Genomic DNA, 57,671 nt, shown 5'->3' on the forward strand with positions numbered 1-57,671 from the left:
TGTCTCGTCCCACGCATTGTACGGCTCACCAGCGAGCATTTTTTGTTTTTCGGTTTTGTTCATGATGACTCCTAGCCAAAAGTCGGTGATTTGCTGTCACTTTACGCGGGTTACTGTTTCGCTGCATAACACAACCAACGAGGTGTGATATATATCGCTCTGATTCAACAAAGAAACTCTGTTAACCTAACAGCAAGATTCACCCACATGGATGAGAGACCCAATGGCTAAGCATATCGCTACGGTGGAATGGCAAAGAGCACCCGATGAACCATTTAGTGACAATCAGTATCATCGCAGTCATCAATGGCATTTTGATGGCGGCGCTGTGATTGACGCGTCCTCCTCACCTCACGTTGTCCCTTTACCTTATTCGACAGAAGCCAACGTCGATCCTGAAGAGGCCTTTATTGCCGCTATTTCCAGTTGTCATATGCTGACGTTTCTTGGCATTGCGGCCAAACAGCGTTTCGTCGTCGACCATTACCACGATGACGCGGTGGGAAAACTGGAGGAAAACAGCCAAGGCTATAGCTCAGTGACGCAAGTAATTCTCTCTCCTCGTGTGATCTTCTCCGGTGAGAAACGGCCCACACGTCAACAGCTGGAAAAATTGCACCACTTAGCGCACCAACATTGCTTTATCGCCAACTCCGTCACCACCGAGATTATCACTCACATCGACACGGCCGAATAGGTCGTCTCGTGGCGGATTCATGTTACAATCCGCCTCAGCATTTAGGTTGCCCTGTGCGGTAGCCACCCACAACTACAGAGTATCATCATGGCGTTTTCTCACCTTGGCCTCAGCGAGCCGTTGGTTCGTGCAATCGACGAACTGGGCTACAGTAAACCGACCCAAATTCAAACCAAAGCTGTCCCTGTCATTTTACGTGGCGATGATTTAATCGCCGCGGCTCAGACCGGTACAGGTAAAACCGCCAGTTTTGTCTGGCCAATTTTGGAGCGACTCGCCCAAGGAGAGACTCAGCGTAAAAAACGTTTTCGTGCGTTAATTCTGGCGCCAACCCGCGAGTTGGCCGAGCAGATTGATGAAAAAATCCGCCACTACAGTCGCCACATGCCGCTCACCTCTGTCGCCCTGTTTGGTGGTGTGGATGATAAAGCGCAAAAGCAGACGTTGATCGAAGGCGTTGACATTGTGGTGGCAACACCGGGGCGCCTACTCGATTTATACGGCCAGCGCGCCGCCTATTTTGAAGAGGTCGAAGTGTTGGTGCTGGATGAAGCGGATCGCATGTTAGACATGGGTTTTATTGACGATCTGAACAAAATTCTCGACCGACTGCCAACCGATATTCAGCATCTCTTGTTTTCAGCGACCCTATCCAACAAGGTCCGAGAGCTTGCCAAGACGGCGGTTCACGATCCGTATGAAATCAGTATTGCCGCCAATCAGGCATCGAAAAAGAACATTGAGCAGTGGCTGATTACCGTTGATAAAGATAAAAAATCGGCCCTGTTGAGCCATCTCATCAAAGAGAACGACTGGGACCAAGCGCTGATTTTTATTGAGACCAAACATGGCGCGGCTAAACTCGCCGATCAGTTGGCCAAACGTGGCATTGACGCTGAAGCGTTTCATAGTGGTCGTAGTCAAGCGATAAGAAAACAGCTATTAGCGGATTTCAAAGCCGGTAAAATCCGTTACATGATCGCCACTGGCGTGGGCGCACGCGGGATCGATATTGAAGGGCTGACACGGGTGATTAACTACGACCTGCCTTTCCCTGCCGATGAGTACGTCCATCGCATAGGACGAACCGGTCGCGCCGATGCCCAAGGTGAGGCGATCTCGTTTGTCTCTAAAGACAACTTTAAGAACCTGTGCATGATTGAGAGCCGCTTAGGCCACTTGATTGAACGCCGTGAAGTGGAAGGCTTTGAGCCGCGCAAGCCGGTGCCGATTTCGATCCTCAACTATGTGCCGAAACATAAACGTCAACCTAAGGAAGAGTCATGAGTCACCCTGACATCAGTCATCCGACTAAGATGACGTTTTTCGAATTCTTGACACCACTGGTGGCACAAGGGAAAAAGACCATCACGATTCGAGATGAAGCTGAGTCCCATTATGTGCCTGGCACTGAAGTCGAGGTGTTGACACTCGAGACGCAGCAGAGCGTTTGCACCATTCGCATTCTTTCTGTGGAGCCACTGCGCTACGACGACATCAACGAATTTCACGCAGAGCAAGAGCACCTCCCGTTGCCTGAGCTGAAAACCTTGATTCGTGACATCTACCCCGATCTGGATCAACTGTTTATGATTCGTTTTGAGCGAGTGGCATAGCCTTTTTCACTCGCCCAGTGCGTGTCTGAATCAGTAGGCACGCACTGATCAACCCCAGTCCAACCCAGCCTTGAATGCTGAGCCTCTCACCTAGAAATATCACTGCCAGCAGTGCTGCCACCAAAGGCTCAAACAGAGTTAGTAGTGTCGCCGTGCGCACTTCGACCCTGCGCAATCCAAAACCAAACAGCAGGTAGCCGACAAACATCGGGATCACAGCCATATATAGAGAGACAGCGCTGTTGATTGCTGATGCAAATAGGGCACTTCCCGTCCAAAATAGTGTAGGCAGCAACAAACATGCACCAAGGCCGAAAATCGCCCCCATCGCACTTTGGGATCGTACACCTAAAGTAATAAGCTGCTTTGCTGCCAGTGAATAACCGGCATAACTCGCCGCTGCCACTAACCCCAACACAACACCGAATGTAAAACGCCCATTGTCCAAGGTGTTCACGCCATCACCTTTGGTTAGGGTTAACAGCATGACCCCAATCGCCCCAAAAGCGAAACTGATTAGCCATTGTGTCGATAGCGCTTTAACCGTGCCAAAAAGACGCTCAAAACAGACGGTAAACAGTGGCGCAGTGGCAATAGAAACCACCGTCCCTATCGCAACACCTGACCACCGCATCGAGGTATAAAACGCCAGCGGGTACAAGGTTAAAGCCAACGCGCCCAAAATCAGCGTACGAACATGTTGGCGCAAAATTGCCAGGTCTTTTATGAGTGCGGGAACAGCGATAAACGCCAAAAGTAATCCCCCCAATCCCATCGCAAAGGCACCGATCGCTAACGGGTGAATGGTCGGAGCGAGCGCCGCAGCGCTGCCAGTGGTTCCCCAAAGTAAGGAAGCGAATAGGATGGCACCAATAGATTGCCATTGTGAAGAAGAAACGTGAGCAGACATTGCCTAATCCAAGCCAGAAATACTCCATTTAGCTTACGGCAAGCCTAAGATATCCAATGTGCAGAAAGGACGGTTTATTCGGTTATTCTGATGATTATGGCGCTGTTAGAGATGACGTACTTGCTTCGGTGACAGTGAAAAGTGCACCTGAAATCGCCGCGAGAATGCCGACGCGTCTTGATAACCACACTGCTCTGCAATTCGAGCAATACTTAAGTCGGTGTGAGTCAATAGTGCATGAGCTCGTGACATACGCTCTGCCGTAATATACGCGTGAACGGTTTGTCCGGTGTGCTTTTTGAATTGCGATTTAAATTGTGTCGCACTCAAACAGGCGATTCGACTGAGAGATTCAATGCCCATCGGCGCATCGATATGAGCACTGATGTGCGCTTTTACCCTCTGAATTCGGGCATCACCACTGCGCTGCATTTCTTGTCGTGCTAGCAGCGATGTAAACAGTTCAAATGCTTGACTTTCCAAAGGCGTATCAACAGACTGCTCCAGTTGCGCTGCGAGAAACTCAATGTAGTGCTGAAGTGGTGTCGAGATTGAGAACACCGGCATCTTGGCAGTCAGTAAGGGCTCTGGCAACGTGTCGCTATCCACGACTAAAAAACGGGCGGCTTCATCGGCTCGGAAGATGTGCTCAAGTGTTTTCTTCACCACCACACACTCTCCCGGCGAAACCTTTCCACGATAGTCTTCAAGCTCAATATCAATCGCTCCGCTTAGCGGCAGAACCAATTGATGATAAGTGTGCCAATGACCGCGTTTTTGTTTGGTGTATGAGCGAACACTGATGTCCATACTGTTCCTTGTCCCACTGCAAGAGCAGCTCATTGATTGACGCACTAGACGACTGGTCTATTTTTACACTATAGTAGCGGCCATGAACGCAAAAACACAAGATACTCGTCAGCACATTCTCAATATTGGTTATCAGTTGGTGGTCAATAAGGGCTTTACCGCCGTGGGGTTGTCTGAACTGCTGAGCACCGCCCAAGTGCCGAAAGGCTCTTTTTATCACTATTTCAAATCGAAAGAGCAGTTTGGCGAGGCGCTAATTAGCGAATACATTCGTGAGTACATGGCGCGCAGCAACGCGATATTGACTCAGACCGATCTGAACGGTTTTGAACGACTCGTTCACTATTTCTCTCGCTGGCTGGAGAAAGATTCAGGCACCTGCAATGCGAACCGCTGTCTTGTGGTCAAGTTGAGTGCTGAAGTCGCCGATTTATCCGAGCCGATGCGTCAATCGCTCGCCAAAGGCGCAGAAATGGTGATAGAAAGCCTTGCTCGCTGTATTGAAGTGGGCATTGACGATGGCTCGGTCCAGGTAGTCAACGCACATGCCACGGCCACACAGTTATATCAACAATGGTTAGGTGCGAGTTTGCTCAACAAACTTGTTCAAGATGAAACCCATCTTGAGCTGTGTTTACTTAGCTCCAAAGCCTTGCTAGGTGTTCCAGCCGTCAAGTAGCGCTGGCTCATCACACTTTGCTCCCCCGTTATCGACTATGCTGGTAGCGGGATTTTTTGGCCACACAACTAGACGACTGGTCTAATAACATAACTAAGACGTACTTTATGTCATGTCTACACAGGAGAACATCATGTCAGATTCCATTAACCGACGCGTAGTGCTTGCATCTCGCCCCAATGGCGCCCCCACTGCGGATAATTTTCGTCTAGAGACAACGGACATTCCAAGCCCAGCAGAGGGCGAAGTCCTGTTGCGCAGTGTTTATCTCTCCCTTGACCCGTACATGCGCGGGCGGATGAGTGATGCAAAATCCTACGCAGACCCGGTTGCTATCGGTGACACCATGGTCGCAGGTACCGTGTGTCAGGTCATCGAATCTCGCCACGATCAGTTTAAAAACGGTGATTGGGTGCTGGCCTACAGCGGATGGCAAGATTACGCACTGTCAAATGGCGAAGGCCTAATCAACATGGGCCAAAACCCGGCGCACCCTTCCTATGCGCTCGGCGTAATGGGCATGCCTGGCTTTACCGCTTACATGGGCCTACTTGATATTGGAGCCCCCAAAGAAGGCGACACGCTGGTCGTGGCTGCCGCCACTGGCGCGGTCGGTTCTATGGTTGGCCAAATCGGTAAATTGAAAGGTTGTTACGTTGTCGGTGTAGCCGGCGGAGAAGAAAAATGCCGTTATGCGGTAGAGCAGCTTGGCTTTGATGCGTGCATCGACCATAAAGCGGACGACTTCGCTGATCAACTCGCCACGCATTGTTCAAAAGGCATTGATATCTACTTTGAAAACGTTGGCGGTAAAGTGTTTGACGCTGTTATGCCATTGCTCAACACTGGCGCGCGCGTACCATTGTGTGGCCTTATCTCACAGTACAACGCGACCTCTTTGCCACAAGGGCCAGATCGCCTGTCAATGTTGATGGGGCAATTGCTCGTTAAACGCATCAAGATGCAAGGCTTCATCATTTTTGATGACTACGGTCACCGTTATGGTGAGTTCGCTCAAGATATGAATCGTTGGCTGGCAGAAGGTAAGATTCACTACAAAGAGCACATGGTGGAAGGGCTAGACAACGCGCCTGATGCCTTTATTGGCCTGCTCGAAGGGAAAAACTTCGGTAAGCTGGTCGTTAAAACCAACGAGCCGGTATAAGGAGTCGTCATGATTACGCTGCACCACCTAAACCAATCGCGCTCTAAGCGCATCATTTGGCTACTAGAAGAGCTGAATCTTGAGTATAAAATCGCGCCTTATCAACGTGATAACGTCACGTTTCTCGCGCCACCTGAACTCAAAAGTGTTCACCCTTTGGGTAAATCGCCCGTCATTGAAGACAAAGGAGTGGTGATCGCTGAATCTGGGGCCATTACAGAGTACCTAATCCAACGTTACGGGCCACATCTCGCACCTAAAGCAGATAGCGATGACTATGTCGATTACCTGCAATGGCTGCATTTCGCTGAAAGCTCAGCGGCGCTGCCCTTGCTACTGAAGATGTTTGTCGCCAAAGATGGCGCGCAGACCAACTTCCTTGCCGGCTACGCCGATCTTGAGTTAGATAAGGTGATGAGTTACGTCAATCAACGTTTAGAAGGTAAACGTTACTTGGTCGCCGACACCCTCACCGGTGCGGATATCATGATGTCTTTCATCGTGGAAATCTTAACCAAGTTCGGACTACTGGAGCGCTACCCTCATATCGCTACCTACGCCAAGCAACTTGCGACTCACGACAAGTTCAATAAAGCGGAGCAGTTAGAAGCGCAATATGGTTAAACCGTAGGCGTTAGCACCGTTAGATATCAAAACGCCGCCCTTTTTAGTCACTAAAAGGGCGGCGTTTTCTTTGGTTATTCTGTCGCTTCGTGAATCGCTTCTTTGGTGTCCTTCCATACTTTGGAGGAGTCTTCTTTCACTCCTTCCCAGGTGTTGGAACAACCGGCGAGAAGTAAGACAAGGGTTGCAATCATGGCAGAGAGTTTCATCGTTAATCCTTTACAATTCCGCGTTCGTTTCGACAAAGTAGATTAACCAAGTTATGGATGGCAAAAAAGGGCTAAATCGCCCTTTTTGTCACACTTCTGACCGAAGCTTATCGCAAGCAAATATTCAATTTATGCCACTTGGACGGAGCCGTTCATCTATGTCAGAATGACCGCTTTCAACGTCACACAATGAACGCCCTACTATGAATTTCCAAGCCGCAATTTTTGATATGGATGGCCTATTACTCGATACCGAGCGCCTCTGTATGCAGGTGTTTGAACAAGCCTGCGCCAACGTTAACCTTCCGTTCTACCCCGATGTCTACCTCTCCATCATTGGCCAAAACGCGGTCAGCATTGATAAGACATTTCGTAAGGTGTACCACGACGATCTCGATAAGCTCGATGCAGAATGGCGTAAAAACTACAAAGCCATCGTTAATCATCAAGCCATTCCGGTCAAAGAAGGCGTGCTTGATCTGCTGAAGTGGTTAAAGGCGAACAAGATCCCAACCGCTGTTGCCACCTCATCACAACGAGAGGTTGCCACGGTGAAATTAAAACTGGCGGGATTGGATCAATACTTTGATTCTCTAACGTGCGGCTGTGAAGTGACCCAAGGCAAACCTGACCCAGAGATTTATTTACTCGCCGCTCAAAGGCTCGGCGTTGAGGCCGCGCAATGTGTGGCGTTTGAGGATTCGAACAATGGTGTGCGCAGCTCCATGGCTGCCAATATGACGACGTTTCAGATCCCTGATTTGGTCGCGCCTTGTGAGGAAGTATTGGCATTAGGCCACTACGTCGAGTCTTCGTTATCGGATGCGCTGGCGCGCCTGAAAACGGAAACAATGGTGGCCTAACACCTAGGCACTATGAATAGATTTTGCTCTCGGCGCGGCGGTTAATATGCGACGCCGAGGGTTCATCGAAATCGACCAAAATCAGTTCACTGTACTTTTTCTGTTGCAATTTCAATGGTTTAACTTGCTGCTGGTGTTTACGACGCTTTTGGCGCGCCTTTCTAATCATCTCATCCATGGTATGACTCCCTAGCTAACTGTGGTCAAACAGTTGTTCGATTTGACCGCAGTTTCACTGTAGCAGTTCCCTCTTTTTGCTCCATTGAATTTCCTATCTGCTGTGTAAAATGATCGGATTTTGTGATCCTGTTTGAAAGCGCAGCACCGATCGCTTGCAAATAAGAAGGCTGAAATGTGCTCAAGATAGTGCCCTGCCTCTGACGAGTATCGTCGTCCCTATTACTGATTATCTCGCCTAACGCATCCGCCGATATGCCAAAGCACTCTGTGTCATAACTCAAGGTTCTATCAAACTGCTCCAAGAGCCTTTTAATTCTCTCTTGCCACCCCAACGTGTGAAGTATGCCCTATGATGTTAGGGCAAAAAGCAACGTTGGATAAGGAATTAGAATGACTAACCAATACGTACCACCTAAAGTTTGGACAATGGAAGAAGGCAACGGCGGACAATGGGCCAGCATCAACCGACCAGACTCAGGCGCGCGCCACGAAAAAGCCCTACCCGTTGGCGAGCATCCGCTACAACTGCATTCTCTGGCGACGCCAAACGGACAAAAGGTCACCATCTTACTCGAAGAACTGCTTGCACTCGGTGTGAAAGAGGCGGAGTACGACGCTTACTTGATCAAAATTGGTGACGGTGATCAGTTTGGTTCTGGCTTTGTCGAAATCAACCCAAACTCAAAAATCCCGGCCTTAGTGGACCGTTCTGGTGAAACGCCCATCAACGTCTTTGAATCTGGCCACATCCTGCTTTACCTTGCGGAGAAGTTTGGTCATTTCCTACCTAAAGATCATGCGGCGCGAACCCAAGTGATGAACTGGCTATTTTGGCTGCAAGGCTCTGCGCCTTATCTGGGCGGCGGCTTCGGTCACTTCTATGCGTATGCACCAGAGAAATTCGAGTACCCGATCAACCGATTTGCGATGGAAGCCAAGCGTCAGCTCGATGTACTCGACAAAGAACTGGCGAAGCACACCTACCTCGGTGGTGAAGAGTACAGCATCGCCGACATCGCCACCTGGCCGTGGTATGGCAATCTGGTGTTAGGTCACGCCTACAATGCCGCAGAGTTCTTAGACGTCGACAGTTATCAACACGTCAAACGCTGGGCGAAAGAGATTGAAGCGCGAGAAGCGGTGCAGCGTGGCCGCATCGTTAACCGTGCATGGGGTGAAGAGTGGGAGCAAGTGCCTGAACGCCACAGCGCGGCAGACATTGATAAAGTGCTCGCACTGAAACCTTAATTGCCCTCGACCTCCTCTACTGAATAACCCATTCAGCTCATAACCAAGGCAAAAACTGCCTTGGTTTTTTTTGCTCAATAGCCAATTTTGGTGAGAACCAACTTGTGATCGGAACCGTTGGGTGTCGAGAGACTTTCTCTGTGGCACAAACGCCGCCCAGCATTCGCCGATTGTAGCCAAAGGTGATCAATGGCAATCATGGTTGATGCAGGCGTTGCTACTTGTGCGCCCCAATTAGGCCAACTGGCCACCGGCGCGGTCTGAAAGGTGGGGAACAGCTGCGCAAAACGTCGGCTGATGGAGGATAGGTTAAAGTCTCCGACGATCAGCACTTCATCATCAGGGTATTGCTCATTCAACGACTCAATGGTTCGAATTAACGCGTTGCGACGATGCCAGAGTTCTTTGCTGCGCGGAGAAGGTGGATGCGCCACCATTAAAGTGATGGGATCTTGTTTTGGTGGATGCCATACCGCACGAATCACGCTCTGCTGATCCGGCGTGTGAAACACAGAGGCGTCCGTTAACGGAGTAGTGCTGAGAATCATTTGGCTCGACGGATAACCGATGCCCTCTTGGCCGCCATAGAAAAACGGATAGCGGTCATCGAGCAATTTAAGCTGCTCACCAATCTCAGGCGCCACTTCCTGCATAACAATCAAATCCGCCGGCTGCGCTAATAAGTAATTGATGAACTGATGGATATCTGGGTTTTCGTAGTAGAGATTGTATTGCAAGACGGTGACGGGGGTATCGCAATCAGCGACGAGTGCTTGGCTGCCTTTGGGTGTCATCAAGGCAAACGCGCCGGCAAGGACAAGGCAGACGAGCGTTTGACCATAACAGCGTGCCAGCCCCAACACAAGGGCAAGCAGTACATAGCCAAACATAAACAGCGCTGGAAACGCGACGATATTTTCTACCCACCAGAGGGACTCTTTCAGTGATAACCCTGCCCAGCACAAGGCTGGGAAATAGACAATTGCCCAAAGAATCCAACGCTTCACTCCACCTCTCCCTCAACGTTAGCGCCACTTGAGACAAAGCCCAATCGCGCGTAACAAATTAGAGTAAGTATGGTCGATGATTGACGTTTTCACCGAGTTTTTAACGGCTTAGCCCAAGGCTAAGCCGTTAAGATCGGCTAAAGTACACCACGTGATTGTCTAAAGCGGCTCCACGCGTACGGCTGCGACCTTAAATTCCGGGATCTTAGCGTGCGGATCTTTGGCCGTGGTGGTCAAACGGTTGACCGGTGACTCCACAAAATGGAACGGAATAAACACTACCCCAGGCTGCATACGCTTGGTGACAAAAGCGTCGATCTCAATCTCACCTCGCCTGGTGGAGACTTTCAGTCGTTGCCCATTGCCAATGCCTAAGCGCTCGGCATCCTGCACACTGATCATTGCTCTTGGCCCGGCAAGATTATCCAACCCTTGGGTTTTTCTCGTCATGGTACCGGTGTGAAATTGCTCCAGCACGCGGCCGGTAGTCAGCACCAATGGGAACTCCTCATCCGGTAGCTCTGCGGCATAGCGAAAAGGAATCGCCTCCATTTGCCCTTTGCCACGCGAAAACTGCGTCTGATGCATGATACGCGTCCCTTCAGGGTTATTCTTATTGCTCGGCCACTGCACGCCATTAGGCGGGATGTTGGCCCACTTTAAACCACCATATTGTGGCGTGACTCGTGCTATTTCATTGGTGATATCCGAGACCTGACGATAACGCCACTCCCCGCCCATCGCATTGGCGATTTCCTGAATGATCCACCAATCTTCTTTCGCCTCGCCCGGCGGCGCTACCGCAGGAGTAATGCGCTGCACTCGGCGCTCAGTGTTGGTAAAGTGGCCCGCCTTCTCAGCAAAGCTACACGACGGCAAGACCACATCAGCGTACTGCGCGGTTTCGGTAAGGAAGATGTCTTGCACCACCAAAAAATCCAGACTCTCAAGCCCTTCAATCACGTGGGCTTGATCCGGATCGCTCAGTACCGGATTTTCACCCATCACATACAAGCCGCGTACGCTGCGATCGCACGCGCCATCGATGATTTCTGTTAAGGTCAATCCGGGCGTAAGCGATAGATTGGGCGCATCCCAAGCGAGGGCAAATTTATCTCGCACCAAGGGGTTATAAACCTTTTGGTAGCCCGGGTAGTTATTGGGCAGCGCGCCCATATCACACGCACCTTGCACATTGGATTGACCGCGCAGAGGGTTAATACCGCCGCCTTCAATACCGATGTTGCCGCACAAGAGTTGCAAATTGGCGATGGAACGAACGTTATCATGACCGGTAGTGTGCTGAGTGATGCCCATTGAGTAATACACAGCGGTGCGTTTCGCCGTGCCTATCATGCGCGCCATAGCGAAAATATCGTCCGCCTTCACACCGGTGACCAGCTCCACGTTGTCTAACGCGTATGAGGGCGACATCACCTCTTGCATCATGGTATCAAAACCGTCTACGCGCTCTTCGATGTAGTCGCGGTCATACCAACCGTGTTTGATGATTTGCTGCATTACGCCATTAATCAGCATTACATCGGTCCCCGGACGATGCGCAAGATAGAGCTCAGCGTGATCGGCCATGGCGATGCGTTTTGGGTCGGCGACAATCAAGCGCGCGCCATGGTGACGCACCGCTTGTTTGATGTGCGAAGCGATGATCGGGTGCGCAGATGAGGTATCGGATCCTATGATAAAGATGATGTCAGAATGCTGAATGCTCGGAATATCATTGGTCATCGCGCCACTGCCAAGCGCCGCTTCAAGCCCAGTGACTGTGGATGCGTGGCACAAACGCGCACAATGATCGACGTTGTTGGTACCCAGCTCGCGACGGATGAATTTCTGAAACGCGTAGTTGTCTTCATTGGTGGTTTTCGCAGAGGAGAAACCGGCCAGCGCATCCGCACCAAAGTCACGCTTGATGGCAGAGAACTTGTTCGCAATCAGCGTAATCGCTTCAGACCAAGACGCCGGTTGCAACCAACCATCTTTACGAATCAACGGCGTGGTGAGACGCTCGTCACTGCCAATAAAATCAAAACCAAAGCGACCTTTGACGCACAACATGCCCTCGTTAACTGGAGAGACTCCGCCTGTCACCGCCATGATACGATTGCGTGCTTCATCCACATGCAGCGTCAGCTTACAGCCAACGCCGCAGTAGGTGCATATGGTATCCACCTGTTTCAATTCAATATCCCGGCCTTGCGCTTTATTGCGCTTATCCACCATCGCCCCAGTCGGACACGCTTGCGTGCACGCACCGCACTGTACGCAGGCGGAATCGCCCATTAAGCTGCCATTGGGGCCAAAGTTAGGTCGTAAATCGGGGCGAAGTTTCGGGTGGCCTTTTTCGTCGGTCATAAAGCTCAGCACGCCATGAACGCTTTGCTCACGACACGCTTGTATGCATTGACCGCAACTGATGCAACGATTGGCATCAAAAACAATAAACTCTGAGCTGCTATCGACGCAGAATTTATGCCGCTCATCGCGCACCGCTTGCCAATCGGCTGCGGATTGAACCTTCACCGATTGCGGGTGGTGTTGCTCGGCCTGATAAGTGGTGGCGTAGTCACGCAGCGCACAATCGGTGTTGGCTTGGCAGCCACATTCTAGACAGCGCGCGGCTTCCGCCATGGCTTGCTCGTTATCAAAGCCTAGCTCGACTTCGTCAAACGAGCATTCACGCTGTTCGGCGCTGAGCTCAGGCATGATCATCCGCTTCACCTGCTCTATCTGCTTAAACTGAGCAGGGTCGACTTTGTTTAGCGACGGCTCTTTGCGCGCGTTAAATGGTTTGACAGGCAGTGATGCCATAGTGCCATTGAAAAAGCGATCGATGGCTTGCGCGGCAATTCGCCCATCCGCTACCGCTTCAATGGCAGTGGCAGGGCCTCGGCGAAAATCACCGATACTGAACAAGTTGCCACTGCCGTGATGCATGGTAGTCTCATCCACATCAGCGGTATTCCAACGGGTGATAGGAATATCCAGTGTTTCATGACGCATGAAATCCAGATCTGGGGTTTGTGACACGGCCGCTATCACGGTATCAAACGCTTGTGTGAAATACTCACCGGTCGGCTCTGGACGACGACGACCTGAGGCATCGGGTGTCCCTAGCGCCATGCGCTCAAAGGTGACTTGATGTACGCGCCCTTGCTCGTCCGCATGGTTTTCCACTGGGTTAGTTAAAAAGTGGAACTTGATCCCTTCGTGTTCCGCTTCCACGATTTCATAATCTTCGGCAGGCATTTCATCGCGGGTACGACGATAAATCAGTGTGGTATCGGCGCCAGCTCGCACCGCAGTGCGCGCGCAATCTATCGCGGTGTTGCCCCCACCGATCACCGCCACTTTTTTCCCGGTGGTAAAGCGCTGCTCGGTAACGTAATCCTTGAGGTAATCCACTCCAAGATAACAACTCTCAAACGTGCTTCCCGGGTAGTGCATTTCGACCGCTTTGGACGCGCCAACCGCAAGACAAACGGCGTCATACTCTTCACTCAGCGCACTGAGTGTGTTCGCCTCACCTAACTTGCTGTTGGTATGAATCGTCATGCCGTTGCGACACAGCAGAGCTATTTCTTGATCAAGAATCGATTTGGGTAAGCGATACTCAGGGATACCATAACGCAGCCAGCCCCCGGCTTGTAGCATCGCCTCAAACACGTCCACTTGATAGCCTTCATTCGAGAGGTAGTAGCCCGCTGTCAATCCGCCCGGCCCACTGCCAACAATCGCGACACGTTGTGGCTTGTCGGCTTTTTTCTCCGGTACATAGGCCTGATAGGCACGCAGATCAGCGTCGGCTGCGTGGCGTTTGAGCTGGCGAATCGCGATCGGCTCATCGACGAGCGAGCGGCGACACTCACTTTCACAAAACGCAGGACAAACGCGGCCAATCGACAATGGCATCGGCAGCGTTTTTTTAATCACTTCGACCGCTTTTTGATGATCATTTTGCGCAATATGGTAGAGATAGCTCTGAATATCGACCCCAGCGGGACACGCGGTCTGACACGGCGCTTCACAATCGGCGTAGTGATCTTCCATGATGCGATTTAAGGCCCGGCGGCGATGCTCTGAAAGCGCAGGAGACTGAGTCACCACATTGAGCCCAGAGTAGACCTTCAATTCACAGGCACGTATCATGCCGCCACTTTCCACTTCGACCACACACAAATCGCATGGGATTTTGTCGTTTGAACGGTTCAAACCACACAAAGATGGGATCTCAACGCCGCAGACGTTCGCGACCTCAAGTAACGTTTTGTCCGTTTCGACAATTCGATAAGCTCCATCAATGATTATCTCAATCACACCGCACTCCATTCTTTGCGACATTACACCTTTATTAACCATACAATATTAATGGTTAATAACCTGTGATTGATCACACATTCGTACTCTTTAGCACGTGAATTTCCGCAGTGGATTTCATGTCAAGCCTATGCTCACCTAAGTTTCTGATATTGTTCAGCACCCATCGATAATCATACAAATAAATTAGGCATCATATTGTTAACAGAAAGGGTAATTATGTGGCACGTCATTTTCATATTTGTAATGTATAATTTCGTTTTTAACATTTAATTATAGATAACAATAATGTTACTTTAGACACCGTTGGTCACACCGATGAATCAAGAGTTTAATTGACGAAAAACGGTGTTAATGAGACACCATTCTTTCGGTATTTTTATGGTGATTACTATTGGGGTAATGACTTTGAAAATATCGCTTTAAATGGCGTTTAATAACACTCTGTACGTGTGGCAAACATTCCAAACTATCTCATTTCATACTTTGATCCGTGCGGTTTGCCCACTGCACGGTTTTTTTTCGTCTTTTTCTCGAGACATCGCATTTTGTGAAGCATCGCAATAATTATCCACTTGATTAACAGGTGAATAATTTTTCTCATGTCGAAGCGCCAGTTTGCCCCCTATAATTATCCAATTGTTTAATTGTTGATTGGAGAAGCCCGTGCAAGAGAGACCACGCCGCGCAGGTCGACCGACGCAAAACATTGATGCCCGAGACGCGCTCATCCTCCATGCGCGCGAATTGTTTATGGCGATGCCGTATGACAAGGTCTCGACACGTTTAGTTGCGCAAAAAGCGGGGGTCAACGCCGCGATGATTCGCTACTACTTCGGCAGCAAAGAGGGGTTGTTTGAGACCATGTTGAGAGACACACTCGAGCCGATGAAACATCAGTTGCAACAGATGTTTAGTGTCGGTTCTCAGCAAAGTTTTATCGACATTATGCGCACTTACTATCAAGAAATGCACAAAACGCCGCACTTTCCCAAGCTCATTTGGCAAGTGATGAATATGCCTGAGTCGCAAACGCAGCGAAAACTCATGCAGAAAGTCTTTGATGACGTGGGCCGGCCTATGCAGTCAATGATTTTTGAGAAGCTGGCCGCCAACGGCATTATTCGCCCGGGTATGGATCCCCTGCTGTGTCGAGTCTCCTTTATCAGCTTGATGGTGTTTCCGTTTATCGCACCCGCTTCTCTTCTCTCGATTCATGGCATTGAACTGAGCGAATCTTTTTTAAACCGATTACTTGAACACAATATTGACGTTCTTAAATATGGCTTTTTACAAGCCCAAGGCGAACACGATGAAAATTAATAAGAAACTGCTGTTTTTCCCCGCCCTTGGGGTCGGGATCCTCATTCTCGCCCTCGCGATCATGACCAAGCCGCAACTACCCGTAAAGCCAGCGGGTGAGCGTGCCAGACTGGTCGATACTCAAACACTGGAACTCAAAGCGATGGCACCACTGGCGATTGGTTTTGGCAAGGTTGCGCCGAAAGTCGAGTGGAAAGCCATCGCGGAAGTCACCGGGAAAATTGTCTATCGACACCCGGATCTTGAAAAAGGACAAGTCCTGCGTGCGGGGACGGAAATTCTGCGTATTGACCCGCTCGACTACGAACTCAAATTGGTTCAAGCCCAAGCTGATCTCAATTCTGCTCACACCTCTTTAGCTAAGCTCAACCAAGAAGAAGACAACCTCAAACAGACGTTAGTGATTGAGTCAAATCGACTCGACATCGCCAACAAAGAACTCGCGCGCCAACAAAACCTGCGTCAAAAAGGGCTGAACTCTCAATCCGACGTTGACCAGCAGCAGCAAAGCACCTTATCGCAACGTAAACTGGTGCTCGACATCGAGAACCAAATCGGCTTGATGCCTGACGAAAAACGCGTTGCAGAGGCACAAGTAAAAGTGGCAACCTCCAAAGTGGACGAGGCCAAGCGCTCTCTCGAGAAAACCATCATTCGCTTGCCTTACGACTTACGCATCGCCAGCGTTGATATCGAGCAAGACCAAGTGGTCAATCTACAGCAAACCATGGTGGTCGCTCATGGCATACAAGTGATGGAAGTGGAAGCGCAGCTCTCGATTCATGACATGCTGACTATCGCAGCAAGCCTAGGTGAATTTGGCCGCGACGAATCCGGCATTCCGCAACCCAATATGACGGATATTAAAGCCAACGTGCAGTTAAGCAGCGGAAACCTCAAAGCCTCGTGGCCTGCGCGTGTGGCGCGCATCAGTGAAACGGTCGATCCTAACCAAGCGACGGCGGGCGTCATCCTCGAAATCGAGCAAGACTATCGCGCACTTGCGCCGGGCGCTACGCCGCCACTGGTTAATGGCATGTTTGTGCGCGCGGAAGTCGAAGGCCAAGCCAACCCGAGTTGGGTTATCCCTGAGCGGGCCCTCCATGGCAATACCATTTATCTGCTCGATGAAGAGAGTAAATTGCGCATGGTGCCGGTTGAGGTACTTTATCGCCGTGATAACCAAGTGGTGATCGAGGGGGATTTGGAGCAAGGCCAAGCGTTGATTCTCAATGATCTCCTCCCTGCGATTGAAGGGATGCTGCTCAAAAATGCGCGTTCGCAACAGGAGCCGAAATCATGATTCGTTTTTTCGCCAAGCACCCAACGGCGGCCAACTTATTGATGCTCACCTTGCTACTGCTCGGCGTGACATCTCTCACCACCATCAAACGTGAGACATTCCCTGAGTTTGATCCACCTTATATCATGGCGGGCGTCGTCTACCCCGGCGCGTCGCCACAAGAGGTCGAAGAGAGCATCTGTGTGCGCATGGAAGACGCGGTGGATGGTCTGGCCAATATCGTTGAAACACGCTGTGAGGCGGTCGAAGGCTCAGCGCGTTTAGTGCTCAAACTGGACGAGAAAGCCGATATTGGCCGCATGTTGGTGGATGTGCAAACTCAAATCAACGCCATCAACGATTTTCCGCAGGAGATCGAATCCCCTATCGTTCAAGAGCTAGATTGGAACGAGCCTGTGGTTGATGTGGCTATCACCGCAGATACCACATGGCCAGAGTTAAAAGCCTACGCCGAACAGCTTAAGCGAACGTTAAAACTTGACTATGGTGTGTCGCTGGTCGATGTGGCCGGGTTTTCTGATCACCAATACCGAGTGGAACTCGATACCAGTGCCATTCGCCAACTGGGTCTGAGTGTTGGCGATATCGCGACGCAAATCGGCAAGCAGAACGTCAAACTGCCCAGTGGCAACGTGGAAACACCTGACAAAAACTTTCTCATTCGCTTTGATGAGCGACGCGTCACACCAGAGGCGCTCGAAACGATTGTGGTTGGCTCTGGGCCAAATGGTTCTCTGATTCGCTTGCGAGACGTGGCCAAGATCACCGATCGTTTTGAGCTCGATGAGCAAAAAGTGCTGTTTGATGGTCACCCATCCGCCCTACTTAAAGTGAGCAAAAACAAAGAAGACGACGCACTGCGCATTAAAGAGCGCGTGGCTGCCTTCGTGGCCGACCAACAAGCGCACGCGCCCGATGGCGTCACCCTTGAAATGACCAATGACCTCTCATCGGTGTTATGGGACCGCCTGACCATGATGGTACGCAACGGCTGGCAAGGAATCGTGTTGGTGTTTGCCACCATGTGGCTCTTCTTTAGCCTACGCTACTCGTTTTGGGTGGCCGCAGGCTTACCGGTGGCTTTTTTAGGTGGGCTGTTCTTGATGGCGCAGCTTGGGCTATCCATTAATATCATGTCCTTGGTCGGCTTATTGATGGCGATCGGTATCATGATGGATGATGCCATCGTCATCGCTGAATCCATTGCCGCCCATTTAGATCGAGGTGAAGAGATCGATGACGCGGTGATCAAAGGCGTCAAAAAAGTGCTCCCTGGGGTGATCTCCTCCTTCTTAACCACGGTGTGCATCTTTGGTAGCTTGCTGTTCCTGCAAGGAGAGATGGGCGCAGTGCTCAAAGCGGTGCCGCAAGTGCTGATTTTGGTCTTAACGCTCAGCTTGGTGGAAGCGTTTTTGATTTTGCCGAATCACCTGTCGCACTCATTGCACAAGCAGAAAGTTGAAAAAGCGCCTAATCGTTGGAAGAAACAATTACTCGATCGATTTGAGCATTTTCGCAACACCACGTTGGTCAACGCCGTCGACAAAGTGGTGGCCTACCGTTACGCGTTTTTGGGTGCGGTGGTGGCGATGCTGTTGATCTCTGCCTCAACACTGGTGAGTGGCATTTTGAAGTTCCAACCCTTTCCTGAACTGGATGGTGATATCGCCGAGGCACGCGTGATTTTGCCGCCGGGATCTTCGCTGCGCCAAACTGAACAGGTGGTGGATCACATTGTTGCTTCAGCGCGCAAACTCGATAAAACCTGGAGTCAGGAGTTTGAGCAAGGCAGACCGCTTGTAGAGCACATCACTAGCCAGTTTAATACCAACGCGGATGCCAATGAATCGGGCCCGCACATTGCGACGGTGAGACTCGATCTACTTGGCGCGGAAAGTCGCAACACCCTTATTGATGATTTCATTGCCGCGTGGCGTGATGATGTCGGTGAGCTCGCCGATCCCATCTCTTTGGTGTTTAAGCAGCCGACGATGGGGCCGGGTGGCCGCGCGATTGAAATTCGCGCCAAACACGATTCATTGGAAGAGCTTAAAGCCGCCTCCATCGAGATTCAACAATACCTCAATGAATTTGATGGCGTGCATGGCGTCTTAGATGACATGCGCATGGGTAAAGAAGAGGTGTTGGTGAAGCTGCGCCCAGGCGCTGAGAGCTATGGGGTCAACGGGCAACTGATCGCATCGCAACTTCGCGCGGCGTTCTTTGGACAAACGGCGGATGAAATTCAAGTCGGCGTGGAGAACATTTCTATTGAGGTGAGGCTGGACAAAACGCAGGCTGGCGATCTTGGCCAGTTGGCCAACTTCCCTATCATTCTTGCAGACGGCAGCCAGATCCCACTGGCCAGTATTGCAACCTTGGATTTCCAACGCAATTACGTGCGCATTCAACGTATTGATGGGCTAAGAACCGTGAGTGTGTTTGGTGATACTGACAACACCAAAGCCAACTCCACCGCCATCATTCGTCAGTTTCAGCAGCAAGAAGCGCCAAGACTGGTCGCTAAATACCCGGGGTTGAGATTTGATTTTGAAGGCGAAGCGAAAGACGCCGCGGAAACCGGCGCCTCAATGGGTAAAGGATTTTTGCTCGGACTGTTTGGCGTGTTCGCCATCTTAAGCTATCAGTTCCGCAGCTATCTTGAGCCGTTTGTGGTCATGCTGGCGATTCCACTGGCGTTTATCGGTGTGGTGTGGGGCCACGTGCTGCTTGGCCACCCATTGAGTATGCCGAGTATGATGGGCTTTGTATCGCTGGCGGGGATCGTGGTGAACGATTCCATCTTACTGGTGCAGTATATCCGCCACCATGTCGATGAAGGGGACAGCGTGCACGACTCCGTGGTCAAAGCGAGTCGCGAGCGTTTTCGCGCCGTCTTTCTCACCTCGATGACCACCGCCGCCGGCTTACTGCCGCTCCTGACGGAAACCAGTTTGCAAGCGCAGGTTATCCAGCCACTGGTCATCTCGATTGTGTTTGGTATCTTCGCCTCGACACTCCTGGTGCTGTTTATGATCCCGGCTGCCTACGCCATCCTAGCGGATTTTGGCTTGGTGCATAAACACGAGGAAATCTAACAAAAAATAAGGCCAGAGAACATGCTCTGGCCTTATCTTAGAATTCTCTCATCCGAGCAATTACGCTGCTTTAGATGATTGAGCGATTTGTAGATCTTTAGCTGGGTAAGTCAACATCAATCCGTCCGCTTTAACGTGCACGTAAAAACCGCCACTGCTTAAACCGTAAACGGTCATTGGGCCGAAGTCCTTACCTTTTGTCGCTACTACCACATCACCGATTGCGTACATTTAAACCACCTCAATTAACTGGATTTTTCACTAACCTACCTTAGGTTATGCGGCGACTGTAAGGGCATTTTTATCCGGTGCCTAATCCAGTTTTTTATCGTTTCGATTAGCAATAGTTAACCATTTTCAATTAGCGCTGGATTTCTCGTAATAGATTGAAAATAATGACCAATCAACACCTTCCCATTCACCGAGGGTGCCAACGAACAAATATGGGAGAGCGGGCAATGACGCAACCGATCTATCTCTTTGATTGGGGAGATACCTTAATGGTCGATTTTCCAGACCAAAGCGGGAAAATGAGTACATGGGAAAAAGTCGAAACGGTAGAAGGCGCCGAGCAGACGTTACAAGTACTCGCAAAAGAGCATGCGGTTTACGTGGCCACCAGCGCTCAGCACTCCTCAGAAAGAGACATTGAACAAGCCTTCCAGCGAGTCGGGTTAGACAACTACCTGAACGGCTACTACTGCAAGGCGAACCTAGGGTTAGAGAAAACCAGTGTGGCGTTTTACGACGCCATCGCACAATCGCTGGAGGTTGAACCAAGCCATCTGATCATGGTTGGAGATTCACTGGAAAAAGACATCTACCCTGCCCAACAAGCCGGGCTCAATACGGTTTTGTACAACCCAAACAACGATGCGGTACCTGAAGGCATCACACACATCCAGTCACTGACTCAGTTGCTCGAACGCGACTAAAGTACAAGCCAGAGAACAAAAAAGGCAGAGCTCAGTGGTCAATACCACCTTGGCTCTGCCCTTTTCATCTGTGACAAACTCGAGACATTAACGTCAGATTAAGCCGCCGTGGGTTTGGGCTGATAGCGACCCGGTTTATGGTTCATGGCCAAGATAAGGTTAGTCGCAATCGCGCCCAGTACCGACAATAGAATCAGATGGATATCGATGATAAACAGCGACAAAATCACGATGGTACAGTCAAGACCCATTTGCACTTTACCGGCACGAACACCAAAACGCTCCTGAAGAAACAGCGCCAAGATGTTAAAGCCACCTAAGCTCATTTTGTGACGGAATATCACCAGCATACCAACGCCGATTAATCCACCACCCAGTAACGCCGCATACACGGGTTCAATACGGGCAATCTCAATCAAGTGATGAAGATGGTCGACCGCAAACGACACTATGGTCACCGCAATAAACGTGTTGATGGTAAAACGCCAGCCCATACGAGTGACCGACAAAATATAGAAGGGTAAGTTGAGAGCGAAAAACACCTGACCAAAACTGAAATCACTCACTTTAGTGAGGAAAATCGCCAACCCCGCGGTGCCACCCGTGAGCAGACCTACCTTGTTAAAGAAGATCACCCCAAGTGAGACCAGGGCACTACCTAAAATGAGGGCGAGTAAGTTTTCTCGCAAGCTATGTTCGTTGTCCATAATCCGGCTTCCTATCCTTTAGATTCAAAAAATTCTCAGAATCAAACGGGCATAAGATGAAGTTGTTTGGCAAAAATGTCGAGATCGTCCGTGATAATGATCACATCATAAGTGTTAAAGGAAGTTTACACAGTGTTCACCAATTCAGTGCATTTAGGGCGTACCAGCCCATCCCGCCGTGTGTTGAAAGAGGTTGAGCGCAACTCGGTGAGCGCTGTGCCGCTTTGATCCGTACAACGCCTTGTGATTAAACAGACACAAGCGTCATTGAGAGGAGTAAAGCAGAGGATGAAGGTTTTAATCGTGGGTGGCTCTGGCGGTATTGGCCTTGCTATGGTCAAACAGCTTATTGAAGATGACACTGTCGACACCGTTTATGCGACGTTTCGCCAACGTCAACCGTTGCTTTCGCATCCCAAGCTCAACTGGTTTTTGGTGGATGTGTGTGATGAGGCGCAGATTGAGCACTTAAACCAAACCATCTGCCAACTCGATTGGGTCATCAATACGGTGGGCCTGTTGCATGACGACACGCATCAACCAGAAAAGCGACTTGCGCAGCTCGACAGCGCGTTTTTCCTTCGCTCAATGCAAACCAACGCACTGGCGACATTGTTGCTCGCTAAACACTTGCAACCGCTGCTGATGAAGAGCAAACAGCCGAAATTTGTGAGCTTATCGGCTCGGGTTGGCAGTATCAGTGACAACCGTTTGGGTGGCTGGTATAGCTACCGCGCCTCAAAGGCGGCGCTCAATATGATCATCAAAACCCTGAGTATTGAGTGGTCACGGTTTAAGCCGAGCAGTTGCGTATTCGCGCTGCATCCTGGGACAACCGACACGGCGCTGTCGAAACCTTTTCAATCCAATGTCCCCGAAGGAAAACTGTTTTCCCCTGAGCGTGTCGCGCGTCAATTACTGACGATGGTGTCACAGGCCGATGAGCAGCTCAGCGGTGAGTTTCTCGCTTATGACGGGGCGCGCATTGAATGGTGAATGACCTTTAACAGACGATCACGCCATTGGCCACCACTTATCGATAAAGACTATTTGGCGATAGGCTGAATCGATAAGTGGTGGGAGGCCAGTTGCCATGTTGGGCCTCTGTGGCCTTTCGCTTGGTACATCGCCAAGTCCGCCAAACGCATCAAACTGGTTCTGTCTTGCGCATGGTCTGGGAAACAACTCACCCCGATACTCACGTCTAATCTCACCGCTTCGCCCTCGAACACGATAGGTTGATTGAGGTGATGCATCAGCTCATCAATAAGAGTGTCGAGACAGGAGAAATCATCGAGTAAATCGAGACAAACGACAAATTCATCGCCACCCAGCCTGCCGACAAAATCACTGTCACGGAACGAGTGGCTCAATCGATGCGCCACCGTCACCAAAATACAGTCCCCTGCGTCATGGCCCAAGGTGTCATTGATCTGCTTGAATTTGTCCAAATCAATAAACAGCAACGCGAGCTTGTGGTGCTGCAAACGCGCTCGTTGCAAGGCATCGTCCAGTTTGGCATTAAAGGCACGGCGATTTTTTAGGTTGGTTAACGTGTCATGCTCAGATAAGAACGTCAGCTGCTTCTGTTTCTCTTTTAACTGCAACGTTTGACGTTCCACTTCACGTTGTAATTCTTGCTTGGTCACCGTGGTCTCTTTGAGGTTGCTGGTCATGCGATTGAAAAAGGTCGCTATGGTTTCAAATTCTGAATCCATTTTTTTCAGCGATACCTTGGAGTCTAAATCCCCTTTGGATACCGCCACAATCGCCCTTTTGATTTCCGTCGCCCCAATACGATAGCGAAGGAAAATGTGCAAACTGATCAAACACACCACAACCGAGCCGATGATCATCCACCCGGCGGCAAACCACATCAAGGCTTTGAGTTCGCGGGCGCTCTTATCCAAAACTTGGCGATGCACATACGCAAGCTCCTCAGTCATGGTTTGTACAATCATGCTGTAGCGAGATTGAAACAGCTCACGACTGCTCAAATCACTCGCCAACGGTAAGGCCGAATCTTGCGCCGAATAGATCCGACTCTCTTGCGCAATCACAACGGAAAGGCCGTCACTCATTCTTTGCATATTGTCCAACCGGTGATCACGGTTTTCAAAAGTGCTGAGCTGCGCCGCGAGGTCTGAATGAGCGCTGATGACGTGATGCAAGCTCTGCTCATCATAAAACTGCATGAACAACCACAACTGACTTCTCAACATATCCACCGACAGTTGCAGTTCGACCACCTGATCCAATTCGATTTTTGTTTGACGCTGCTGGGCGTTAATGTTTAGCAATAGCACCACAATCAACACGGTCAGTACGAATGTGGTCCCAAACAATAACGAGAGTTTCTTGGTTAACGACTTCAGCATAATTAATCTCGCAGCTCCGACCATTGCTCAAACGGCTCGGTGTAGAGCAGTTGACGAAAATCTGGCATATCATTGTCAACCAAACCATTTTGCTTCGCCCAACGCGCTTGGATCTGCAGGTTGGACAGCAGAGCGTTGCCTAGGGACAATCTGAACACATAGTCATCCCACGACCACGTGATTTGTTCCGCGGGCAGCGCAAGAAACTCCGCCGCCAGCTTCTGCGCGTTCTCTGGGTTGAGGTGAATCCACTCTATCGCTTGATCGAGCGATTGAATCAGTTGCATAGGTGCATCATTAGCTTGAGCCAAATAGGGTTGAGTAGAAAGTAGATTAAAGCTCAATTGATACAGTCCGGTTAAACCGAGATGATTAATTTCACCGCCGGTTGCTTGGTGAATCTGGTAGATCATGGGCTCCCAAGCCGAAATGGCATCCACCTGCCCTTCAAGTAGCGCTGTGACTATCTCTGAAGATGCTACAAACACCTTGTTGATATCGAGATGGCTCGCCTCATGGGACAGCAAGACCGCATCCAAATAGAACTCGCTCGCACTGCCTTGAATCACGCCAATGCGTTTACCTTGCAGCTGACTCACTTGACGAATGTCCGACGAACTGAGTGAGACCAGTTTTACGTCATTGTCTGACTCGACGAAGGTGGCCAGTAGTGCCAGTTCAGGGTGATCAAAAGCGTTAAACATGGCGACCGATTCCGATGCGGTCGCCAAATCGACCTCGCCTTCCATCAGTAACTTCGCGCACTCGACCCCACCGGTGCATGGGATCATTTCAACGGATAAGCCCTGTTTGTCATACAGCCCCAACGCGTTTGCCACAATAAAGGGGGTGGAGAGTGGCGTCGTCGAGACGGCAATCCTCATCGTATTCGATTCACCTTGCTGACCATTCTTACCTTTGGCGCCCAACCACATAAACAGTGCGACGAAAACCACACTGATCCCTACCCATAGCCACTGACTTTTTGTTGTTTTCTGCATTCATTCTTCGCTTTATGTACGCAATCACGCTCGTATAAATCTAGTCAATAGTTGACTATCTGAACAGAAAAAGAATGAATAAAGCCGAGGATTTCTCACAATTAACGCGCCCATCAAGCAAAGTGCGCCTTCGGTTGTTGTGCGATTCATGATAGTTAGCCTTATTTGGCTTAATACCTCATGCTTTAGCTCCCTAAACTGGTGCGCGTGCAACCATGCACGCACCAACAAAGTGAAATTAAATTACACAAAATGAATCTTCCGTGACATCAAAAATTAGTTGTTGATCACATTTAAACAATGAACTATGTTACCTACATACAAACATGTAATTTAACTACAACGAGGGAGTTGGGTATGTTATCAGTGATTAAAAATCTATTCGTTCACGATAGAGACTACGCAGGTCGCGACATCGACCTCGTCATCGAACGCTTGGCGGCGCAAACGAAAACCGACCGTCACGCGTGGTCTTACTTACAAGACCTGTCCGTTTACGAAAACACCACCAGCGGCATGCGCGTGTATCCGCATGAAGTGGCAAAATACGCCGCATAAACGGCGTGCTCAGTTAAACATCGACATTCATATCTCAATAGGCCTCATCGCGAGGCCTATTTTTGTTTCCCTTGTTGCACAGTTTTCTTGTCAAAAGGTGACTCCTCGGACTACTCATTAAGTATCATTTCGTATAGGTTGTTATCAAAGCGGCGACTCAACTTATGAGTGACTCTATCGGTGACGCGATATTGCACATGAGCAGCGAGGCATCGCCCTAGACAGAAGTGTACCCATCGCATCTCTGACACAATCAGTGACTTGATGCGCGGTGTAATAAGAATAAAGTGGTTGTCTATGTATAGTATTTCGCTTTGTGTTCGCTCCAACACTCAGCTAGAGAAACATCTCGAAAAGCAGGAACTTGGCTTTTCTTCTGCGATTCTCATCCAGTTATTTTCCAGCCAGTCCCCTAAGACGGTTCGAGGGCTTTCTCGTACCTTGCACAGCAAATGGCCGGATGCGGTGATTATCGGCGCCAGTGCCCAGCACGTGATCCACGATGGGGTCATAGAGCGCGGAGCGACACAGGTTGTGATCACGCGATTTGATTACACCACCTTGACCTATGCATCAGCGCCAAACGCCAGCGGTGCACAAGGCGGAGAGTCCCTGTCTCACTCTCTGTCACTGAGTTCAGAGACCAAGGCCATACTCTGCTTCGTTGATAGACTGACGGCAAAAGGCAACACCTTCTTCCGCTGCTTTGACAACAGCGCCATCCCCGTCGCGGGCGGCGCCTCAACCATCACGGAGCAAGGCCGCTGGGTGCTGCTCAACGGCGAATGTTACCAAGAGTACAGCGTCGCGGTCGCGATTCACAGCCCTAAGCTTCACGTTTGGCGCTCAGCGTTCAGTGAGTGGAACGCCATAGGTCAGAGATTTAAAGTCACCCAAACATCCGACAACACCGTCTATACGCTCAACCATCAAAACATTACCGAGTTGTACCAGCGCTACTTAGCCGATGGGCAGCAACTGCCGCAACAAAAACTGATTGATTTCCCGCTCATTAAGGGCGACCCGACCCATCAAGATGTCTATCTACCGCAGTATGTGGATGAGAATTCGGGTTTGGTGTTTGATAAAGCCCTTAACGTTGGCGATGAGGTTCAGTTTTGCTATGTGCACCCCGAACTCACCATTCACCAAGTTCAAGACAGCGCTTACCACCTGGCTCAGCAGCAGCCCGATGCGATCTTTGTCTTTAACTGTACGTCTCGACTGGACTTTATCGAGGGCAATCAAGAGTTAGCGCCACTGCAACAAGTCGCGCCGACGTATGGATTTTATTGTATGGGCGAGCTCTACAAAGAGCAGTCCACTCAAGAGATTTTGCACCACAGCATGACCTACCTTGCCATGCGAGAAGGCGACGCCAGCGGCCCGGTACCGTCGCTCACACTCGATAACACCTCCAGTGTGTCGCCGCTGTTTTCGATGATCCGCAACGCGTTTGCTGATTTGGACACGCGCAATCTGCAAATGCAGCACAAAATTCAATCCCAAGCCGACGAGTTGGCATCAAGTTATCGCATTGACCACACCACAGGATTGCCGAACCGCTCTGTTCTTCGTCAACAACTGGCAAAAATCAGCGACGATAAAGCCCTGTTTACACTCAAATTAGCCAATCTCCCCGAAATCAATGAGAAATATGGCTACGCCATTGGTGACCGTCTGCTGATGCTGCTGACCTCTTTTTTCATCGACAATCTGGATGATGTCTTTGCGGACAAGGCCACCTTGTATAGCCTTGGCGTGGGTGAATGGGCGACGATTTTTACCCTTGATAAACAGCTAGACAGCGTACGCGAGCGCTATTACCGTGCCATCAAACAAATAGAACATTTCGATCTGGATCACCTGGGCATTGTGGAGACCGACCACATCGCCGTGTCCATCTGCGCAGGCGTGGTGTATCGCCGTGACTTCCCACATTGCAGCCCGGATGAGCTGTTGTTTAAATCGGTCGATGCGCGTCGCTACGCAATTAAACATCACCGCTATTTGTATAACGCCAGCAACTTGGTTTCTCAAGACCAAGAGCGTCAGGTCCGGTTGAAGCAATTATCTGTGGCGCACAGCGCCATCAATCAACATCAAGTGGTGCCGTTTGTTCAACCGATCTTTGAGGCAAAAACCCGCGAGCCAGCGTTCTATGAGTGCTTAGTACGCTTGCAGCATCAAGGTGAGATTGTCTCTCCTGGCTTGTTCTTACCGCATATTCAAGGTACGCGCCTCTACACCAAGATGAGTCGCCAAATGATCAAGTACACCTTTGCTAAAATGCGCGAGAATAACGATATCTTCTCATTGAACCTCTCTCCGCAAGATCTCCTCGACGACCGAACGCTGGCCCTTTTAGAACAAGAGGTGCATAGCCTTACTGACCCCAGCCGCGCCGGAATTGAGATCGTCGAGTCTGAGCAGATCCGCAACTTTGCGCGCATGCGTGAAGTGTGTGACCATTTTCGCGCCATGGGTGTCGCGATCATTGTGGACGATTTTGGCTCTGGTTATTCCAATTTGGATGAGATCATTAAGCTCGAGCCGTCAGTCATCAAACTCGACGGCAGTTTGATTCGCACCATAGACCAAGACGCCAAACAGCGAAAAATCGCCTCGCAGCTGGTCCGATTGTGTGAAGTCTTTGACGCCAAAACCGTCGCAGAATTTGTGCACAATGAGCAGGTATGCCAAATCGCCACGGACATTGGCATCGATTACCTGCAAGGCTTTCATTTAGGTGAGCCAAGAGCGCTGAATTAAAAGGCGCTCAATAAACATACCAACGCGCACCAAGTGCTCAACTTGGTGCGCGTCTGTTCAAGGGTCTTTTACTGCTGCTCAGCGCGAATTCGTAGTACTTGTGCGTAAGTACAATCTCCGAGCATATCGTAAGCATGAATCGCCTCCTGCCCCATGACGAAGGGGTGAGGCTGATTAGCCTGACGATTAGGTAAATCTCGCAACATTTTTTCCGACGAGCCATCGCGTGTGGGATGATTGGACAGGTAAATATCCACGCCAGCCTCTTTTGCAATCTGTTTAAAACGCTGAGCGGCCTGACTGTAGGCAAGGATTCTCTCTTCATCAGGACCATAATTGAGCCCTGTTCCGCCCCACAAACTGACGATGTGTTGTTCACCGTTGTCGTATACCGGGAAAATCAGTGACATCGTACCCGGCGTGTGACCCGGAGTCAGATAAATGCTCACTTTAGTCTCACCTAGAGAGATGGATTCACCGTCGGCTACTGTGATGTCACGTGATGGTTTCTTACCCCAACGAGGACTGGCAAAGTCTTGCACTGGCTGCTCCAGACGCGTCCACTCGACATCGGTCATCACCAAGCGTGGCTGGTAGTGCTCGACGAGGTATTCTTGTCCACCATAGTGATCGCCATGACCATGCGTAATCAGCAAATACTTGATTGAATTGGGATCCAAACCCAACTCAATCAACCCCGCTTCAATATATTGCTTAGCTTGCGCGTTGTTATTTAACGCATCGACTAAGATAATGCCGTCACTGGTTGTAATGGCCCAACTGGATACGCCACCCGTGCCGATGTAGTAGAGGTTATCAAACACCTGTGTCGGTGGGATGGGTTCAGAGCGCCCCTTGCCGCTTTTCTTTTCTTTGCGCTTCTGTTCGCTGTTCACTGTGCGAATCGCCATATTTCGTATCGGCGACTCAATATCGCAAATATTGGTCAAACCTGGAAACAAGTCGGCGTATTGCATGCCTTTTTGCGCATACTCTTGCGCGGTGGGTTCACTGGCATGGGCGCAACATGCCAATGCCATTAGAACAGTCGATGCGAGTACTTTCATTGGTTGCTCTTATCCTATTAAAAAGTGGTGTTAACCGCTAACCAGTAACGACGCCCGTCTTCAACATAACCATACTCATCCACCGTTGTTTCTTGATCAAACAGGTTGTAAATGCCTGCCATCAACTTGACGTTGTCTGTCACTCGCCAATTTGCTCCGAGATCAACATAAGTGATAGACGGTGCTAATGTGCGTGTACTTGTGCTGGTAATGTTGTCTTTCTCACGGCTTTGATAATTGACACGTAACCACGAGTTAACGTCATCGCGAATCGCCCAATCACCATTGGCAGAAATAAGATGCTCTGGTGACTGCACAAGCGGCAATCCATTATCCTCGTCATCGGTCTTTTTCTCACTATGGGTATAGGTGTAACTCGCGCTGACTTTAATCGTGCGCGTCAAACTTTTTGCCACAGAACTTTCTACACCGTAAGTGTTAGCCTCATCAATATTGACGTAGGTGCGATCGCAGCGTCTGCGGTCGGTACAACTCGGGTCGACAAAGTCGTTTTCAATTTTGTCTTTAAACTCGCTATAAAACAGAGTGACATTAGCCGATAGATCCGCAGTATCAACAAAATAGAGGCCCACCTCGGTATTCACCGATGTCTCAGGCGATAGGTCTGCATTACCATACACATCGCAACGACCGTTACAACTAGGCTGCGCCCAGTCTTCATCCATTTCTGTGAGTGTCGGCGCTCGGTAACCTGTCGATACGCCCCCTTTGAGTGTCCACTCAGGAGCCAGTGACCACACCCCGTAGACTCTCGGGCTAAAGTGACCATCAAAAATATCATTTTGGTCATAACGAAGACCCAAAGTCAGTGCAAAGTCATCCGTTAAGTACCACTCGTCTTCGGCAAACAGTGACCACTGCTTGTTTTTAGACGCCAGTGCGTTGCTGTCGTCCGTCAACTCTTTCTGCTCAAAGGAGGCGCCCAAGGTCAAGTAATGTGCAGCAAGGGGTAAACTCCACTGTGTGTTGAGTAAACTGTTTTCAATTTCTTTTTCAGCACCATTGTTACGTACTGTTTCTGTGCTGATAAACGTGGTGCCACTGCCCCATTGATAATTACCCGAGTGAGTCCCAGCCAGTGATTCACGTTGATATTCACGCTCAGCGACTTGTGACTCGCGTGACACTGACTTATCAAGCGTCGTGACACGCTCTTGATCATGCTGAGTGTATTCAACCGAAAAGGTATCTTCATCAGTCGGAGTCAAATGCACCGCAGCACGGTAGTTGTCGAGCGTCTTACCCGCATAACCACCTTCTATTTCATCCTCTTTTCGCTCTTGGTAAAGACCTGTTAGCGATACACTCAGCAGATCTGGAATCACTGGACCCGCAAGATACAACTGACCTTGATAGCCATTGCCTGAACGAGAATTCTCTTGCAGCGTCGTCTCCACTTGCAGACTGCCGTGCCACTCTTGGTAGTCTTTACGAGTGATAATGTTGATCACACCGCCCAGTGCATCGGAGCCGTATAGAGTAGACATTGGGCCACGTACCACCTCAATACGCTCAATCGCACTCAAAGGTGGAAGCCAATCTTGCTCGGTAAAGGTACTGCCGTTGGTCTGCGTTTCACGACCAGACTGCTTACGGCCATCCACTAAGATCACGGTGTATTCTGAAGGCATACCGCGGACGGAAATATCTTGACCATCACCGCCACCGGTAACGGTCACACCCGGGATGTCTTGTAATGCATCAGTAAGATCCTTATAGGCGCGATTCTCGATTTGAGCACGGTCGATAACACTAATGGAAGCCGGCGCTTGAGTCACGGTTTGCTCGTAACCTGCCGCAGTGACAACTAGGGTTTCCATAGAAGAGTTGTCATCGGCGAAGGACGGCATGGATGTCACTGCCGCACTGGCGATCGCCAACGCAACAGGACGAAGAGAAAATGGGCAAATAGACATAATGGTATTTCTTAGACATATAATTGATAATCGTTCTCAGTTTAATATCTAATGAAAATGATTCGCAACTACATTATCATCAATAATGGCGAATGCCATTATCCCATTTATGCATAACGATCGGCCTTTTTATGCAGATGTGTGCTCTACGTCAAACAGATCCTTAAATATGCCGCGAACCCAAATACACATAGGGTCGTCATGAAAACGCTTATGCCAATACAAATAGACATGTTGGAACGCCAATCTCAACTCTGGCGGTACTTCTCTCGCAATCAGGCGCGTATCTTGGCATGCACGCTGCGCGTACGGGGTTGGCAGGTGGAAAACAATATCGCTGGTCGCCGCAATATCTGGAGCAGCATGAAAGTTCGACAGTTGCACCGGAATCGACAAGCGATTCTTTTTGTCCACTAATCCAAGTTCCATAAATTTATGCTCAAAAGAGAGGGTTTTCTCGCCCTGCAACGAGATTTGACCAAAGCTACAGCCCAACAAATTTTCGGCTGTTAATGTCTCATTGGCCAGTGGATGCGATTTACTCATCAACAAGCGAAAATCCCGCTTGGAGACCAGTGCACGATAAAGATTTTGGTCGCCACTGGCGGGCTCATGTGACGAGAGTGCAAAGTGCACATCGCCAGCAATTAGAGCCTCAAAGTGACGCTGCGGCGTGGTATCCAAACTGACGATCATATTGGGTGCACGCTGGCGAATTTGTGCAATAACAGGCGGCATCAAAGTATTGATTTGCGGCTGCAAGCCAAAAAAGCGAACGGTGGTTTCGATGCTACTGGGATCAAAAGACTGCTTATGAACAAGCGTTTCCAAGCTATTGATGATGAGATTGATGTCTTGTTTAATGCTGTCGGCTTTGGTGGTTAACTCATAACCCGAATTGGTGCGCACCAACAACTCATCATCAAACAGCGTTCGCATTTTCTGCAAAGCTCGACTGACCGAAGATTGGCTGATGTTCATCGCCAAAGCAGTATTCGAAACGTGCTTCTCTTCGAGTAAGTTTTTCAAAATCAGCAGCGAGCTAATGTCGACCTGGGATACATTCATGCTTGGACAACTCTAGAGTCAAAATTCGTCTTAGTCCGCTAGGGTAATCTTTGCTAAGAGAAATGTCAGGAATAAATTGAGCAAACCATGACAGGGACACTCGCCCTCAAGAAGTCAATACCATTAAGCCCTGCCTTAACGCAGGGCTTAATCCGTACAGGGTCATCGCCTCGCCGGTTACTCACCAAAAACTAACAGCTCCGCCGCGTCATTCGATGGGTTGGGGCAAATGACAAAGCGAGACGACATGTTAAGATTGGAGGGGGTTCTACCGCGCATTTTCACTTCGCTTAGCCAGCGCAATTCGCTCTGCCAGCTCAGCAAAACCAAACCCGCCGTTTGAGCCGGTGATCCACTGTGGCTGGTGATTAAGCTGACTCAGGACATGGCGAATGTTGTGCACGCCAAAGGTCGTCGATAACCACTCGAACATCCCTTCATCGTTGAGCGAGTCACCCACGTAGGCGATATTGGACAACGCCGGCAGTTGGCCATGGTTGTGCGCACGAAGATAAGCTTCACTGCTGGTGCGCTTAGTGTGCTGACCCAACCAAGCGTTGATGTGAATCGAGCTTTGTGTCGCATTGACGACTTGCCCGTCTACTTCGATAGCGCGAATGTCAGCAAGCAGCTGTTCACACAGCGCTGTTGATAACGGAGTACGCTCTTGACCTGTGTTGACTGCGACATCACAGTAACGAAACGCTTGATCGCTGGCAAACGTTACGTCTGGGTAGTCACGCAGCCGCTCGGTAATACGCTCGATTAACGCTCGCTGCTGGCGCTTCATCTCATCCAAAGGCGTAAGCGTGTGGGTGATGAACCCACTCTCGCTGCGGCGCATCCAAAACGCGCCGTTTTCACCAATCACACCATCGAGCGGCCAGAGTTTGGCCATTTGATCGCACCATCCAGCGCAAGCACCCGTGACACCCACCACTTTCACGCCGACATCACGCAGCACCGTTAACGCATTCAGCGTTTGCGCAGGCAGCTGTCCTTGCCAGGTTAACGTGTCGTCGACATCGGTGAGTAACCAGGTGATAGACGCGAGCGACGCTTGATTAGCGCTAAGCAACGAATCAGGCATTCACCACCTCTTGATGGCGGCCTTCTGTCAGTGAAATGCGCTTCGAGGTATTGGCATCAAAAAGATGCAGATGCTCGGGTTTGATGTCGACACCAAAGCTATCACCGATGGCGATTTTGCTATGACCTTCAACCCGCACCACCAAACGCTGCGCCTCTTCGTCGAGCGTTTTACAGTAGAGCAAGAGGTCAGCGCCCAACGCTTCGATCAACTCGACTTCAACGTGGAACCACGGGTTATCATCGCACAGCTGCAGGTGCTCCGGTCTGAGCCCAAGCTTAACATCGCCCAGATTCAGCGATGCCGTCTCTAGCGGATAGAGCGCCTGAGCCAATTCAATACCATCAATGGTCACACTCGCATCAAGAATATTCATGGAGGGAGAACCAATAAAGGTCGCGACAAAAAGAGAGGCCGGGTAGTCGTAGATATCAAGGGGTGTGCCCACCTGCTCCACGTTCCCTTTGTTCAATACCACCAGCTTGTCGGCCAAGGTCATGGCTTCCACTTGATCGTGGGTGACATAAATCGATGTGGTCGCGAGACGGCGTTGCAGCTTTTTGATCTCCAATCTCATCTGCACGCGCAGCTTGGCATCGAGGTTCGACAAGGGCTCATCAAACAAAAAGACTTTCGGTTTACGAACAATCGCTCGCCCCATCGCCACGCGTTGTCTTTGCCCACCAGAGAGTTGACCCGGTTTGCGATCCAGTAAGTGATCCAACTCGAGCATTTTAGCGGCCTCATTCACCAAAGCGTCAATCTCTGCCTTCGGTGTTTTTCGGTTGCGTAGCCCATAAGCCATGTTGTTGTAGACCGTCATATGCGGATACAAGGCATAATTTTGAAACACCATTGCGATATCTCGCTCACTCGGCTCAAGCGCATTGACGATGGTGTCATCGATAAACAGCTCCCCAGAGCTGATCGCTTCCAGGCCGGCAATCATACGCAGTAACGTCGATTTGCCACAGCCACTTGGCCCCACTAAGACCACCATTTCGCCATCGTGAATGGTCAAATCGACACCATGAATCGCTTGGTATCCGTTCGGGTAGCATTTCGCCACGTTATTGAGAGTAAGTGTAGACATGAATTATTTCTCCGAATCAACCAGACCTTTGACAAACGCTTTTTGCATCGCCAGCACCACAATGACTGGTGGCAACATGGCAATAATGGTCGTGGCCATAATTTTGTTCCATTCAATGACCCCATCGACAACACCCAGCATCTGCTTGATGCCCATCACTATGGTGTAGTACTCGATGTCGGTGGTGATCAGTAACGGCCATAAGTATTGGTTCCAGCCGTAAATAAAGGTGATGACAAACAGCGCCGCGATGTTGGTGCGAGAGAGCGGCAGTAATATGTCAAAGAAAAACTTAATCGGTCCTGCGCCATCAATGCGCGCCGCCTCCACCAACTCACTTGGCACCGTCATAAAGAACTGGCGGAATAAAAAGGTCGCCGTCGCACTGGCGATCAGTGGGATGGTTAAGCCATAAAACGAATTGAGCATGTTGAGGTTAGTGACCACCTCAAAGGTCGGCATAATGCGCACTTCTACTGGCAGCATTAAGGTGAAGAAGATCATCCAAAACGCCAACATTCGGCCCGGAAAGCGAAAAAAGACCACCGCATAGGCTGACAAAATCGAAATGGTCAGTTTACCAAAGGTGATGCACAGTGCCATCACGAGGGAATTCAACAACATACCGGTAATCGGCAGTGCTGTATTGTTGACTTGGCTTGCATTACTCAGCAGTTCGCTGAACACACTTAAACCGAGGTCGCCAAACCAAAGTGGCGTTCCTGTCGCAAAGGCGGTGTTTTCATGGGTGGTCGCCACCAGCGCAATCCAGACTGGTAGTGCAATCGAGACGATGCCAGCCACCAACACAAAGTGGCAAAATAGAGTGAATAAGGGTCTGCGTTCTACCATCAGTAAGCCACCTTCTTCTCAACGTACTTAAATTGGAACACAGTTAACGTCGCGACCAACACCATTAACACCACCGACTGCGCAGCCGACGAGCCTAAGTCCAAACCAATGAATCCATCGTTGTAGACTTTGTACACCAACGTGGAAGTGCTGTTGCTCGGCCCGCCTTGCGTCATCGCATGGATGATGGCGAAGGTGTCAAAAAAGGCATACACAAAGTTGACGACCAATAAGAAGAAACTCGTAGGCGAAATCAATGGGAAACTGATGGTGATAAAACGCTTTACCGGCCCACTGCCATCGATGGCCGCCGCTTCAATTAATGAACGGGGGACGGACTGCAACGCCGCTAAGAAGAACAAAAAGTTATAGCTGATCTGTTTCCATGTAGAGGTGATGATCACCATCCACATCGCGTGGGAGCCATTAAGTGTCGGGTTCCAATCTACCCCTATCCACTGAAGGAGTTGGCTAGCTACGCCGATCGTTGGGTCAAAGAGAAACAGCCACAAAGAGCCCGCCACCACAGGCGCAACGGCATACGGCCAGATCAGAAAGGTACGATAGAAGGTACTACCACGAACGATATGCTCGGCAAACGCCGACAGCACCAACGCACTGACCAACGCAAGCACCGCTACGCTGAGACTAAATTGCAGCGTCGTGAATAATGAATCGAGATAATACGGATCGTGAAGCAGCTTTTCGAAGTTTTCCAAGCCAACAAACTCACGGCTCATCCCAAACGCATCTTCCAGTTGAGATGATTGAAAAATCGCTTGCCCGGCTGGCCAGATAAAAAAGACCAGGGTGATCACCAGTTGCGGGGCGATCAGCGCAATGGGCAGCCATTTGTGTTTAAAAATAACAGGCGATGACATAGATAATCCAGATAGAAAAAGGCGGAGCACATTCGCTCCGCCAAACGAGGGTGTTACTTTTGCGTGCGCTCAAAGCGGCGCAATTGCTCATCACCACGGCTTACCGCATTGTTCAATGCTGTTTTCGCCGTCGCTTTACCAGACCAAACGGCCTCTAACTCTTCGTTGATGATGTCGCGCGTTTGCAAGAAGTTACCAAAGCGAATGCCTTTGGAGTTGACCGTTGGCTCAACCGACGTCATCTGTACGACAGCGGTGTCAGTGCCTGGGTTCGCCTCATAGAAGCCTTGGCTCTTGGTCAGTTCATAGGCAGCCTTAGTGATCGGTAGATAACCGGTAAACTGGTGCCAATCAGCTTGCACTTCAGGGCTAGAGAGATACGAGAAGAACTTCGCTACCCCTTTGTACTCTTCATCAGAGTGGCCACGCAGTACCCAAAGCGAGGCTCCGCCGATAATGGTGTTTTGCGGTTTGTCGACCAGTTCCGCGTCATACGGCAGCTGCGCTACACCGACGTCAATGCCTTTCATGTTCTCTTTAATGCCAGCTAGCCCCGCCGACGAGCCCATGGTCATCGCACACTCTTGGGTGTAGAACAGTGGCATACCATCGGATTGACGACCGCCGTACTTAAAGATCCCTTCTTTTGACCACTCGCCCATTTTCTCAATGTGCTTCACAAACGCTGACTCATTGAACTTAAACTGGGTATCGAGTCCGTCAAAACCATTGCTGTTGTTAGCGACAGGGACATTATTGCGAGCACCGAAGTTTTCAATTTGCGTCCAAGATTGCCAAGTGGTGCTAAAGCCGCACTTAGCGCCCGACTCGATCAGCTTGCGTGAGACGATTTCCATCTCTTGCCAGGTTTTCGGTGCTTCTGTAATGCCCGCTTTTTCAAACATCGCTTTGTTGTAGTACAGCACAGGCGTTGAACTGTTGAATGGCATCGACAACATTTGGCCTTCACTGGTGGTATAGTAACCCGTCACAGCGGAGAGGTAGTTGTCTGGAGCAAACGGCTCTTTGGTGTCTTCCATCAACTGGTAAACCGGGTAGATGGCCTGCTTGGCACCCATCATGGTTGCCGTGCCGACTTCAAAAACCTGCACAATGGCTGGCTGCTCTTTCGCACGAAATGCCGCGATCGCACCTGTCATGGTTTCTGCGTATGAGCCTTTGTATACAGGTTTGATTTCGTAGTCATCTTGACTGGCATTAAAGTCCGCCGCTATTTCATTGACCTTTTTACCTAGCGCACCACCCATGGCGTGCCACCATTCCACTTCTGTTTTCGCTTGAGCTTGCGCACTCAGTAGTGCTGCGGTGACGGCCAAACCGGTCAGGTGTTTGATAGACATAATGGTTCCCTTATGTGAGTCTTACTTGCGTAAAGTCCTAGTGTGGTTAAACCTCAGCGGATGTTCACTTCTCTTTCACATTCGCTGCTTCAGAATTCAAGTGAACATTAATTAGCGAAAGTTACGCTGAGATGACACTTAAATGAACATAAATGAAACTAAACTTTCGGTTGAATGCCTATTTGGGGTGTCATCAAACGGTCACATGAAGATGACAGAGTTCGTTTGAAACAAAATGAACATAGACAGTGAAGAACAATGACAACACTCCCTACCCTTATCCCAACCATGGCCCATCGCGGCCTCTCTAGTCTTGCACCAGAAAACACACTCGTTGCGTTTCAGCGTGCCGTTGAATTGGGCTGCCAGTGGATAGAAATCGACGTCCAACTGAGCGCCGATGATGTGCCCATGGTGATTCATGACCACACAGTGAACCGCTGTACCAACAGCAAAGGTAAAGTGAGTGAATTGACGTTACAGCAACTGAAACAACTCGACGCCGGGTTGTGGTTTGCTGATGAGTTTGAAGGGGAACCAATCCCTACCTTAGCGGAAACATTGGCCTTGACCCAAGCGGCCAACGTCAACCTCAACATTGAGCTCAAACTCTACCCTCACACGGACATTGATCGCCTGTGCCATCACGTCGCTGAGGTGATCAATGAGATGGATATTGACCCTCAGACCCTGCTCTTTTCGAGCTTTAGCACCCATTCCTTGCAATGCATAAAACAATATCTACCCGATGTGCGCCGCGGGCAATTGTGGCAAAGCATTCCCTATGACGCGGCGTCGGTCCTGACTCAAATTGATGCCTACAGCGTGCACTGCGACTACCGCTTTTTGACACAGGCGCAAGCCAAAGCGATTAAGCAGATGGGTTATCAGCTCTACTGCTACACCCCCAACTTTCCCGAATTAGTTGAGCCACATCGCTTATGGGGCGTCGATATGATGATCACCGACGTGCCTCAGCGTTATACTCAGCGTAACGAAACTCACACTGGTGCCGAGCGCCACGCTATTCATGGATAATCTTTCACTCCGCCAACACGCGATCATTGAGCGCATTCATCAACAGGAATATTGTTCGATTGATGAATTGGCTCAGCAGTTTGATGTCACGACACAAACCATCCGCCGTGACATCAACGAACTGTGCAACCTAGGCTTGACCCGTCGCCATCACGGCGGCGTCAGCTTACCTGCCACCCTGAGTAACCGAAGTTACACCTCACGCCGCATGACGAATGCCAAGGACAAACGCGCCATTGCCGAGCGCGTCGTGCAGCATATTCCCAATGGTTGCACTCTGTTTTTGGGTATCGGCACAACCATCACCGCGATTGCAGAGCAGCTTGGGCATCACCGGGAATTGCGTGTGGTGACCAACAACTTTGAGGCGGCGCATATTCTCTCCCAGTTTGAAGAGGTGGAAACCTGGATCCCAGGTGGGCGCATTCGCAGTAACGATCGCGATGTGGTGGATGATAAAGTCGCCGACTTTTTCGCCCAGTTTAGTGCGGACATCGGTATTATTGGCTGCGCAGCGGTCAGTGATATACGCAGTGGCCTAGAGAATACAGAAGCGACGCAGTATGTGATGGAGCACGAATTGCGGGAGGCGCGTGTCAGCCAAGCGATATTGGCCCACGCAGAGCAACGTTGGTTAGTGGCCAACGACAGCAAATGGCAGCGACGCGCCAATACCAAAGTCGCGCCATTGGAATATTTTGATCGCATCTTCAAAGACAGCAAACAAGCCTAACCTGCTCTAGGTTTCACCCTCAAGATGGGTTAACGTAGAAACATTGTTTTGTTTTTTTCAGTTAACGAGGCCGTTAACTCAGTGCAAGGAAAGCTATGGTCGAGCAGGTTGTTGGCATTCTTTTTCCCGTCTTTGCGTTGGTATTGATTGGGTTTTCTGTCGGGCGTTGGTTAAAACCAGACTTCAAACCGATCAACCGCATCAACATGGACGCTTTCACCCCCGCATTGGTGTTCTCCTCTTTGGTGGCGATGCCTCTCGATACCAACCAGTTGCCCCTTTTGAGTGCGTCACTCATTTCAGTTTTATTACCAGGGCTATTGATGATCCCAATTTGCGCAATCACTAAACTGCGCATTAAAGCCTGGGCGCCGCCACATATGTTTCGCAACAGCGGTAACTTGGCGATCCCTCTTTTTACCTATACCTTTGGTGAGACGGCGCTGGCGCCTGCGGTTCTGCTGTTCGTTGTCTCCGCCTGCTTGCACATCAGTATCGGCTTAGCGCTGCTGAGTGAAGGTAACCCAATCAAACAAGTGGTCAAAATGCCGATTTTTCTGGCGGCCAGCGCAGCGCTTTTTCTCAACCTAAGTGGGATTGGCGTGTGGTCCCCTTTGTATGAAGCGACAGTGTTACTCGGTCAAGCCGCGGTACCCGTGATGCTGCTCTCTTTAGGGGCGCAAATGTGTCATATGCGTTTGAGTGGATTTCGTATCGGTGTGCTGTGCACGCTGCAATCCTTGTCGACGGGTGCAGTGGCGTTTGTCGTCATCTATTGGTTTGTGCCGCTGCCGACTTTGGAGCTGCAAATGATGGTGCTGTTTACCATGTTACCACCGGCAGTAATGAACTACCTGTTTGCCGAACGGTTTGGAGTTGAGCCGACGAAAGTGGCGTCGATGGTGCTGTTTGGTAACTTCTTCAGTTTAATCACGCTGCCACTGCTGCTGACATTCGCCTTATCTCTGGGCTAGCTAATTATCTCTACTAACTGGCTTTGACATGTCCAAGCGATGTAGAAACAAAAACAGCGGCCATTGGCCGCTGCTTTCACATCATCATTGATTACTTCTTCAGTTGAGTAAAGTAGTCAAAGATAACCGGTACGTCGTTTTGACCTAGGCCAGCGTCAACCGCTGCTTGTAGGCTCTTTGACGTGCCTTGAGCGATGAGAGACTCAGTGCCTAGCTCTTCACATAGCGCAAGGAAGTAACCAAGGTCTTTGTTTGCGTTCGCTACAGAGAAGCCCAGTTTTTCTTCGCCATCAACAGCGTAGAACTTACAGAACTGCATGAATGGTGAGTTAGATGGACCTGCTGACATGATGTCAAACAGTTGTTGGCCGTCTACGCCTGCAAGCTTAGCAACAGCGAATGCTTGAGACATTGTCGCAACCGTTGTCATACCCATGAAGTTGTTAACAAGCTTAGTCACGTGACCTGAACCTAGTGCGCCTAGGTAGAAGACGTTTTCGCCTTGCTCGTCAAGAACAGGCTTCACTTTGTTGAATGTTTCGATATCGCCTGCTGCCATGATGTTCAAAAGACCATCTTTCGCGTGTGCAGGTGTACGACCTAGAGGTGCGTCAATCATACCCGCGCCTTTCTCAGCAAGGTCAGCACCAATCTTCTTAGTCGAAGCTGGGATAGAAGTACCAAAGTCGATGAGCGTTTTGCCTTCAGACATACCCGCTAGAATACCCGCTTCACCGTAAACCACTTTCTCAACCACTTCAGAAGTCGTCAGACATAGCATTACGATGTCACTTTTCTCAGCCAGTTCTTTACCAGACGTCGCTTCAGAGGCGTTGCCACGAGCAAGAACAGCAGCGACTGCGTCTTTGTTAAGATCCATAACGTTAACTTCGTAGCCACGGTTTTGTAGGTTCTCAACCATGTTGCCGCCCATAAGGCCAAGACCGATGAAACCAATTACAGGTTTAGTCATTTCAGACTCCTAAATGCAATATTGTATGATTATATGATGTGGTCGTAGAATAGCGCTCATGAGCGGCTAACGCAATCCTTGATTCAATAAAAATTGTGGCAAAGCCCTAAAATTGTGAACTCAATCAGAATGAGACAGTGTTTTAAAACACAAACATTGCCGAGCAAAAAGAAGAAAAAATCACACCAATGAATCGTAGAAAACGCTTATTTGTGTGACCAAATGATGGGAATTGTCCGCCTTTAGCGCTCGTCATCTAAGACAGGTGACCAGTTTTCAGGATCGGTTAGCCGCGTTTCACTGGGCGATGCTTGCGCTCGAATGTCACTTGGGTTGTAAATAGCGCAACTCTCCATCGACAAACAGCCACACCCAATGCACCCACCTAAGTCCTGTTGCAGCGCTTTCATCTGCAAGATGCGGTGCTCAAGCAGTTGATGCCACCCTGACGCCATCACTTGCCATTCTTGCCGATTGGGCGCTTGGTGGTGTGGAAGGTGGGCAAACGATGCCGCGATCTCCTCCAAGGTCAGTCCAACTTGTTGAGCGGCTTTAATGATGGCGACTCGTCGCAGCACACTTCGATGATATCGGCGCTGGTTCCCAGCGTTACGCCAACTGAAGATAAGCCCTTTCTGCTCATAAAAATGTAACGCCGACACCGCCACACCTGAACGTTTAGCGACCTCTCCGACTGTCAGTTCCATCTTGGCTCCTTAATTCACTCGAACGTTATCGACTCAAATGAAAAATAACGCTTTACCTAAAGTTAACTTGAGGTTTTAGAGTAGCAGCAACTTATCAATATTGGTACACAGAAAGGAACACCACAATGACATTACACGGACGCAATAAGACCACTCCCTATCTAACCGGACGCTTTTTTGATGGCATTTCTTCTGGGCTATTTATGATGGCTCTACCTTGGCTCATGTTGCAATCGGACAATATGGGCACCTTTGTCGCCTTAGTGGCACTCACTTGTACTGGTCTCTCATTTTTCTTAACGCCCTTCTTTTCAACCTTGATTGACCGCCATTCACGCAAAACAATCTTAGTGATGGTCCAATGGGTGCAAGCCATCTGCGCCGCGCTGGTGATGATCCTGTCATACCACGGCATGCAATCCCCATGGCTATTGGCACTCGCGCAACTGGTGTTTTGGGTCTCGAGCAATCTGGCTTGGTCTACCAATAATGCGTTTACCCAAGAAAATTATGATCACCATGAGTACGCCGCAATTTCAGGACAACAAGAGATCATAATGCAAGGCACCACGCTAGGTGCTGGCGCGTTAGGTATTGTGCTCCTCGAGCAATGGGGAATTGTCGAATTCTCAGCTTTTGCCATGTTGGCATCCACATTAGCGGCTATCAGTTACCTGGTGACACCTTATCGACAAGCGTTACGCGCCGAACGTAAAGTACGCTTTTGGCAACAACTGGTCGAAAGCCGCTCCATTGTGCTTTCTGAACCACGCTTTTACGCCTTCTTGATGCTTTCTTCTCTCTCCTACCCCATTTTGACTTACTTGGGAAAGTTGGTGCCGATCTGGTTTGCACAGCAGCACATTGCTGGGCACTGGCTCGCGGGCTACAACATGGCGTTTGGGATTGGCTCGCTGCTCACCGGACTCATCGTACACAAATTACTGACCCGTCGCGCCTTACCCCGCACCATGCTGCTTGCCATGTCGTTCAGTAGTGTGATGGTGCTAGGGATGAGCATCTCATTAAGCCCAGCGGCCTTGCTTGTCTTCACCTTGTTATTTGGCCTTTTTAATGCGTTAAATCGAATCGCGCGAACGAACTGGATGCACCACACTATCTCCATCCATCAACGAGGCCGCGCCGACGGTGCATTGCAAATGTTTGCCACTCTAACCCAGAATATGAGCTATGTGCTGATCGCTTTGCTCAGCCATGCGGATTGGATCGAACTGGGGTTCTTACTCGCTGCAATCACCATGGGCGGAGCGACCCTCGCCATGCGTTGGCTACTGACTCATGCACCAGAGTCCAGCGTTATGAACGCGTCTATTAAGAGAGGAGAGGTGTCTGCCACCGCAACGTGATCAAAGGTAATCAACACATGGCCGAAACTACCGATCATTTATCAGCACAATTGCAGTATTTTAAGGTGTAGATGTACCTACTCACGTTGTTCAATTGGATGTACGAGATGCCGATGCGGTAAAAAAGGCGGTCGATGAACTTCCAAGCGAATTTGCACAAGTGACCACACTGATCAATAACGCAGGACTCGCGTTAGCACCCGAAGGCGCTGCTGAAGTAGCGCTAACAGATTGGCATACTATGATCGAAACCAACTGCACAGGGTTAGTCAATGTAACACATGCTTTACTTCCAACACTGATTGACATTGGTGAAGGTACGACAATCATCAACGTCGGTTCTATTGCAGGTCAATGGCCCTATCCCGGCAGCCACGTGTATGGTGCGAGTAAGGCGTTTGTCAAACAGTTCAGCTACAACTTACGTTGTGATCTCCTCGGGACCGGAGTACGTGTGACAGACCTAGCTCCCGGTATCGCGGAGACAGAGTTCACGTTGGTCAGAACGAAGGGAAATCAACCTGCATCGGACAACTTATATCGAGGCACCACACCTTTAACGGCACGAGACATTGCAGAGCATATGTTTTACATCGCTACGCTTCCAAATCACATCAACGTCAATAGGGTTGAAGTAATGCCGACTCGCCAAGCGTGGTCACCTTTTGCGATAGACAGAGACTGATTGCCCAGGTGTTATCCGTAGATCGCACTGCTCGTTCGACGTCCGCTATGCTGGCAACTTAAGTATCATTGTCAGCACAGCTTTACACCCTGCCAAATTTGAAGCACCTCCAATGCGTGCTTCATGTATTCTTCAAACTGCCCGGCGTGTTACCATAACGTGACGCACCTCGCATTATGCTAGCTATTCGAGGACAAATACACGCTGAATGCCAAAGTTCAGCCACAAAAAAGTGAACAGCGACATGTCTAATACGACTCACGCCATTAGTACTTCCGAAATGGCCGAAAGTCCTACTCAAAACGGAGCACCGACGCTCTTTCAACAACTTCAACTGACGAATCCAACATTTCAAATGAGTAGCGCCTTTTTCATAGCCTTTGTGTTCTTAGCGCTAACGAATACCTCTTTACTCTCAAATTGGGTCAATCAAGGTTTTGCACTAGCGACCGAATACTTTGGAGCATATTGGCAAGTTCTTCTGCTTGCAAACTTCATTGTTGGACTCTATTTAGCCGTATCTCGCAGCGGGAGTGTGCGATTGGGTGGACTGCTCACCCCAGAGATAAGCACATTTAAGTGGATCTCTATCATTTTATGTACACTACTGGCTGGTGGTGGCGTGTTCTGGGCTGCTGCTGAGCCAATCGCCCACTTCGTAACTGCCCCCCCTTTGTATGGCGAAGCGCCCCCTATCGAAGCCGCCATCAATGCTTTGTCTCAGTCGTTTCTGCATTGGGGCTTTTTGGCCTGGGCTATTCTTGGTTGCCTGTCTTCCGTTGTGTTGATGCACCTGCATTACGACAAAGGCCTACCACTCAAACCGCGAACCTTGCTCTACCCGATATTTGGACAACGAGCCATAACTGGTTCACTCGGAAACATCATTGATACTGCCTGCATCATTGCAGTGGCTGCTGGTACCATCGGCCCGATCGGTTTTTTAGGGCTGCAAATCAGTTACGCGTTGAATGCTTTGTTTGGTATCTCGGATGGATTTACGACTCAGACCATGGTGATCCTATTCGCCGTCGCTATGTACACGCTTTCTGCGCTTAGTGGTGTTAGTAAAGGCATTCAAATTGTGAGTCGATACAATATCATTCTCTCAGTAGTTTTGATCGGCTTCATTCTGCTGTTTGGCCCCACTCAATTTATTATTGATGGTTACTTACAAGGGGTAGGAGGTATGCTCGATAACTTTGTCGTGATGGCCCTCTATCGAGCAGACACAGACTGGCTTAGTTGGTGGACCGTTTTCTTTTGGGGTTGGTTTATCGGCTACGGGCCAATGATGGCCATATTTATCACTCGTATTTCACGTGGTCGAAGTATCCGACAACTCGTTCTTTCAGTCAGCATTGTCGCGCCGTTAGTGACGTGTTTTTGGTTTACCGCAATTGGCGGCAGTGGACTCGCATTTGAAATTGCCAACCCAGGCGTCATCTCACAAGCGTTTGAAGGCTTTAATTTACCTGCAGTACTGCTTGCTATTACAGATCAACTGCCGCTTTCGACACCGATTGCATTGCTATTTCTAATACTGACCACCACGTTTATTATCACCACCGGAGATTCCATGACGTACACCATCAGTATGGTCATCAGCGGAGAGAAAGAGCCCAACGCGATATTACGAGCATTCTGGGGCATCACTATGGGCTTAGTCGCCATCGCCCTAATCGCCATGGGTAAGGGCGGCATCAACGCACTGCAATCGTTTATCGTTGTGACTGCGGTACCCGTCTCTTTTGTTCTTCTCCCTAGCATCTGGTTTGGAAGAAAATACGCGCAAACCATGATGTATGAGCAAGGCTTAAAATAGAACGCCTAAACGCTTTTATCCAGTGACACTAATCCGTTGTCATATAAAGATAAACTGAAAGCGCTCCAATCGGAGCGCTTTGTTTAATTGATGTCTTTATTCCCAATCAAGAATAACCTTCCCAGAAGCCCCGCTACGCATGGCGTCAAAGCCTTTTTGGAAGTCATCGACCTTGAAGTGGTGAGTGATGATTGGCGTCAGATCTAGGCCTGATTGAATCAGGCTTGCCATCTTGTACCAAGTCTCAAACATTTCTCGGCCGTAGATGCCTTTGATGACCAGGCCCTTGAAGATCACTTGGTTCCAGTCGATGCCCATGTCCGATGGTGGAATACCGAGTAATGCGATACGTCCACCGTGGTTCATTGTTTTAAGCATTGAGTTGAAGGCAGATGGGTTGCCAGACATCTCAAGACCGACGTCAAAACCTTCGGTCATGCCAAGCTCTGACATAACGTCTTCCAGTTTTTGTTCGGCAACGTTCACCGCGCGAGTGACGCCCATTTTGCGCGCCAGTTCTAAGCGGTATTCGTTAACGTCTGTGATCACGACATGACGAGCACCAACGTGACGCGCGACGGCCGCCGCCATAATGCCAATTGGGCCAGCGCCAGTGATAAGCACATCTTCACCGACGAGATCAAAAGAGAGCGCCGTGTGAACCGCGTTACCAAACGGGTCAAAGATTGAAGCAAGATCATCAGAAATGCCTTCAGGGATCTTGAATGCATTGAACGCAGGGATCACTAGGTATTCAGCAAACGCACCTTCGCGGTTCACACCCACACCAATCGTGTTGCGGCACAGGTGCGTACGACCACCACGACAGTTGCGACAGTGACCACAGGTGATATGGCCTTCGCCCGACACACGGTCACCAATTTCAAAACCGCGAACTTCTTGGCCAATCGCCACCACTTCACCCACGTACTCGTGACCAACGACCATAGGTACGGGAATGGTATTTTGTGACCACTCATCCCAGTTGTAGATATGGACATCAGTTCCGCAGATGGCGGTCTTTTTAATTTTGATCAGGATATCGTTGTGGCCAACCTCAGGTTTGTCCACTTCCGTCATCCAAATGCCTTCTTCAGGCTTAAGTTTAGAGAGTGCTTTGATTTTCATTATTGGATGATCTCCATCTCACGGCCCACTTCAATGAAGGCGTCGATCGCACGATCCAGTTGCTCACGAGAATGCGCCGCAGACATTTGCGTACGGATGCGAGCTTGACCTTTAGGTACCACAGGGAACGAGAAACCAATGACGTAAATGCCCTTCGCCAAGGCGCGTTCAGCGAACTCTGCCGCTACTTTGGCATCGCCTAACATGATTGGGATGATCGCATGATCCGCGCCGCCCATCGTAAAGCCAGCCGCTTCCATACGCGCACGGAAATGTGCGGCGTTGTCCCACAAACGCTCGCGCAGATCACCGCTCTCTTTCAACAGGTCAAGCACACGAAGTGACGCACTGACAATCGCTGGCGCGACAGAGTTTGAGAACAAGTATGGACGTGAGCGTTGACGCAGCCATTCAATCACTTCTTTCTTACCTGACGTGTAACCGCCTGACGCGCCGCCCATCGCTTTACCCAGTGTACCTGTGATGATATCAATGCGATCCACAACGTCGTGATACTCATGAGTACCGGCGCCGGTTTTGCCCATAAAGCCAACGGCGTGAGAGTCGTCGACCATCGTCAATGCGCCGTATTTATCCGCCAGATCACAGATAGCCGGAAGGTTAGCGACCACGCCATCCATCGAGAACACACCGTCGGTCACGATCAAGATGTGGCGAGCGCCCGCTTCTTTTGCGGCAATCAGCTGCTCTTCAAGCTCTTGCATGTTGTTGTTGGAGTAACGGAAACGCATCGCTTTACACAAACGAACACCATCAATGATCGAGGCATGGTTCAGCGCGTCAGAGATGATCGCATCTTCTTTACCCAGAATGGTTTCAAACAGGCCCGCATTCGCATCAAAACATGAGGTGTATAGGATGGTGTCTTCTTTACCTAAAAACTGAGACAGTTTTTGCTCCAGTTGTTTATGGATGTCTTGCGTACCACAGATGAAGCGTACCGATGCCATACCAAAGCCGTGCTCATCCATACCCGCTTTACCCGCCTCGATGAGATCTGGGTGGTTGGCGAGTCCTAAGTAGTTGTTTGCACAGAAGTTAAGCACTTCTTCGCCCGTTGAGATTTTAACGGCGGCTTGCTGCTGAGACGTAATGATTCGCTCCGCTTTGTAAAGGCCTTCCGCCTTTACTTCTTCGATTTGATCTTGAATTTGTTGATAGAATGCAGAAGACATTGCTGTTTCCTTTCGCGTTATGGTTAGCCTAAGTGTAATCCATCGTCTTCACTTCCATTATCCATAGGCACGGAAAAACATATTTGCCTCTGGGGCACAGATAAGGCAGTTTTGTGAACTCTGTTGGTTCAGCGCTCAATCACGCTCTGATACACTAGCGGTCATCGCTGCTACACCGAGTTCTTGATCTTGTTTGATACCCGACTACTAACACTACTGCCAGATTTAGCCTCGTTTATTCTTGTTGTCGAGGAGGGCAGCTTCACCGCGGCCGCCAAGCAACTTGGCGTCACCCCTTCTGCGCTCAGTAAATTGGTGACTAGGCTAGAAAAATCACTCTCGACCAAGCTGTTTGAGAGAACCACACGCTCATTGATCATCACACCTACAGGGCAACAGGTTTATGACCAAGCGATTGTGATGGTCAATGCCGCTCGCCAGGCGGTGGACTTGTCGAGCTCTGATCACAGTGAGCCCACAGGGCCACTTGTGGTCGCGGCGCCAGAGGCGTTTCTTAACTCGGTCTTGCAACCATTTGTGGCGCCCTTTTTAAAAGCCTACCCCGATATTCAGCTCAAACTGCGCGCCGCCGATGGCGAAATAGACTTATTGCGCGATCGCATTGACATCGCTTTCAAACTGACCGACAAACCGGATGAGAATTTGGTCCTCAAAGAGATGGGGAAAACACACCTGCAATTGTGCGCGAGCCCGGACTATCTCAGCGCACATGGCGTGCCGACGCACCCAACTGAGCTCGCGAACCACAGCTGTCTCTATTTGGCTGAAACCGACAAAGACCACGTTTGGGATTTCTTCAAAGAGGACGAATACCACTCCGTTGCCGTGAGCGGACGCTACGCCGTCAATCATTCGCAGATGCGTTTAAATGGAGTCAAACAAGGGATTGGAATCGGGATTTTTCACGATTTCGTCATCGCGGACGCGATTGAATGTGGTGAGGTCATCGCGGTGCTGCCCGAGTGGACGATAAAGAGTAACTACCATGGCGCGGTGGCGATGCAATATCCGCAAACCAAGTATATGCCCGCAAGATTGCGGGCATTCATCGATTATGTCAGCGACGCACTGAAAGAGAAATTAGCGCGTTAGCCAAACAACTTACTCCAGATGCTTGGATTGCGTTTGTCGTGATATTCGATGCGAAGATCGTCGACGCGTTTCAACTGTGTCTTAGCGCGGACAAGATCGCCACTTGCCAATGACTGCTGTACCTCCCCAAGCGCTTGAGATAGCGCTTGAAAACCTTCTTGGTACACCTCCACTTTCTCGGGTGGGTACTCGCCTTGCTTAGCTTGCTCCACCAGCGAAGTGAGCGCCCCAACCGCTGTTTGCATCTCGACCACATCACTGGCTTGCGCCGCGTGACGAAACTCCACTTTCATTTGCTTCATCACGGCCTTGAGATCGCCGCCCGAGGCCCAAACTTGGCACGCAACCAACAAACTCAGCGCTGCTATTAACTTTCTCATTTTATTCTACTTATTGGATTTAAAACGCCATTGTAAGCGATGGTTTAAGGGGTGAAATAGGAAAAGTGTTGCGAGTTATAAATGAGCAAACTCACGACGTTTTTTTGCATGTTTCGCAGATTGGCTAATACTTAAAAGAATTCTTATAGAGGGAACTTCATGAGTCGACGCCGCTATTCACTGTCCATCCACATTACGAGTCTGTTTTTGGTGTTGACCACGCTCGTGGGCGCGGTACTTATCGGTATCAGCTATAAGCACTCTCAAGACTTATTAACCGAGAGCGCCAAGGAGCTCAGCAGTGAAAATGGCGCTAAATTGGAGACCACCTTCCAAAATCGCGCAGGGCCTATCCTGACCACGTTAGATTTCATGTCGATGAGTGAAGTGATTGAGTCGGCCGACGCACCGGTTGACCAAACCCGCTTCATCGCATCCCTCGCGATCATCTTTCAGCGCAACCCAGAATTGGTCGCCTTGTATTACGCCAGTGAACAGGGAGATCTCAATGTCCTTCGTCCACTTCGCACCAATGCGGACCGTGAGCGTTTTGATGCCCCTGATAAAGCAACATTGATGATTAACTCGATGGCCGTCAGCGGTAAAAACGATGTCCATTTCTTAAACGGTCGCCATGTTTTGATCCAATCGATTGAAAACAATGACAACGATTTTGATCCTCGAGTGAGACCTTGGTTTGTCAACGCAAGCTCAGACGGTGATATTCGCTTAACGGAACCCTATTTTTTTTACTTTCTTAAAATCAGCGGCGTGACGTTGTCACGAAGATCGCCCGACGGCCAATTTGTTGTTGGCGCGGATTTCACTCTAGACTCCCTCTCTCAACAAGTCAGCACCATGGGGTATTCTGAACAAACACGCCTGCTGTTACTCGATAGCCAATTCAATGTCTTAGCGCACCACCAATTAGAAGTAACGTTGCCCGAACTAAGCGACTCCGTCACTCAATCTGATATCAACGGCGTACTGGAACAGAGTGTGTTTGCGCCAGTTCTGGGCCGTGTGTCATCGCAAATCATCTATGAGGCGCTCGAAAACGGCGGTATTGATTGGTCCGTGACCTTAACTCCCGTCGAGTTAAACAACCAGACGCGACTGCTGCTTGCCGAAGCCATCCCACAACATGATATTCTCGCTTCGCTGCTTTCGATGCGAGACAGACAAGTACAAGTGGCAATCTTTATGCTGATTGTCAGTTTTGTGGTCATCTGGCTCGTGTCTAAACGCATTACCAATCCATTATTGACGCTGGTCACTCTGACTAGCAACATCGCACGCTTCGACTTTAAAAAGACCCGCTACCCTAAGAGTGTGATCAAAGAGGTAGCCAATCTCACCAAATCCATTGAGCTGATGGAACATACTCTGCATGACTTACTTCGTCTACTGCGTGAAACGGCCAGTAACCGAGATTTTTCCCTGCTGGCGAAGACCATTACTCACCAAAGCTATATGGTCACCAAAGCGGAAACCATCGTGCTCTATACACTGGACAACAAGGACGCTTCCTTCTCGATTGCCGCCAATCACGCGATTATCCCGTTCAAAGTCGATATCAACGAGTTCCTCTCAAACACCCCCTGGATGCAGAAAGACTTAGAGAAAGGCGAAATTATCCATCTCACCCGTGGGGACAACGCCATCGCAAAATACAGCGAATCACTGTTTAACACCGATATCTATTTCTTCCCAATGCACAACAAAAACAAGAAATTGGTCGGCATTTTGTTGTTGGGGTACGAACGCCCCATCCCCCCTGAACAGAGTGATAAACATGCGTTTTTAAAAGAGCTGTTAAGCTTTGCCGAAATTGCCAAAGAAAACATCACGCAGATGGAGCAACAAAAAGAGATGCTCAATGCGTTTGTCGCCCTGATTGCATCGGCTATCGATACAAAGTCGCCTTATACAGGCGGACACTGTCAGCGCATCCCAACACTGGCAAACTTGTTGACCAAAGTGGCAGACAAAGATAAACGCTATTTTGCCGATTTTTCAATGGGCAAAGATCAATGGGAAGCGCTTAATCTCGCCGCTTGGTTACATGATTGTGGCAAAGTGACCACGCCAGAATATGTGGTCGATAAAGCCACCAAGCTCGAAACCATCTATGACCGAATCCATGAAGTCAGAATGCGTTTTGAGCTATTGAAAGTGCAGGCTGAAGTTGACTGCTTGCAATCGATTCTCAATGGTGAGGAGAAAGAAAAGGCAGAACAAATATTGACTCAGCGCCACCAGCAGTTGGATGACGATTTCTACTTCGTCGCAGAGTGCAACTTAGGTGGTGAATCCATGACCGACGAAGCCATTGAACGCTTGGAGCAGATCGCGAAAATCGAATGGGTACGTACCTTAGATGATCAAGCAGGTACCTCCTGGATAGAACGCGAACGCGCGGGAGATCCTACGCCACTGCCCATCAAAGAGAAACTGCTCGCCGATAAGCCCGTACATAAGGTGGGCTGGGGGGTGGGTGTCAACCCGAAAGATCAGTGGGCACAAGCGTTCATTCTCGATCCCGGCGAGCTGAAATACAATCGTGGCGAGCTATTCAACTTATCCATTCGCCGAGGCACGCTCAACGATGAAGAGCGCTTCATCATCAACGATCACATCATACAAACCATCACTATGCTGAACCGTCTGCCCTACCCAGAACACTTGCAACAAGTGCCTGAAATTGCCGGTGGACACCATGAGCGAATGGACGGTAAAGGCTATCCACTTGGCTTGACGGGCGAGCAGCTCTCCGTGCCTGCTCGGGTGATGGCAATTGCCGATGTCTTCGAGGCGTTGACCTCATCAGACCGACCTTACAAAAAAGGCAAGACGCTGGACGAGTCGATCAATATCATGACCTCGATGGCCACCAGCGGTCATATCGATCCTAAGCTTTATCTGCTGTTTTTAGAGCACCAGATCGATCAAGAATACGCCAGCGCCTACCTTCACCCTTCGCAAATCAGTGAGTTTGATCGTGAGGCGCATATTCAGAAGGTGAAAGCCTACATCAAAGCGTCTCCCTGATAAGGCACGGCGTACTCCACTACAAAGTGAGATCTGGCACGACGAATCATTACCTACAAAACGCAGTTTTGAAGCAGGAACTCCAATATAGGTCTACGCTAGAGCTATAAGGTATTGTATTTAAGCGGATAAATTGAATGAAGAAACGCCGGTATTCCCTGACCATTCACATCACCAGTCTCTTTTTGGCACTAACGTCAATCGCTGCGATCATACTGGTGTTCACCAGTTACCAGCATTCACAAGGGCTGCTCAACAAGAGCGCGGAAGAGCTGTCAAACGAAAACAGCGCAAAGCTCGAAATCACATTTGAAAGTGCCACTGCACCGATTTTTACTTCGTTAGATTTTATTGCCAATGGCGATAGCCTCAATCGAGGTATGGCGTTGCACCAAAATCGCGGCTTGATTGCCTCTCTGGTGACGACGTTCGAGAAAAACCCTGAGATGGTGGGGATGTACTATGCCAGTCAAGAGGGTGATATGAACGTCATCCGCCTTTTTAAGGACGCAGCAGACGCAGAGCGCTTTGGCGCACCAAGCCATGCGAAAGTGATGGTTCATGAGATGGGTGTCGATGGAAAAAACAACCTCTACTTCCTTGATTCATCCCTCAAGATACTGACTGAGCGTCTTAAACAGGATAACCAATTTGATCCACGCGTTCGTCCTTGGTTTAAAAACACCCGCCAAGATGGCACGATTCAGCTGACTGAGCCTTACTTTTTCTATGAACTCAAAACCACCGGTGTGACGCTTTCAAGGCGATCCGCTAATGGCCAGTTTGTCATCGGTGCCGACTTTACCCTAGATTCACTGTCGCGAAAGTTGCATTCAATGGCGCTCTCTGAACATACTAAACTCATACTATTTGATCGAAAGTTCAACGTGCTTGCTCATCACAATCTCGGTACCGTATTCCCAGAACAATCCAGCCGGTACGAGGAGGTTCACGACACTATCCGAGAAACCGTGTTTAACCCAATATTCAACCGCTTCTCCGATGGCGTGGTGTATAAAACAGTAGAGAGTGAGGGCCTTGAATGGTCGATAACACTTGTCCCTGTGATGCTTAATAAAGACATCAAACTTCGATTAGCGGAAGCGACCCCGCACGATGACCTGCTAGGTTCATTGATTTCGATGCGAGACAAGCAAATTCAGGTGGCGATCATGATGCTGGTCATGAGCCTGTGTATCATCTGGTTTGTCTCGCAAAAAATTTCGACACCACTGAAAACGCTCATTACCCTAACCAGTAATATCACCCGTTTTGAGTTTAAAAAAACGCGCTATCCCTCCAGCATCATCAAAGAGGTCTCGAACTTAACGGCCTCTATCCAATTGATGGAGCACACGCTACATGACATGTTGACCTTACTGCGTGACACGGCCAGTAACCGAGATTTCGCGCTTCTATCAAAAACCCTGTGTAAACAGAGCTATCAGCTGACTAAAGCCGAAAGCGTTGTGCTCTTTACCAGTAAAAGTAACAGTGAAGACGATTTCGAACTGGCAACCAGCACATCCATCATCCCGTTTAAATTAGAGATCAACGCCTTTATTCATGCGATTGACGGGCTAAAAGCCAAGTTAGAGCAAGGCCAGATCGTCCACTTGCAGCGCCACCAAGCAGCGCTGCAGGGCATCGCCAATCGTCTCTACACTTCGGACGTTTATCTATTCCCCATTCACAACAAAAATAAAAAGCTGGTCGGGCTGTTACTGCTCGGTTATGAACGACGCATTACCGCCGAGCAGAGCGACAAACACGCCTTCTTAAAAGAACTGCTCAGTTTTGCTGAAATTGCCAAAGAGAACATCACCCAAATTGAGCAGCAAAAAGAGATGCTCAATGGCTTTATCTCTTTGATTGCCTCTGCGATTGATACCAAATCCCCTTACACGGGCAGTCACTGCCAACGCATTCCTGAACTGGCGAATGTCCTGACACAGGTGGCCCACAATGACGGCCGCTATTTCCCCGAATTTAAGATGGAAGACGACCAATGGGAGGCGCTTCATCTCGCGGCTTGGCTGCACGATTGTGGGAAAGTCACCACTCCGGAATACGTGGTCGATAAAGCGACAAAACTGGAAACCATTTACGATCGCATCCACGAGATTCGCATGCGCTTTGAGCTGCTCAAGTCCGACGCCAACACCGAATATTGGCAGAGCATTGCGAACGGCGTTGAGATTGCCGAGGCACAAGCGCAGTTAGAGCGGACTCATCGCGAGCTTGATGATGACTTTGAGTTTGTCGCACAGTGCAATTTAGGCAGTGAGTTTATGACCGACGATGCGGTCGCGAGACTAGAGCGCATCGCCGGTAAGGAGTGGACTCGCACGCTCGATGACCAATTAGGTATCTCTTGGATTGAGAAAGATCGCGCGGGCCCCAAAACGCCACTGCCCGCCAAAGAAAAATTGCTCGCAGACAAGCAAGTACACAAAGTGAGTTGGGGTGAAGGCGTCAATCCAAAGCAGCATTGGTCAAAAGACTTTGTCCTTGAACCTGGGGAGCTGAAGTTTAATCAGGGTGAGCTGTATAACTTGTCTATCAAGCGCGGCACCTTGAATGACGACGAGCGCTTTTTGATCAACGATCACGTGATTCAAACCATCAACATGCTCAATCGCCTCCCCTATCCCGATCATTTGAAACAGGTGCCAGAGATTGCCGGAGGACACCACGAGAGAATGGATGGCAAAGGTTATCCATTGGGGCTTAAGGGAGAGGCGTTGTCGATTCCGGCTCGCGTGATGGCCATTGCGGACGTATTCGAAGCGCTTACCTCTTCAGACAGACCTTACAAAAAAGGCAAAACACTCGACGAGTCGATCAAGATAATGACATCGATGGCGACCAGCGGGCATATTGACCCGCAACTCTACCTGCTGTTTTTGGAACACGAAGTGGACCAGTACTACGCAAACCACTACCTTCCTGCCTCGCAACATAGCGAGTTTGATAGAAAGGGGCACATTCAAAAAGTCAAAGCGTACCTTAGCGAACTCGCTTAGCGGGATCGCGCGCGCTTGGGGCAGTTATCGCAATAGCTGCCGCTTTCACATTTATAGACCTGGCAGCAACTGATGCGATGCATGTTCAGTGCCCCATCGTCATCCAAATAGAGTTGCTGTGCCGCTCTAGGGCGTAATTGAAACGCCGACAACCATAACTCAGCGTGTGTTTTGGCTTCTTCTAAGGTTAAAGTCGGCTCAAAACGTGACAATTTAACCAGACAGTTGAGCAGTGCATCACTCATCAGCGATTGAGTAAACCCCGGTCTAATTCGGGTAAATGACTCAATGTCTTGGCGGTAAACCTCAAACAACGCCGACAAGGTCCGCCCCGCAAGCTCAATCAATTTAGGTAACTCGCCATGTTGATGTGCTTGGGTCTCAAATGAAAATCCCGCGATCCAGTGACCATCAACGGTTTGTGCCATCGAGTCAAATTGAGGTACCCCTCGACACGCGTAGACGGCAACAAATGCCACAAACATTGGCTGCCAACACACCAAATCCCAGGTTCGGGTTATCCAGTAGCCATTTCCAGCGCTTGTGTGTTGCTCACTCAGTCTATGATATAGCGCACCGAGCAAACGTCGATTCTGTTCTGTTTGTTGGGGTAACAGTTGCTCGCACTCAGGTACACTCACCTTGCCATCTAACAAGGGCGTGACGTGTTTGCAATTCTCAAAAAGCGCATGAAAAAAGGGATCGAGCGATTCAATATCCAGCGCACTGCTGCCTAAGGCATTCAATTTTGCATTCATTTCTTGGTTCAAAAGCAGCCCAATTGGGCTGCTTGATACTGTTGGATTTAACCCACCGTTAGCCAGAACGTGGAATAACTCGGTTAGAACTCGTAATTCACATTGAGTTCAATCGAGCGCTCTTCACCATACCAGCAGTTCGCGTCGTCATAACAAGTGTAGCTCTCTTCATCAAAGAGGTTGTTCACAACAAGATTGGCCACGGCGCCGTAAAGTGACTCACTCATTGCGCCAAGATCATACCCCAAAGAGAGATCCACCAAGGTATAAGCGGGTACTTTTTCGCCGGTGTTATACGCATCTCTTTGCATCGCACCGACATAACGAACACCCCCGCCAACACGCGCGCCGGCCAACGGGCCATCGTACAAATAGTAATTTGTCCATAGATTGGCCGTGTGCTCTGGCACGTAAATCGGCGTCGTTCCCACTAAGGCACTGTCGACATCCTCTGTCACTTCCATATCCATGTAGGTGTAGCCCGCATTAAGATCCCAAGCGCTTGTGACCAACCAGCGGCCTTCTAGCTCAAGGCCCTGAGAACGCACTTCTCCTAGCTGAATCTTCGCGCGGTAGCTAGGGTCATTAGGGTCATAAGAGACCGCATCTTGCTTAGTAATGTGGAAGTAAGACGCCGTCATGCTCTGCGCGCCATCGTGTGATTGGTACTTAACCCCGACCTCAACTTGCTCACCGAGCTGAGGTTCAAGCGCATTACCGTCGATGTCTGTGCCTGAGGCAGGCTCAAAACTGGTTGCAAAACTCGCAAACGGGGAAAGGCCATTGTGAAACTCATACAACGCCCCAACGCGATAAGAAAATTGGTGGTGGTCAGCTGTATCGACGGTGTCACTCCCAGTGGTGCTGGTTTTGTGGTCACTCGATTCGAAGCGGTCATAGCGTCCACCCGCCAGCAGTACCCAATCGGCCAATCGAACTTGGTCTTGAAG

At 49.8% G+C, this 57,671-nt stretch carries 49 protein-coding genes and 1 pseudogene (2 of these 50 only partly in view); 24 read left to right on the forward strand and 26 right to left on the reverse strand.

The window, feature by feature from the left end:
* Window positions 1-63 carry the start of a sugar O-acetyltransferase gene (locus AC6R03_RS12475; RefSeq protein WP_500631995.1) on the reverse strand. Its footprint begins 501 nt before the window's first position, so only the first 63 of its 564 coding nucleotides appear in the window; it begins with the start codon at window positions 61-63; its stop codon lies beyond the left edge, outside the window.
* A 160-nt stretch (window positions 64-223) separates the two neighbouring features.
* Here AC6R03_RS12475 and AC6R03_RS12480 point away from each other — a divergent pair, with 160 nt between their 5' ends.
* The 3 genes from AC6R03_RS12480 to yqfB all read left to right on the forward strand — a co-directional run bounded on the left by AC6R03_RS12480 (window position 224) and on the right by yqfB (window position 2,313).
* Window positions 224-697, forward strand: a complete 474-nt coding sequence (locus tag AC6R03_RS12480; protein ID WP_500628372.1) for an OsmC family protein — start codon at window positions 224-226, stop codon at window positions 695-697.
* An 87-nt stretch (window positions 698-784) separates the two neighbouring features.
* On the forward strand, window positions 785-1,984 hold the full coding sequence (locus AC6R03_RS12485) for a DEAD/DEAH box helicase (RefSeq protein WP_500628373.1): 1,200 nt from the start codon (window positions 785-787) through the stop codon (window positions 1,982-1,984).
* Complete coding sequence (gene yqfB, locus AC6R03_RS12490; RefSeq protein WP_487901553.1) at window positions 1,981-2,313, forward strand: N(4)-acetylcytidine aminohydrolase; 333 nt, start codon at window positions 1,981-1,983, stop codon at window positions 2,311-2,313. The genes AC6R03_RS12485 and yqfB overlap by 4 nt, the downstream gene beginning before the upstream one ends.
* On the opposite strand, the gene AC6R03_RS12495 is transcribed toward yqfB, so the two are convergent.
* Together AC6R03_RS12495 and AC6R03_RS12500 are read right to left on the reverse strand one after the other, a co-directional pair.
* On the reverse strand, window positions 2,285-3,223 hold the full coding sequence (locus AC6R03_RS12495) for a DMT family transporter (protein WP_500628374.1): 939 nt from the start codon (window positions 3,221-3,223) through the stop codon (window positions 2,285-2,287). The two genes, yqfB and AC6R03_RS12495, sit on opposite strands and share 29 nt — an antisense overlap.
* Before the next feature lie 105 nt (window positions 3,224-3,328).
* Window positions 3,329-4,033 (reverse strand): helix-turn-helix domain-containing protein, encoded by a 705-nt coding sequence (locus AC6R03_RS12500; protein ID WP_487901555.1) that lies wholly within the window; start codon window positions 4,031-4,033, stop codon window positions 3,329-3,331.
* Between the two features lie 82 nt (window positions 4,034-4,115).
* Between AC6R03_RS12500 and AC6R03_RS12505 the strand changes: the two genes are divergently transcribed.
* The 3 genes from AC6R03_RS12505 to AC6R03_RS12515 all read left to right on the forward strand — a co-directional run bounded on the left by AC6R03_RS12505 (window position 4,116) and on the right by AC6R03_RS12515 (window position 6,501).
* The gene (locus AC6R03_RS12505) at window positions 4,116-4,712 is read left to right on the forward strand and encodes a TetR/AcrR family transcriptional regulator (protein WP_500628375.1); all 597 of its coding nucleotides are present in this window, start codon (window positions 4,116-4,118) and stop codon (window positions 4,710-4,712) included.
* Between the two features lie 133 nt (window positions 4,713-4,845).
* Complete coding sequence (gene curA / locus AC6R03_RS12510; RefSeq protein ID WP_500628376.1) at window positions 4,846-5,877, forward strand: NADPH-dependent curcumin/dihydrocurcumin reductase; 1,032 nt, start codon at window positions 4,846-4,848, stop codon at window positions 5,875-5,877.
* A gap of 9 nt (window positions 5,878-5,886) precedes the next feature.
* Window positions 5,887-6,501, forward strand: coding sequence for a glutathione S-transferase family protein (locus AC6R03_RS12515; protein WP_500628377.1), 615 nt, complete (start codon window positions 5,887-5,889; stop codon window positions 6,499-6,501).
* A 74-nt stretch (window positions 6,502-6,575) separates the two neighbouring features.
* Here the strand turns inward: AC6R03_RS12515 and AC6R03_RS12520 are convergent, their stop codons facing one another.
* Window positions 6,576-6,710, reverse strand: a complete 135-nt coding sequence (locus tag AC6R03_RS12520) for an entericidin EcnAB (protein ID WP_334551715.1) — start codon at window positions 6,708-6,710, stop codon at window positions 6,576-6,578.
* Window positions 6,711-6,913: 203 nt separating this feature from the next.
* Here AC6R03_RS12520 and AC6R03_RS12525 point away from each other — a divergent pair, with 203 nt between their 5' ends.
* Window positions 6,914-7,573 (forward strand): HAD family hydrolase, encoded by a 660-nt coding sequence (locus tag AC6R03_RS12525; protein WP_487901560.1) that lies wholly within the window; start codon window positions 6,914-6,916, stop codon window positions 7,571-7,573.
* A gap of 10 nt (window positions 7,574-7,583) precedes the next feature.
* Here the strand turns inward: AC6R03_RS12525 and AC6R03_RS12530 are convergent, their stop codons facing one another.
* Window positions 7,584-7,751 carry a hypothetical protein gene (locus tag AC6R03_RS12530; protein WP_500631996.1) on the reverse strand — a complete coding sequence of 56 codons (168 nt, stop codon included), beginning with the start codon at window positions 7,749-7,751 and terminating at the stop codon, window positions 7,584-7,586.
* Window positions 7,752-8,143: 392 nt separating this feature from the next.
* Between AC6R03_RS12530 and yghU the strand changes: the two genes are divergently transcribed.
* On the forward strand, window positions 8,144-9,001 hold the full coding sequence (gene yghU / locus AC6R03_RS12535) for a glutathione-dependent disulfide-bond oxidoreductase (protein WP_500628378.1): 858 nt from the start codon (window positions 8,144-8,146) through the stop codon (window positions 8,999-9,001).
* 74 nt (window positions 9,002-9,075) lie between these two features.
* On the opposite strand, the gene AC6R03_RS12540 is transcribed toward yghU, so the two are convergent.
* Window positions 9,076-10,008 carry an endonuclease/exonuclease/phosphatase family protein gene (locus tag AC6R03_RS12540; protein WP_500628379.1) on the reverse strand — a complete coding sequence of 311 codons (933 nt, stop codon included), beginning with the start codon at window positions 10,006-10,008 and terminating at the stop codon, window positions 9,076-9,078.
* A 159-nt stretch (window positions 10,009-10,167) separates the two neighbouring features.
* On the reverse strand, window positions 10,168-14,343 hold the full coding sequence (fdhF, locus tag AC6R03_RS12545) for a formate dehydrogenase subunit alpha (RefSeq protein ID WP_500631997.1): 4,176 nt from the start codon (window positions 14,341-14,343) through the stop codon (window positions 10,168-10,170).
* 666 nt (window positions 14,344-15,009) lie between these two features.
* On the opposite strand from fdhF, the gene AC6R03_RS12550 reads away from it, so the two are divergent.
* Genes AC6R03_RS12550 through AC6R03_RS12560 form a run of 3 tightly spaced genes read left to right on the forward strand, consistent with a single transcriptional unit; the run spans window position 15,010 to window position 20,067 of the window.
* Window positions 15,010-15,666 (forward strand): TetR/AcrR family transcriptional regulator, encoded by a 657-nt coding sequence (locus AC6R03_RS12550; protein WP_500631998.1) that lies wholly within the window; start codon window positions 15,010-15,012, stop codon window positions 15,664-15,666.
* Window positions 15,656-16,969, forward strand: a complete 1,314-nt coding sequence (locus AC6R03_RS12555; RefSeq protein ID WP_500631999.1) for an efflux RND transporter periplasmic adaptor subunit — start codon at window positions 15,656-15,658, stop codon at window positions 16,967-16,969. Before AC6R03_RS12550 ends, AC6R03_RS12555 begins: the two co-directional genes overlap by 11 nt.
* On the forward strand, window positions 16,966-20,067 hold the full coding sequence (locus AC6R03_RS12560; protein WP_500632000.1) for an efflux RND transporter permease subunit: 3,102 nt from the start codon (window positions 16,966-16,968) through the stop codon (window positions 20,065-20,067). Before AC6R03_RS12555 ends, AC6R03_RS12560 begins: the two co-directional genes overlap by 4 nt.
* Before the next feature lie 60 nt (window positions 20,068-20,127).
* On the opposite strand, the gene AC6R03_RS12565 is transcribed toward AC6R03_RS12560, so the two are convergent.
* Window positions 20,128-20,298 (reverse strand): hypothetical protein, encoded by a 171-nt coding sequence (locus AC6R03_RS12565; protein ID WP_334551700.1) that lies wholly within the window; start codon window positions 20,296-20,298, stop codon window positions 20,128-20,130.
* Between the two features lie 227 nt (window positions 20,299-20,525).
* On the opposite strand from AC6R03_RS12565, the gene AC6R03_RS12570 reads away from it, so the two are divergent.
* On the forward strand, window positions 20,526-21,002 hold the full coding sequence (locus AC6R03_RS12570) for an HAD family hydrolase (protein WP_500632001.1): 477 nt from the start codon (window positions 20,526-20,528) through the stop codon (window positions 21,000-21,002).
* A gap of 98 nt (window positions 21,003-21,100) precedes the next feature.
* On the opposite strand, the gene AC6R03_RS12575 is transcribed toward AC6R03_RS12570, so the two are convergent.
* The gene (locus tag AC6R03_RS12575) at window positions 21,101-21,709 is read right to left on the reverse strand and encodes a DUF6198 family protein (protein ID WP_500632002.1); all 609 of its coding nucleotides are present in this window, start codon (window positions 21,707-21,709) and stop codon (window positions 21,101-21,103) included.
* Window positions 21,710-21,997: 288 nt separating this feature from the next.
* On the opposite strand from AC6R03_RS12575, the gene AC6R03_RS12580 reads away from it, so the two are divergent.
* Window positions 21,998-22,705, forward strand: a complete 708-nt coding sequence (locus AC6R03_RS12580; RefSeq protein WP_500632003.1) for an SDR family oxidoreductase — start codon at window positions 21,998-22,000, stop codon at window positions 22,703-22,705.
* A 50-nt stretch (window positions 22,706-22,755) separates the two neighbouring features.
* Here the strand turns inward: AC6R03_RS12580 and AC6R03_RS12585 are convergent, their stop codons facing one another.
* Entirely contained in the window at window positions 22,756-24,087 is a 1,332-nt protein-coding gene (locus AC6R03_RS12585; protein WP_500632004.1) for a diguanylate cyclase domain-containing protein, read from the reverse strand.
* Between the two features lie 2 nt (window positions 24,088-24,089).
* Complete coding sequence (locus AC6R03_RS12590; RefSeq protein ID WP_500632005.1) at window positions 24,090-25,088, reverse strand: ABC transporter substrate-binding protein; 999 nt, start codon at window positions 25,086-25,088, stop codon at window positions 24,090-24,092.
* Window positions 25,089-25,445: 357 nt separating this feature from the next.
* Between AC6R03_RS12590 and AC6R03_RS12595 the strand changes: the two genes are divergently transcribed.
* Together AC6R03_RS12595 and AC6R03_RS12600 are read left to right on the forward strand one after the other, a co-directional pair.
* A complete protein-coding gene (locus AC6R03_RS12595) occupies window positions 25,446-25,646 on the forward strand; it encodes a hypothetical protein (protein ID WP_334551694.1) in 201 nt (66 codons plus the stop codon).
* A gap of 297 nt (window positions 25,647-25,943) precedes the next feature.
* Entirely contained in the window at window positions 25,944-28,418 is a 2,475-nt protein-coding gene (locus AC6R03_RS12600) for a bifunctional diguanylate cyclase/phosphodiesterase (protein ID WP_500632006.1), read from the forward strand.
* A 68-nt stretch (window positions 28,419-28,486) separates the two neighbouring features.
* Here AC6R03_RS12600 and AC6R03_RS12605 read toward each other — a convergent pair whose 3' ends face one another.
* The 8 genes from AC6R03_RS12605 to ugpB all read right to left on the reverse strand — a co-directional run bounded on the left by AC6R03_RS12605 (window position 28,487) and on the right by ugpB (window position 37,767).
* Entirely contained in the window at window positions 28,487-29,485 is a 999-nt protein-coding gene (locus AC6R03_RS12605) for an MBL fold metallo-hydrolase (protein ID WP_500632007.1), read from the reverse strand.
* 17 nt (window positions 29,486-29,502) lie between these two features.
* Window positions 29,503-31,422 carry a TonB-dependent receptor domain-containing protein gene (locus tag AC6R03_RS12610; RefSeq protein ID WP_500632008.1) on the reverse strand — a complete coding sequence of 640 codons (1,920 nt, stop codon included), beginning with the start codon at window positions 31,420-31,422 and terminating at the stop codon, window positions 29,503-29,505.
* A 129-nt stretch (window positions 31,423-31,551) separates the two neighbouring features.
* Window positions 31,552-32,490: a LysR family transcriptional regulator gene (locus tag AC6R03_RS12615; RefSeq protein WP_500625678.1), complete on the reverse strand. Its 939-nt coding sequence runs from the start codon at window positions 32,488-32,490 to the stop codon at window positions 31,552-31,554.
* Window positions 32,491-32,758: 268 nt separating this feature from the next.
* Window positions 32,759-33,580, reverse strand: coding sequence for an HAD-IIB family hydrolase (locus AC6R03_RS12620; RefSeq protein WP_500632009.1), 822 nt, complete (start codon window positions 33,578-33,580; stop codon window positions 32,759-32,761).
* Window positions 33,573-34,673, reverse strand: coding sequence for a sn-glycerol-3-phosphate import ATP-binding protein UgpC (locus AC6R03_RS12625; RefSeq protein ID WP_500632010.1), 1,101 nt, complete (start codon window positions 34,671-34,673; stop codon window positions 33,573-33,575). The genes AC6R03_RS12620 and AC6R03_RS12625 overlap by 8 nt, the downstream gene beginning before the upstream one ends.
* A gap of 3 nt (window positions 34,674-34,676) precedes the next feature.
* Window positions 34,677-35,525 (reverse strand): sn-glycerol-3-phosphate ABC transporter permease UgpE, encoded by an 849-nt coding sequence (ugpE, locus tag AC6R03_RS12630; protein WP_500625675.1) that lies wholly within the window; start codon window positions 35,523-35,525, stop codon window positions 34,677-34,679.
* On the reverse strand, window positions 35,525-36,406 hold the full coding sequence (ugpA, locus tag AC6R03_RS12635; protein WP_500632011.1) for a sn-glycerol-3-phosphate ABC transporter permease UgpA: 882 nt from the start codon (window positions 36,404-36,406) through the stop codon (window positions 35,525-35,527). Before ugpA ends, ugpE begins: the two co-directional genes overlap by 1 nt.
* A 53-nt stretch (window positions 36,407-36,459) precedes the next feature.
* Entirely contained in the window at window positions 36,460-37,767 is a 1,308-nt protein-coding gene (gene ugpB, locus AC6R03_RS12640) for a sn-glycerol-3-phosphate ABC transporter substrate-binding protein UgpB (RefSeq protein ID WP_500632012.1), read from the reverse strand.
* 279 nt (window positions 37,768-38,046) lie between these two features.
* On the opposite strand from ugpB, the gene AC6R03_RS12645 reads away from it, so the two are divergent.
* The 3 genes from AC6R03_RS12645 to AC6R03_RS12655 all read left to right on the forward strand — a co-directional run bounded on the left by AC6R03_RS12645 (window position 38,047) and on the right by AC6R03_RS12655 (window position 40,512).
* On the forward strand, window positions 38,047-38,805 hold the full coding sequence (locus AC6R03_RS12645; protein ID WP_500632056.1) for a glycerophosphoryl diester phosphodiesterase: 759 nt from the start codon (window positions 38,047-38,049) through the stop codon (window positions 38,803-38,805).
* Complete coding sequence (locus AC6R03_RS12650) at window positions 38,798-39,538, forward strand: DeoR/GlpR family DNA-binding transcription regulator (protein WP_500632013.1); 741 nt, start codon at window positions 38,798-38,800, stop codon at window positions 39,536-39,538. The genes AC6R03_RS12645 and AC6R03_RS12650 overlap by 8 nt, the downstream gene beginning before the upstream one ends.
* Window positions 39,539-39,633: 95 nt before the next feature.
* A complete protein-coding gene (locus tag AC6R03_RS12655) occupies window positions 39,634-40,512 on the forward strand; it encodes an AEC family transporter (protein WP_500632014.1) in 879 nt (292 codons plus the stop codon).
* A gap of 91 nt (window positions 40,513-40,603) precedes the next feature.
* On the opposite strand, the gene AC6R03_RS12660 is transcribed toward AC6R03_RS12655, so the two are convergent.
* Together AC6R03_RS12660 and soxR are read right to left on the reverse strand one after the other, a co-directional pair.
* Window positions 40,604-41,485 (reverse strand): NAD(P)-dependent oxidoreductase, encoded by an 882-nt coding sequence (locus AC6R03_RS12660; RefSeq protein ID WP_334551681.1) that lies wholly within the window; start codon window positions 41,483-41,485, stop codon window positions 40,604-40,606.
* A 242-nt stretch (window positions 41,486-41,727) separates the two neighbouring features.
* The gene (gene soxR / locus AC6R03_RS12665; protein WP_334551679.1) at window positions 41,728-42,192 is read right to left on the reverse strand and encodes a redox-sensitive transcriptional activator SoxR; all 465 of its coding nucleotides are present in this window, start codon (window positions 42,190-42,192) and stop codon (window positions 41,728-41,730) included.
* 125 nt (window positions 42,193-42,317) lie between these two features.
* Between soxR and AC6R03_RS12670 the strand changes: the two genes are divergently transcribed.
* The 3 genes and pseudogenes from AC6R03_RS12670 to AC6R03_RS12680 all read left to right on the forward strand — a co-directional run bounded on the left by AC6R03_RS12670 (window position 42,318) and on the right by AC6R03_RS12680 (window position 46,069).
* A complete protein-coding gene (locus AC6R03_RS12670; protein WP_500632015.1) occupies window positions 42,318-43,559 on the forward strand; it encodes an MFS transporter in 1,242 nt (413 codons plus the stop codon).
* 88 nt (window positions 43,560-43,647) lie between these two features.
* Window positions 43,648-44,244 (forward strand): annotated as a pseudogene (locus AC6R03_RS12675) (SDR family NAD(P)-dependent oxidoreductase); the annotation flags it as partial.
* Window positions 44,245-44,488: 244 nt separating this feature from the next.
* The gene (locus tag AC6R03_RS12680) at window positions 44,489-46,069 is read left to right on the forward strand and encodes a BCCT family transporter (RefSeq protein WP_500632016.1); all 1,581 of its coding nucleotides are present in this window, start codon (window positions 44,489-44,491) and stop codon (window positions 46,067-46,069) included.
* 96 nt (window positions 46,070-46,165) lie between these two features.
* On the opposite strand, the gene tdh is transcribed toward AC6R03_RS12680, so the two are convergent.
* Entirely contained in the window at window positions 46,166-47,197 is a 1,032-nt protein-coding gene (gene tdh, locus AC6R03_RS12685) for an L-threonine 3-dehydrogenase (RefSeq protein ID WP_500626967.1), read from the reverse strand.
* Window positions 47,197-48,393, reverse strand: a complete 1,197-nt coding sequence (locus tag AC6R03_RS12690; RefSeq protein WP_487901586.1) for a glycine C-acetyltransferase — start codon at window positions 48,391-48,393, stop codon at window positions 47,197-47,199. Before AC6R03_RS12690 ends, tdh begins: the two co-directional genes overlap by 1 nt.
* A 189-nt stretch (window positions 48,394-48,582) precedes the next feature.
* Between AC6R03_RS12690 and AC6R03_RS12695 the strand changes: the two genes are divergently transcribed.
* Complete coding sequence (locus AC6R03_RS12695; RefSeq protein WP_487901587.1) at window positions 48,583-49,506, forward strand: LysR family transcriptional regulator; 924 nt, start codon at window positions 48,583-48,585, stop codon at window positions 49,504-49,506.
* On the opposite strand, the gene AC6R03_RS12700 is transcribed toward AC6R03_RS12695, so the two are convergent.
* Window positions 49,503-49,886, reverse strand: a complete 384-nt coding sequence (locus AC6R03_RS12700) for a cytochrome b562 (protein WP_500632017.1) — start codon at window positions 49,884-49,886, stop codon at window positions 49,503-49,505. The genes AC6R03_RS12695 and AC6R03_RS12700 overlap by 4 nt on opposite strands.
* 159 nt (window positions 49,887-50,045) lie before the next feature.
* Between AC6R03_RS12700 and AC6R03_RS12705 the strand changes: the two genes are divergently transcribed.
* Window positions 50,046-52,937 (forward strand): HD domain-containing phosphohydrolase, encoded by a 2,892-nt coding sequence (locus tag AC6R03_RS12705; RefSeq protein ID WP_500632018.1) that lies wholly within the window; start codon window positions 50,046-50,048, stop codon window positions 52,935-52,937.
* 137 nt (window positions 52,938-53,074) lie between these two features.
* Window positions 53,075-55,963 (forward strand): HD domain-containing phosphohydrolase, encoded by a 2,889-nt coding sequence (locus tag AC6R03_RS12710; protein ID WP_500632019.1) that lies wholly within the window; start codon window positions 53,075-53,077, stop codon window positions 55,961-55,963.
* On the opposite strand, the gene AC6R03_RS12715 is transcribed toward AC6R03_RS12710, so the two are convergent.
* Window positions 55,960-56,721: a siderophore ferric iron reductase gene (locus tag AC6R03_RS12715; RefSeq protein ID WP_500632020.1), complete on the reverse strand. Its 762-nt coding sequence runs from the start codon at window positions 56,719-56,721 to the stop codon at window positions 55,960-55,962. The two genes, AC6R03_RS12710 and AC6R03_RS12715, sit on opposite strands and share 4 nt — an antisense overlap.
* A gap of 83 nt (window positions 56,722-56,804) precedes the next feature.
* Window positions 56,805-57,671: the final stretch of a TonB-dependent siderophore receptor gene (locus AC6R03_RS12720; protein WP_500632021.1), read on the reverse strand. The gene runs 1,290 nt beyond the window's last position; only the last 867 of its 2,157 coding nucleotides appear in the window; the start codon falls outside the window, past its right edge; the stop codon is at window positions 56,805-56,807.

The organism is Vibrio sp. R10-SG-ISO4, from assembly GCF_059834135.1.

Excerpts from the sequence above, each read along its gene's own strand:
- AC6R03_RS12505 (WP_500628375.1), top strand. The coding sequence starts at position 4,116 with ATGAACGCAAAAACACAAGATACTCGTCAGCACATTCTCAATATTGGT.
- AC6R03_RS12530 (WP_500631996.1), bottom strand. The coding sequence starts at position 7,751 with ATGGATGAGATGATTAGAAAGGCGCGCCAAAAGCGTCGTAAACACCAG.
- AC6R03_RS12610 (WP_500632008.1), bottom strand. The coding sequence starts at position 31,422 with ATGTCTATTTGCCCATTTTCTCTTCGTCCTGTTGCGTTGGCGATCGCC.
- AC6R03_RS12565 (WP_334551700.1), bottom strand. The coding sequence starts at position 20,298 with ATGTACGCAATCGGTGATGTGGTAGTAGCGACAAAAGGTAAGGACTTC.
- curA (WP_500628376.1), top strand. The coding sequence starts at position 4,846 with ATGTCAGATTCCATTAACCGACGCGTAGTGCTTGCATCTCGCCCCAAT.
- AC6R03_RS12620 (WP_500632009.1), bottom strand. The coding sequence starts at position 33,580 with ATGCCTGATTCGTTGCTTAGCGCTAATCAAGCGTCGCTCGCGTCTATC.
- AC6R03_RS12555 (WP_500631999.1), top strand. The coding sequence starts at position 15,656 with ATGAAAATTAATAAGAAACTGCTGTTTTTCCCCGCCCTTGGGGTCGGG.
- AC6R03_RS12700 (WP_500632017.1), bottom strand. The coding sequence starts at position 49,886 with ATGAGAAAGTTAATAGCAGCGCTGAGTTTGTTGGTTGCGTGCCAAGTT.
- AC6R03_RS12710 (WP_500632019.1), top strand. The coding sequence starts at position 53,075 with ATGAAGAAACGCCGGTATTCCCTGACCATTCACATCACCAGTCTCTTT.
- AC6R03_RS12480 (WP_500628372.1), top strand. The coding sequence starts at position 224 with ATGGCTAAGCATATCGCTACGGTGGAATGGCAAAGAGCACCCGATGAA.
- AC6R03_RS12520 (WP_334551715.1), bottom strand. The coding sequence starts at position 6,710 with ATGAAACTCTCTGCCATGATTGCAACCCTTGTCTTACTTCTCGCCGGT.
- AC6R03_RS12500 (WP_487901555.1), bottom strand. The coding sequence starts at position 4,033 with ATGGACATCAGTGTTCGCTCATACACCAAACAAAAACGCGGTCATTGG.
- AC6R03_RS12595 (WP_334551694.1), top strand. The coding sequence starts at position 25,446 with ATGTTATCAGTGATTAAAAATCTATTCGTTCACGATAGAGACTACGCA.
- yghU (WP_500628378.1), top strand. The coding sequence starts at position 8,144 with ATGACTAACCAATACGTACCACCTAAAGTTTGGACAATGGAAGAAGGC.
- AC6R03_RS12715 (WP_500632020.1), bottom strand. The coding sequence starts at position 56,721 with ATGAATGCAAAATTGAATGCCTTAGGCAGCAGTGCGCTGGATATTGAA.
- AC6R03_RS12625 (WP_500632010.1), bottom strand. The coding sequence starts at position 34,673 with ATGTCTACACTTACTCTCAATAACGTGGCGAAATGCTACCCGAACGGA.
- AC6R03_RS12515 (WP_500628377.1), top strand. The coding sequence starts at position 5,887 with ATGATTACGCTGCACCACCTAAACCAATCGCGCTCTAAGCGCATCATT.
- AC6R03_RS12585 (WP_500632004.1), bottom strand. The coding sequence starts at position 24,087 with ATGCTGAAGTCGTTAACCAAGAAACTCTCGTTATTGTTTGGGACCACA.
- AC6R03_RS12655 (WP_500632014.1), top strand. The coding sequence starts at position 39,634 with ATGGTCGAGCAGGTTGTTGGCATTCTTTTTCCCGTCTTTGCGTTGGTA.
- AC6R03_RS12690 (WP_487901586.1), bottom strand. The coding sequence starts at position 48,393 with ATGTCTTCTGCATTCTATCAACAAATTCAAGATCAAATCGAAGAAGTA.
- AC6R03_RS12580 (WP_500632003.1), top strand. The coding sequence starts at position 21,998 with ATGAAGGTTTTAATCGTGGGTGGCTCTGGCGGTATTGGCCTTGCTATG.
- AC6R03_RS12615 (WP_500625678.1), bottom strand. The coding sequence starts at position 32,490 with ATGAATGTATCCCAGGTCGACATTAGCTCGCTGCTGATTTTGAAAAAC.
- ugpA (WP_500632011.1), bottom strand. The coding sequence starts at position 36,406 with ATGTCATCGCCTGTTATTTTTAAACACAAATGGCTGCCCATTGCGCTG.
- ugpB (WP_500632012.1), bottom strand. The coding sequence starts at position 37,767 with ATGTCTATCAAACACCTGACCGGTTTGGCCGTCACCGCAGCACTACTG.
- ugpE (WP_500625675.1), bottom strand. The coding sequence starts at position 35,525 with ATGGTAGAACGCAGACCCTTATTCACTCTATTTTGCCACTTTGTGTTG.
- AC6R03_RS12495 (WP_500628374.1), bottom strand. The coding sequence starts at position 3,223 with ATGTCTGCTCACGTTTCTTCTTCACAATGGCAATCTATTGGTGCCATC.
- AC6R03_RS12660 (WP_334551681.1), bottom strand. The coding sequence starts at position 41,485 with ATGACTAAACCTGTAATTGGTTTCATCGGTCTTGGCCTTATGGGCGGC.
- tdh (WP_500626967.1), bottom strand. The coding sequence starts at position 47,197 with ATGAAAATCAAAGCACTCTCTAAACTTAAGCCTGAAGAAGGCATTTGG.
- AC6R03_RS12680 (WP_500632016.1), top strand. The coding sequence starts at position 44,489 with ATGTCTAATACGACTCACGCCATTAGTACTTCCGAAATGGCCGAAAGT.
- AC6R03_RS12670 (WP_500632015.1), top strand. The coding sequence starts at position 42,318 with ATGACATTACACGGACGCAATAAGACCACTCCCTATCTAACCGGACGC.
- AC6R03_RS12575 (WP_500632002.1), bottom strand. The coding sequence starts at position 21,709 with ATGGACAACGAACATAGCTTGCGAGAAAACTTACTCGCCCTCATTTTA.
- AC6R03_RS12600 (WP_500632006.1), top strand. The coding sequence starts at position 25,944 with ATGTATAGTATTTCGCTTTGTGTTCGCTCCAACACTCAGCTAGAGAAA.
- AC6R03_RS12570 (WP_500632001.1), top strand. The coding sequence starts at position 20,526 with ATGACGCAACCGATCTATCTCTTTGATTGGGGAGATACCTTAATGGTC.
- AC6R03_RS12525 (WP_487901560.1), top strand. The coding sequence starts at position 6,914 with ATGAATTTCCAAGCCGCAATTTTTGATATGGATGGCCTATTACTCGAT.
- AC6R03_RS12705 (WP_500632018.1), top strand. The coding sequence starts at position 50,046 with ATGAGTCGACGCCGCTATTCACTGTCCATCCACATTACGAGTCTGTTT.
- soxR (WP_334551679.1), bottom strand. The coding sequence starts at position 42,192 with ATGGAACTGACAGTCGGAGAGGTCGCTAAACGTTCAGGTGTGGCGGTG.
- AC6R03_RS12485 (WP_500628373.1), top strand. The coding sequence starts at position 785 with ATGGCGTTTTCTCACCTTGGCCTCAGCGAGCCGTTGGTTCGTGCAATC.
- AC6R03_RS12605 (WP_500632007.1), bottom strand. The coding sequence starts at position 29,485 with ATGAAAGTACTCGCATCGACTGTTCTAATGGCATTGGCATGTTGCGCC.
- AC6R03_RS12590 (WP_500632005.1), bottom strand. The coding sequence starts at position 25,088 with ATGCAGAAAACAACAAAAAGTCAGTGGCTATGGGTAGGGATCAGTGTG.
- AC6R03_RS12560 (WP_500632000.1), top strand. The coding sequence starts at position 16,966 with ATGATTCGTTTTTTCGCCAAGCACCCAACGGCGGCCAACTTATTGATG.
- AC6R03_RS12650 (WP_500632013.1), top strand. The coding sequence starts at position 38,798 with ATGGATAATCTTTCACTCCGCCAACACGCGATCATTGAGCGCATTCAT.
- yqfB (WP_487901553.1), top strand. The coding sequence starts at position 1,981 with ATGAGTCACCCTGACATCAGTCATCCGACTAAGATGACGTTTTTCGAA.